The sequence below is a fragment of the Collimonas rhizosphaerae genome (genome assembly GCF_038896935.1).
GTDB lineage: Bacteria > Pseudomonadota > Gammaproteobacteria > Burkholderiales > Burkholderiaceae_D > Collimonas > Collimonas rhizosphaerae.
On the sequence record NZ_JBANDC010000018.1, the window covers coordinates 55,545 to 111,046 of the forward strand.

At 62.7% G+C, this 55,502-nt stretch carries 61 protein-coding genes (2 of these 61 cut by a window edge); 40 read left to right on the forward strand and 21 right to left on the reverse strand.

The window, feature by feature from the left end; translation table 11 throughout:
• Positions 1-107 carry the 5' portion of a LysR family transcriptional regulator gene (locus tag V8G57_RS21060; RefSeq protein WP_342831052.1) on the reverse strand. 769 nt of this gene lie to the left of the window's left edge, so 107 of the gene's 876 nt are visible here — the first part of the coding sequence; it begins with the start codon at positions 105-107; its stop codon lies off the left edge, out of view.
• Positions 108-207: 100 nt separating this feature from the next.
• Here V8G57_RS21060 and V8G57_RS21065 point away from each other — a divergent pair, with 100 nt between their 5' ends.
• Positions 208-1,140 (forward strand): NADP-dependent oxidoreductase, encoded by a 933-nt coding sequence (locus V8G57_RS21065; RefSeq protein WP_342831054.1) that lies wholly within the window; start codon positions 208-210, stop codon positions 1,138-1,140.
• Positions 1,141-1,177: 37 nt separating this feature from the next.
• Positions 1,178-2,047 (forward strand): SDR family oxidoreductase, encoded by an 870-nt coding sequence (locus tag V8G57_RS21070; RefSeq protein WP_342831055.1) that lies wholly within the window; start codon positions 1,178-1,180, stop codon positions 2,045-2,047.
• Between the two features lie 109 nt (positions 2,048-2,156).
• Here the strand turns inward: V8G57_RS21070 and V8G57_RS21075 are convergent, their stop codons facing one another.
• On the reverse strand, positions 2,157-2,657 hold the full coding sequence (locus tag V8G57_RS21075) for a VOC family protein (RefSeq protein ID WP_342831057.1): 501 nt from the start codon (positions 2,655-2,657) through the stop codon (positions 2,157-2,159).
• 415 nt (positions 2,658-3,072) lie between these two features.
• On the opposite strand from V8G57_RS21075, the gene V8G57_RS21080 reads away from it, so the two are divergent.
• Entirely contained in the window at positions 3,073-4,038 is a 966-nt protein-coding gene (locus V8G57_RS21080) for an IS110 family RNA-guided transposase (protein ID WP_342831058.1), read from the forward strand.
• A gap of 76 nt (positions 4,039-4,114) precedes the next feature.
• On the forward strand, positions 4,115-4,516 hold the full coding sequence (locus tag V8G57_RS21085) for a cupin domain-containing protein (protein ID WP_342831059.1): 402 nt from the start codon (positions 4,115-4,117) through the stop codon (positions 4,514-4,516).
• A gap of 57 nt (positions 4,517-4,573) precedes the next feature.
• Here the strand turns inward: V8G57_RS21085 and V8G57_RS21090 are convergent, their stop codons facing one another.
• Positions 4,574-6,934, reverse strand: a complete 2,361-nt coding sequence (locus V8G57_RS21090) for a DNA polymerase II (protein ID WP_342831060.1) — start codon at positions 6,932-6,934, stop codon at positions 4,574-4,576.
• Positions 6,935-7,229: 295 nt separating this feature from the next.
• Between V8G57_RS21090 and V8G57_RS21095 the strand changes: the two genes are divergently transcribed.
• Together V8G57_RS21095 and V8G57_RS21100 are read left to right on the forward strand one after the other, a co-directional pair.
• Positions 7,230-7,715: a MarR family winged helix-turn-helix transcriptional regulator gene (locus V8G57_RS21095; RefSeq protein ID WP_092399026.1), complete on the forward strand. Its 486-nt coding sequence runs from the start codon at positions 7,230-7,232 to the stop codon at positions 7,713-7,715.
• Between the two features lie 187 nt (positions 7,716-7,902).
• Positions 7,903-8,328: an organic hydroperoxide resistance protein gene (locus tag V8G57_RS21100; RefSeq protein ID WP_092398918.1), complete on the forward strand. Its 426-nt coding sequence runs from the start codon at positions 7,903-7,905 to the stop codon at positions 8,326-8,328.
• A gap of 52 nt (positions 8,329-8,380) precedes the next feature.
• Here V8G57_RS21100 and V8G57_RS21105 read toward each other — a convergent pair whose 3' ends face one another.
• Positions 8,381-10,339, reverse strand: coding sequence for a methyl-accepting chemotaxis protein (locus V8G57_RS21105; protein ID WP_342831061.1), 1,959 nt, complete (start codon positions 10,337-10,339; stop codon positions 8,381-8,383).
• A gap of 245 nt (positions 10,340-10,584) precedes the next feature.
• Between V8G57_RS21105 and V8G57_RS21110 the strand changes: the two genes are divergently transcribed.
• From V8G57_RS21110 to V8G57_RS21165, 12 genes are all read left to right on the forward strand, one after another.
• Positions 10,585-12,207, forward strand: coding sequence for a methyl-accepting chemotaxis protein (locus tag V8G57_RS21110; protein WP_342831062.1), 1,623 nt, complete (start codon positions 10,585-10,587; stop codon positions 12,205-12,207).
• Between the two features lie 147 nt (positions 12,208-12,354).
• Positions 12,355-13,224, forward strand: coding sequence for a CheR family methyltransferase (locus V8G57_RS21115; protein WP_092398912.1), 870 nt, complete (start codon positions 12,355-12,357; stop codon positions 13,222-13,224).
• Positions 13,221-13,877, forward strand: a complete 657-nt coding sequence (gene cheD / locus V8G57_RS21120; protein ID WP_092398910.1) for a chemoreceptor glutamine deamidase CheD — start codon at positions 13,221-13,223, stop codon at positions 13,875-13,877. Before V8G57_RS21115 ends, cheD begins: the two co-directional genes overlap by 4 nt.
• Positions 13,874-14,953: a protein-glutamate methylesterase/protein-glutamine glutaminase gene (locus V8G57_RS21125; RefSeq protein WP_092398908.1), complete on the forward strand. Its 1,080-nt coding sequence runs from the start codon at positions 13,874-13,876 to the stop codon at positions 14,951-14,953. The genes cheD and V8G57_RS21125 overlap by 4 nt, the downstream gene beginning before the upstream one ends.
• A 114-nt stretch (positions 14,954-15,067) precedes the next feature.
• On the forward strand, positions 15,068-15,466 hold the full coding sequence (gene cheY / locus V8G57_RS21130) for a chemotaxis response regulator CheY (RefSeq protein WP_092398906.1): 399 nt from the start codon (positions 15,068-15,070) through the stop codon (positions 15,464-15,466).
• Position 15,467: 1 nt separating this feature from the next.
• A complete protein-coding gene (cheZ, locus tag V8G57_RS21135; protein ID WP_092398904.1) occupies positions 15,468-16,109 on the forward strand; it encodes a protein phosphatase CheZ in 642 nt (213 codons plus the stop codon).
• 190 nt (positions 16,110-16,299) lie between these two features.
• The gene (gene flhB / locus V8G57_RS21140; RefSeq protein WP_342831065.1) at positions 16,300-17,442 is read left to right on the forward strand and encodes a flagellar biosynthesis protein FlhB; all 1,143 of its coding nucleotides are present in this window, start codon (positions 16,300-16,302) and stop codon (positions 17,440-17,442) included.
• Entirely contained in the window at positions 17,439-19,544 is a 2,106-nt protein-coding gene (flhA, locus tag V8G57_RS21145) for a flagellar biosynthesis protein FlhA (RefSeq protein ID WP_342831067.1), read from the forward strand. The genes flhB and flhA overlap by 4 nt, the downstream gene beginning before the upstream one ends.
• A 2-nt stretch (positions 19,545-19,546) precedes the next feature.
• Positions 19,547-21,964 (forward strand): flagellar biosynthesis GTPase FlhF, encoded by a 2,418-nt coding sequence (gene flhF / locus V8G57_RS21150; protein ID WP_342831109.1) that lies wholly within the window; start codon positions 19,547-19,549, stop codon positions 21,962-21,964.
• A gap of 10 nt (positions 21,965-21,974) precedes the next feature.
• Positions 21,975-22,778, forward strand: a complete 804-nt coding sequence (locus V8G57_RS21155; protein WP_342831068.1) for a hypothetical protein — start codon at positions 21,975-21,977, stop codon at positions 22,776-22,778.
• A 24-nt stretch (positions 22,779-22,802) separates the two neighbouring features.
• A complete protein-coding gene (locus V8G57_RS21160; RefSeq protein WP_092398896.1) occupies positions 22,803-23,546 on the forward strand; it encodes an RNA polymerase sigma factor FliA in 744 nt (247 codons plus the stop codon).
• A 1-nt stretch (position 23,547) separates the two neighbouring features.
• On the forward strand, positions 23,548-24,108 hold the full coding sequence (locus V8G57_RS21165) for a flagellar protein FlhE (protein ID WP_342831069.1): 561 nt from the start codon (positions 23,548-23,550) through the stop codon (positions 24,106-24,108).
• A gap of 24 nt (positions 24,109-24,132) precedes the next feature.
• Here V8G57_RS21165 and V8G57_RS21170 read toward each other — a convergent pair whose 3' ends face one another.
• The 3 genes from V8G57_RS21170 to flgA form a co-directional block, all read right to left on the reverse strand.
• Entirely contained in the window at positions 24,133-24,591 is a 459-nt protein-coding gene (locus V8G57_RS21170; protein ID WP_092398892.1) for a flagella synthesis protein FlgN, read from the reverse strand.
• Entirely contained in the window at positions 24,588-24,932 is a 345-nt protein-coding gene (gene flgM, locus V8G57_RS21175; RefSeq protein ID WP_254785117.1) for a flagellar biosynthesis anti-sigma factor FlgM, read from the reverse strand. Before flgM ends, V8G57_RS21170 begins: the two co-directional genes overlap by 4 nt.
• 97 nt (positions 24,933-25,029) lie before the next feature.
• Positions 25,030-25,764, reverse strand: coding sequence for a flagellar basal body P-ring formation chaperone FlgA (gene flgA / locus V8G57_RS21180; protein ID WP_342831070.1), 735 nt, complete (start codon positions 25,762-25,764; stop codon positions 25,030-25,032).
• Between flgA and V8G57_RS21185 the strand changes: the two genes are divergently transcribed.
• The 13 genes from V8G57_RS21185 to flgL all read left to right on the forward strand — a co-directional run bounded on the left by V8G57_RS21185 (position 25,759) and on the right by flgL (position 36,976).
• A complete protein-coding gene (locus V8G57_RS21185) occupies positions 25,759-25,992 on the forward strand; it encodes a hypothetical protein (protein ID WP_139220080.1) in 234 nt (77 codons plus the stop codon). The two genes, flgA and V8G57_RS21185, sit on opposite strands and share 6 nt — an antisense overlap.
• Positions 25,980-26,246, forward strand: a complete 267-nt coding sequence (locus V8G57_RS21190) for a helix-turn-helix domain-containing protein (RefSeq protein WP_061539106.1) — start codon at positions 25,980-25,982, stop codon at positions 26,244-26,246. The genes V8G57_RS21185 and V8G57_RS21190 overlap by 13 nt, the downstream gene beginning before the upstream one ends.
• Before the next feature lie 117 nt (positions 26,247-26,363).
• Complete coding sequence (gene flgB, locus V8G57_RS21195; RefSeq protein ID WP_342831072.1) at positions 26,364-26,771, forward strand: flagellar basal body rod protein FlgB; 408 nt, start codon at positions 26,364-26,366, stop codon at positions 26,769-26,771.
• A gap of 31 nt (positions 26,772-26,802) precedes the next feature.
• Positions 26,803-27,228, forward strand: coding sequence for a flagellar basal body rod protein FlgC (flgC, locus tag V8G57_RS21200; protein ID WP_342831074.1), 426 nt, complete (start codon positions 26,803-26,805; stop codon positions 27,226-27,228).
• 78 nt (positions 27,229-27,306) lie between these two features.
• Positions 27,307-27,966 carry a flagellar hook assembly protein FlgD gene (locus V8G57_RS21205; protein WP_342831075.1) on the forward strand — a complete coding sequence of 220 codons (660 nt, stop codon included), beginning with the start codon at positions 27,307-27,309 and terminating at the stop codon, positions 27,964-27,966.
• A 78-nt stretch (positions 27,967-28,044) separates the two neighbouring features.
• Entirely contained in the window at positions 28,045-29,247 is a 1,203-nt protein-coding gene (flgE, locus tag V8G57_RS21210; RefSeq protein ID WP_342831076.1) for a flagellar hook protein FlgE, read from the forward strand.
• Between the two features lie 52 nt (positions 29,248-29,299).
• The gene (locus V8G57_RS21215) at positions 29,300-30,046 is read left to right on the forward strand and encodes a flagellar basal body rod protein FlgF (RefSeq protein WP_342831077.1); all 747 of its coding nucleotides are present in this window, start codon (positions 29,300-29,302) and stop codon (positions 30,044-30,046) included.
• A gap of 34 nt (positions 30,047-30,080) precedes the next feature.
• Positions 30,081-30,863, forward strand: coding sequence for a flagellar basal-body rod protein FlgG (gene flgG / locus V8G57_RS21220; RefSeq protein ID WP_014004932.1), 783 nt, complete (start codon positions 30,081-30,083; stop codon positions 30,861-30,863).
• A gap of 11 nt (positions 30,864-30,874) precedes the next feature.
• Entirely contained in the window at positions 30,875-31,543 is a 669-nt protein-coding gene (locus V8G57_RS21225) for a flagellar basal body L-ring protein FlgH (RefSeq protein WP_342831079.1), read from the forward strand.
• 2 nt (positions 31,544-31,545) lie between these two features.
• Complete coding sequence (locus tag V8G57_RS21230) at positions 31,546-32,685, forward strand: flagellar basal body P-ring protein FlgI (protein WP_342831080.1); 1,140 nt, start codon at positions 31,546-31,548, stop codon at positions 32,683-32,685.
• A 7-nt stretch (positions 32,686-32,692) separates the two neighbouring features.
• Positions 32,693-33,634, forward strand: a complete 942-nt coding sequence (gene flgJ, locus V8G57_RS21235) for a flagellar assembly peptidoglycan hydrolase FlgJ (RefSeq protein WP_342831111.1) — start codon at positions 32,693-32,695, stop codon at positions 33,632-33,634.
• 111 nt (positions 33,635-33,745) lie between these two features.
• On the forward strand, positions 33,746-35,719 hold the full coding sequence (gene flgK, locus V8G57_RS21240) for a flagellar hook-associated protein FlgK (protein ID WP_342831081.1): 1,974 nt from the start codon (positions 33,746-33,748) through the stop codon (positions 35,717-35,719).
• A gap of 45 nt (positions 35,720-35,764) precedes the next feature.
• Positions 35,765-36,976 carry a flagellar hook-associated protein FlgL gene (gene flgL, locus V8G57_RS21245; protein WP_342831082.1) on the forward strand — a complete coding sequence of 404 codons (1,212 nt, stop codon included), beginning with the start codon at positions 35,765-35,767 and terminating at the stop codon, positions 36,974-36,976.
• A 31-nt stretch (positions 36,977-37,007) separates the two neighbouring features.
• Here the strand turns inward: flgL and V8G57_RS21250 are convergent, their stop codons facing one another.
• From V8G57_RS21250 to fliF, 14 genes are all read right to left on the reverse strand, one after another.
• Positions 37,008-37,517: a hypothetical protein gene (locus V8G57_RS21250; RefSeq protein WP_342831084.1), complete on the reverse strand. Its 510-nt coding sequence runs from the start codon at positions 37,515-37,517 to the stop codon at positions 37,008-37,010.
• A gap of 104 nt (positions 37,518-37,621) precedes the next feature.
• Positions 37,622-38,416 (reverse strand): flagellar biosynthetic protein FliR, encoded by a 795-nt coding sequence (gene fliR / locus V8G57_RS21255; RefSeq protein WP_092398870.1) that lies wholly within the window; start codon positions 38,414-38,416, stop codon positions 37,622-37,624.
• Entirely contained in the window at positions 38,416-38,685 is a 270-nt protein-coding gene (fliQ, locus tag V8G57_RS21260; RefSeq protein ID WP_041743011.1) for a flagellar biosynthesis protein FliQ, read from the reverse strand. Before fliQ ends, fliR begins: the two co-directional genes overlap by 1 nt.
• A 13-nt stretch (positions 38,686-38,698) precedes the next feature.
• Complete coding sequence (fliP, locus tag V8G57_RS21265; protein ID WP_342831086.1) at positions 38,699-39,460, reverse strand: flagellar type III secretion system pore protein FliP; 762 nt, start codon at positions 39,458-39,460, stop codon at positions 38,699-38,701.
• A gap of 70 nt (positions 39,461-39,530) precedes the next feature.
• Positions 39,531-40,001 carry a flagellar biosynthetic protein FliO gene (gene fliO, locus V8G57_RS21270; protein WP_342831087.1) on the reverse strand — a complete coding sequence of 157 codons (471 nt, stop codon included), beginning with the start codon at positions 39,999-40,001 and terminating at the stop codon, positions 39,531-39,533.
• Positions 39,998-40,417: a flagellar motor switch protein FliN gene (gene fliN, locus V8G57_RS21275; RefSeq protein ID WP_092398864.1), complete on the reverse strand. Its 420-nt coding sequence runs from the start codon at positions 40,415-40,417 to the stop codon at positions 39,998-40,000. The genes fliO and fliN overlap by 4 nt, the downstream gene beginning before the upstream one ends.
• The gene (fliM, locus tag V8G57_RS21280; RefSeq protein ID WP_092398862.1) at positions 40,410-41,411 is read right to left on the reverse strand and encodes a flagellar motor switch protein FliM; all 1,002 of its coding nucleotides are present in this window, start codon (positions 41,409-41,411) and stop codon (positions 40,410-40,412) included. Before fliM ends, fliN begins: the two co-directional genes overlap by 8 nt.
• A 15-nt stretch (positions 41,412-41,426) precedes the next feature.
• The gene (gene fliL / locus V8G57_RS21285) at positions 41,427-41,900 is read right to left on the reverse strand and encodes a flagellar basal body-associated protein FliL (protein ID WP_342831089.1); all 474 of its coding nucleotides are present in this window, start codon (positions 41,898-41,900) and stop codon (positions 41,427-41,429) included.
• A 127-nt stretch (positions 41,901-42,027) separates the two neighbouring features.
• Entirely contained in the window at positions 42,028-43,389 is a 1,362-nt protein-coding gene (locus V8G57_RS21290) for a flagellar hook-length control protein FliK (RefSeq protein ID WP_342831090.1), read from the reverse strand.
• A 17-nt stretch (positions 43,390-43,406) separates the two neighbouring features.
• The gene (gene fliJ, locus V8G57_RS21295) at positions 43,407-43,862 is read right to left on the reverse strand and encodes a flagellar export protein FliJ (RefSeq protein ID WP_342831092.1); all 456 of its coding nucleotides are present in this window, start codon (positions 43,860-43,862) and stop codon (positions 43,407-43,409) included.
• A 97-nt stretch (positions 43,863-43,959) separates the two neighbouring features.
• A complete protein-coding gene (gene fliI, locus V8G57_RS21300; protein WP_342831094.1) occupies positions 43,960-45,408 on the reverse strand; it encodes a flagellar protein export ATPase FliI in 1,449 nt (482 codons plus the stop codon).
• Positions 45,405-46,139, reverse strand: a complete 735-nt coding sequence (fliH, locus tag V8G57_RS21305; protein ID WP_092398852.1) for a flagellar assembly protein FliH — start codon at positions 46,137-46,139, stop codon at positions 45,405-45,407. The genes fliI and fliH overlap by 4 nt, the downstream gene beginning before the upstream one ends.
• Positions 46,132-47,130 (reverse strand): flagellar motor switch protein FliG, encoded by a 999-nt coding sequence (gene fliG / locus V8G57_RS21310; RefSeq protein ID WP_092398850.1) that lies wholly within the window; start codon positions 47,128-47,130, stop codon positions 46,132-46,134. The genes fliH and fliG overlap by 8 nt, the downstream gene beginning before the upstream one ends.
• Positions 47,123-48,847, reverse strand: a complete 1,725-nt coding sequence (gene fliF / locus V8G57_RS21315) for a flagellar basal-body MS-ring/collar protein FliF (RefSeq protein ID WP_342831095.1) — start codon at positions 48,845-48,847, stop codon at positions 47,123-47,125. Before fliF ends, fliG begins: the two co-directional genes overlap by 8 nt.
• A 340-nt stretch (positions 48,848-49,187) precedes the next feature.
• On the opposite strand from fliF, the gene fliE reads away from it, so the two are divergent.
• From fliE to V8G57_RS21360, 9 genes are all read left to right on the forward strand, one after another.
• Positions 49,188-49,508, forward strand: a complete 321-nt coding sequence (gene fliE / locus V8G57_RS21320) for a flagellar hook-basal body complex protein FliE (RefSeq protein ID WP_144742258.1) — start codon at positions 49,188-49,190, stop codon at positions 49,506-49,508.
• Between the two features lie 48 nt (positions 49,509-49,556).
• On the forward strand, positions 49,557-50,213 hold the full coding sequence (locus V8G57_RS21325; RefSeq protein WP_256381578.1) for a flagellar regulator YcgR PilZN domain-containing protein: 657 nt from the start codon (positions 49,557-49,559) through the stop codon (positions 50,211-50,213).
• A 159-nt stretch (positions 50,214-50,372) separates the two neighbouring features.
• Positions 50,373-51,461: a FliC/FljB family flagellin gene (locus tag V8G57_RS21330; RefSeq protein ID WP_092398842.1), complete on the forward strand. Its 1,089-nt coding sequence runs from the start codon at positions 50,373-50,375 to the stop codon at positions 51,459-51,461.
• A 168-nt stretch (positions 51,462-51,629) separates the two neighbouring features.
• Entirely contained in the window at positions 51,630-52,004 is a 375-nt protein-coding gene (locus V8G57_RS21335) for a flagellar protein FlaG (protein ID WP_342831096.1), read from the forward strand.
• Between the two features lie 54 nt (positions 52,005-52,058).
• The gene (gene fliD, locus V8G57_RS21340) at positions 52,059-53,519 is read left to right on the forward strand and encodes a flagellar filament capping protein FliD (RefSeq protein ID WP_342831097.1); all 1,461 of its coding nucleotides are present in this window, start codon (positions 52,059-52,061) and stop codon (positions 53,517-53,519) included.
• Positions 53,520-53,530: 11 nt separating this feature from the next.
• On the forward strand, positions 53,531-54,007 hold the full coding sequence (gene fliS / locus V8G57_RS21345) for a flagellar export chaperone FliS (RefSeq protein ID WP_092398836.1): 477 nt from the start codon (positions 53,531-53,533) through the stop codon (positions 54,005-54,007).
• Position 54,008: 1 nt separating this feature from the next.
• Positions 54,009-54,335 carry a flagellar protein FliT gene (locus V8G57_RS21350; RefSeq protein ID WP_175501049.1) on the forward strand — a complete coding sequence of 109 codons (327 nt, stop codon included), beginning with the start codon at positions 54,009-54,011 and terminating at the stop codon, positions 54,333-54,335.
• Positions 54,336-54,350: 15 nt separating this feature from the next.
• On the forward strand, positions 54,351-55,331 hold the full coding sequence (gene fliK / locus V8G57_RS21355) for a flagellar hook-length control protein FliK (protein WP_342831098.1): 981 nt from the start codon (positions 54,351-54,353) through the stop codon (positions 55,329-55,331).
• Positions 55,332-55,396: 65 nt separating this feature from the next.
• Positions 55,397-55,502, forward strand: the 5' portion of a protein-coding gene (locus tag V8G57_RS21360) for an EscU/YscU/HrcU family type III secretion system export apparatus switch protein (protein ID WP_342831112.1). It continues 203 nt past the right edge of the window; 106 of the gene's 309 nt are visible here — the first part of the coding sequence; the start codon lies at positions 55,397-55,399; its stop codon lies off the right edge, out of view.

The window sequence follows — 55,502 nt, forward strand, 5'->3', positions numbered from 1 at the left end:
ATCCGGCGCGACAAGGTCGCCTTTGAGCGCCCGCTCGCGCGGCTGGCGCGGCCGAATCCGCCGTGAGTCGCCACCAGTTGGAAATCTGCCAACGCGTTAATGTCCATATCGTCTCAATATCAATACAGTGTGTCTATATTTTATGGTCTTTGTTTTGAATATGAAACACATTATTGTTAGGCCCGTACCCAACCACAAGGAGTTGTCATGAAAAAGATTCGTGCTTTGCAGCTGATGCAGTATGGCGGTCCCGACGCCGCCAGGATTTCCCTCATCGAGGCGCCGGTCGCGGGCGCCGGCCAGGTCGTGGTGCGCGTGCACGCCGCCGGCGTCAACGGGCTGGACTGGAAGGTCCGCGAAGGCTACGTCAGGGACGCCTTCCCTCTGGCGTTGCCGACCGTGCTGGGCATCGAGCTGGCCGGCGTGGTCGAGCAAGTTGGCCCCGGCGTCACCCGCTTCACCAAGGGTGATCGCGTGATGGGGCCGCTCGGCGGGCTGGGCGCCTATGCCGAGCTGGCGGCTGTGGATGCAGCCAACCTCGCTCCCATGCCCGCGTCAATGAGCTTCACCGACGCCGCGGCACTGCCGGTAGCGGCCGTCTCCGCATGGCAAAGCCTGCACTTCGCCGGGCCCGTCCACGCCGGACAGCGCATCCTGATCCATGGCGCGGCCGGCGGGCTGGGCGGTTTCGCGGTGCAGTTCGCGCGCCGCGCCGGCGCCAAGGTGTTCACCACTGCGCTGACCCGCGATTTCGACTACGTGCTCGGCCTGGGCGCCGACCATGCCATCGACTACCAGACCGGCCAGTTCGAGGCGGTTGTCAGTAACATTGACCTGGTGCTCGACTACGTCGGCGCAGACACCCTCGCTCGCTCCTGGCAGGTGCTCTCTGCCAACGGCGCCATCGTCAGCACTGCCTCTCCGGCGATCCTGCAGAGCACTCCCGCCGGCAGCCGCGGCCTGTGGTTCATGAGCAAGCCCGACGCCGAGCGGCTACAGGAGATCGCCGTAGACGTCACGCACGGCCGCCTGCAATCTCGGGTCGACGCCGTCGTTCCCTTCGATGATCTGCCCGCCGCGATCGAACGCAACCGCACCCGACCGCAACTCGGCAAGACCGTCGTCGCCTTCTCCCTCTGACTCATCCATCCGCATCCATTCATAAAGGAAATACAACATGAGCATCCTGATTACCGGTGCCTCCGGCACCATCGGCTCCCTGATCCTGCAACGCCTGGCGTCGGCCAACGTCGAACTCAAGGCCTTGGTTCGCACGCCCGGCAAGGCCGTGCTACCCGACGGCGTGACCGAGGTCGTGGGCGACATGAGCAGCCCCAAATCCATGCGCGCGGCGCTGTCGTCGGTGCGCACCCTGTTCCTGCTCAACGCGGTGACGCCAGATGAAGTGACGCAAGCGCTGATGACGCTGAATCTGGCCAAGGAGGCGGGAATCGAACGCATCGTCTACCTCTCGGTAATCCACGCCGATCTCTACACAAATGTTCCGCACTTCACGGGCAAGCACACGGTTGAGCGGATGATCGAGAGCCTGGAGCTGCCGGCGACCATCCTGCGGCCAGCCTATTTCATGCAGAACGACGAGCGTATCAAGTCTGTGATCGAAGGCTATGGCATCTATCCGATGCCGATCGGCGAGGCCGGAGTGGAAATGATCGACGTGCGCGACATCGCTGACATCGCGGCGGCCGAGCTGTTGGCGCGCCATCACACGACGCATGCGCTGCCGCGCCGCACGCTCGAACTGGTGGGACCCGAGATCCTGACCGGGCCGGTTGCCGCCGGCGTGTGGGGCGAGGAGCTCCACCGCGAGATTCACTACGGTGGAGATGGACTTGACGGTTTCGAGCAGCAATTGGCGGCCTATGGCCCCGATTGGATGGCCTATGACATGCGCCTGATGATGGGACGCATCCAGACCATCGGCATGCATGCCGCACCAGGCGTAGTGGAGGTGCTGGAGAAGATGCTGGGACGTCCGCTGCGAAATTATCGTGATGCGGTCCGTGATCTGCTGAAGCAGGATTAAGCGCCAAAGCTGAGGGAGCTCATCTTGGTGGGCTCTCTTATGGAGATGAACCCAAATTCCCCCCTAAGCCTTCGGCTATGAACTGCAGCTTGAATTGGGAATAACCCTATTACTGGCCGTCTGGAGGTTGCCACAGTTCTACCTTATTGCCCTCAGGGTCCATGACCCAGCCAAACTTGCCGAACTCTGATTCCTCAGTTTTCTCCAAAACATCACATCCTTCAGCACGGAGTGTGATCATGAGCCCATGAAGATCGGGCACCCGGTAATTGACCATGAACGACGCGGTGCTTGGAGCGAAGTTCTTACCATCCCCGACGAACCAAGCGGTTTTCCCCGCAACTGGATGGCCTGAACTGTCCACCCAGCGAAATGCCGTGCCGCCCCATGCCTGAACGTCAATGCCAAGGTGCGTTTTGTACCAAGCCCGCAACATCGCAGGATCCTTTGCCTTAAGAAAGATACCGCCGATGCCTGTAACTCTGGTGATGGCTTTTTGTCCCATGTGGCTGTCCAAAGCGTTGCTTGAGTCAGGTGTAATGGTTTGGGCGCGAGCTAGTGTCGCCAAGATGGAAAACAAAATTGCACCCGCAAATCGTGTGTAAATCATGTGAACTCCCTTCATAACGCGGTAAGGCGTAGGGCGTAATAGCGAAGCGCATTACGCCGTATGTTTGGTCGACATCATGCAGTTTCTCTTACTGCTATTCGCCCCAATTCATCTGACATCGCTTGCCTTAGTGAGGCATCACATGCGGCGTAATGCGCTTCGCTATTACGCCCTTGTATTATGATTTTGGAGTTTAGATCTTTCAATTTGTAATTCGACCGCTCGAATTACGAAGACAGTTCTTGGTAGGCATATCAAGATCGAGCGATCTGGATGCCGTTTGCGCCCTTTGGTTTTAAGCCAGTGACGTAGATTTTTGCAGCAGTCGCTCACCCTCGTTTAAAAATCGCACAGTATCTTTGGCCCGGCCTGCCGGCAGCCCGTATTGACAAGGTAGATTATCAGAGGACGTTGTATGCACATTTTTATTTTGGGTATTGACGTAGCAAAAGCCAAGCTCGATTGTGCTTTGCGCTTACCAAATGGAAAAATCCGCAGCAAGAGCATAGAAAACAATCACCAAGGTTTTAAGGTATTGATGCAATGGCTGGCAAAGCACGAAGCAATCAATATTCACGTTTGCATGGAAGCCACTGGTGTCTACTGGGAAGGGGTGGCAGAGTACCTGGCAGCACAAAGCATGATGGTCAGCGTTCTCAATCCCAGTCAAATCAAGGCATTTGGCGTCTCTCGCATGGTGCGCACTAAAACCGACAAGGTGGACGCCCAGCTGATTGCAGAGTTCTGTTTCGAACGCAAGCCCGAGCCTTGGCAAGCACCATCCCCTGCGGAGCAAGCTTTGCGGGCTATGGTATTGCGTTTAGAAGCGCTTCAAAACATGCGTACGCAGGAGATTAATCGCCTGGAAGTCGCCCGCGAGGCCGTCATAGCAGGCATTGAAAGCCACATCGCTTGGCTGGATCAAGAAATCAAAGCTTTGGGCAAATTGATTCGAGATCACATTGATAACGATCCTGATTTACACAGCAAGCGAGACTTACTCGACAGCGTTCCTGGGTTGGGAGAGCGTAGCATTGCCGTGCTCTTGTCTTTTTATGCCAATACCGACCGCTTCGGCAATGCCAGAAAAGCGGTGGCGTTTGCTGGGTTAGATCCTCGTCACCACGAATCTGCTAGCAGCGTGAAGGCAAAGCCACGCATGTCCAAGGTGGGGCATACATTTCTGCGCAAGGCGCTCTATATGCCTGCTATGGTCACTCTCTACAGAACCGCCTGGGGGAAAACATTCCGCGCACGCCTTGCAGCATCAGGAAAACCACCTATGTTGATTATCGGCGCCATGATGCGCAAACTCATTCATGTCGCCTTCGGAGTGCTCAAATCACAAAAATCTTTCGATTCTTCCTTGCATATCACTTGACGCGAATAACAGTATCTACAACGTGCGCCTTGCCGCGCTATAAATATTGATTCAGGGAATAGTTCGGAGAACCATAGTGACAGCATATCTTTCTATTTCTATCCTTCTGGCGGGCATCCTGTCGGTGCATCCTGCCATGGCCGCCGGCATGGCGCCGGCAGCAAAGGAAACACAAGTCTTGCAAAGAATCCGCGTGCAGGGAACCGATCGCGAAATGGGCATCGGGATTGCCGAGTTTCCTCCGAACGCTGAAAAACCCCGCCACAAGGCGATCGGGCCTGAGGTCGTGTATGTGCTTGAAGGGGAAATAACAGTTCTGGTAGATGGCGCGCCTGCAAAAGTTGTCCATGCGGGCGAGAGTTACCAGCTTGCCGCAAAAGATGTTCATGTAACTAAAGCAGGGCCGGCAGGAGCAAAAACCATTGCGTCGTGGGTGACCGTGCCAGGCAGGCAATTTAACGTATTTGTGCCGAAATGATCAGGCGGCCGTGGCCGCTGGTAGCCGATTGCAGGCGCTCGCAGGCAACTCGCAGCTTTAAAACAATTCCTTCTGCCTCCCCACCAGCGCCGCAAAATTATCGTCCAGAAACGGCAATATCGCATCCGCCAGCGGCTGCAGCTGCCGGCTCAGGTAGTGGTCGTAGTCAATCGCCGAGCGCTGCGTTTCCAGCGGCTCGGGGCCGGCCGTGGTCATGACGTAGCTGATCCAGCCGCCGTTCTGGTACTGCAGCGGCCGGCCTTGCTCGCGGTTGAATTCATCGGCGACGCGCGCGGCGCGTACATGCGGCGGCACGTTGCGCTGGTACGCATCGAGAGGCCGCCTCAGGCGCTTGCGGTAGACCAGCAACTCATCGAATTCGCCGTTAAGCGTGCGGCTGACATAGTCGCGCACATAGGACTGGTAGGGTTCGCGCTTGAATATGTGCTGGTAAAGCTGCTGCTGGAATTGCTTGGCCAGCGGCGTCCAGTCGGAGCGTACCGACTCCAGTCCCTTGTACACCATCTCTTCCGTGCCGTCTGCGTTCACGATCAATCCGGCGTAGCGCTTCTTGCTGCCCAGTTCGGCGCCGCGGATGGTCGGCATCAGGAAGCGATGGTAATGGGTGTCGAACTCCAGTTCCAGCGCGCATTCGATATCCAGCGTTTGCCGCAGGTGCCGCCGCCACCATGCGTTGACGTCCTGCGCCAGTGCATTGCCGATCCGAGCCGCTTGTTCCTCCGTATGCGGCTGCTTGAGCCAGACAAACGTGGAGTCGGTGTCGCCGTAGATGACCTGGTAGCCTTTGGCCTCGATCAGTTCGCGTGTCTTGTGCATGATTTCATGGCCGCGCATGGTGATCGACGACGCCAGGCGCGGATCGAAGAAGCGGCAGCCGGTCGATCCCAGCACGCCGTAGAAGGCGTTCATGATGATCTTCAAGGCTTGCGACAGCGGCTGGTTGTGCTGGCGTTTTGCCGTTTCGCGCCCTTGCCAGATCTGGCTGACGATGGCCGGCAAGCTGTGTTTGGTGCGGGAGAAGCGAGCGCCGCGGAAGCCTGGCACGGAATCGCTGTCGGCGGGATGCTGCATGCCTTCGACCAGTCCGACCGGGTCGATCAGGAAGGTGCGGATGATCGAGGGGTAAAGGCTCTTGTAGTCCAGGACCACGACCGAATCGTACAGGCCGGATTGCGAATCCATCACGAAGCCGCCGGGACTGGGTTCGCCCGAGACATCGCCGAGGTTCGGCGCGACGTAGCCCTGGCGGTGCATATGGGGCAGGTACAGGTGGCCGAAGGCCGCTACCGATCCGCCGCTGCGGTCTGCCGGCAAGCCGGTGACGGCGGCGCGCTCCAGCAGGAAAGTCAGCAGCTCGGTCTTGGCGAAGATGCGCGTCACCAGCTCGCAGTCTTTCAGGTTGTAGGTCGCCAGCGCCGGCTTGTCCTCGGCGAAGCGGCGGTCGATTTCCGCCATGCGCTGGTAGGGATTGGTGATCGATTTGCCTTCGCCCAGCAGGGTTTGGGCGACATGCTCCAGGCTGAAGGAGGGAAAATTCCAGGTCGCCGATTTCAGCGCTTCGATACCGTCGATGATCAGGCGGCCTGCGGCGGACGCGAAATGATGGTTCGGCTTGAAGCCGTGTTCGCGCCACTCCATCTGGCTGCCGCCGCGGCCGATGCGCAGCGGCACGCTGTATTCCTGGGCATGCTTGTGCAGGACGCGCAAATCGAACTGCACCAGGTTCCAGCCGATGATGGCGTCGGGATCGTGCCGCTCCAGCCACTGGTTCAGCTTCTCCAGGAGGAGCGGGCGACTGGCGCAATACTCCAGGTCGAAGTCGATCTCGCTAGCGTCTCCGTTGGGCGACCCCAGCATGTACACCTGGCGCTGGCCGCAGCCTTCGAGAGCGATCGAATATAAATCGCCATGCGCCGTTGTTTCGATATCGAGCGATACCAGCTTCAGCTGCGGCCGATACCCGGCTGCCGGTTTCATGGTGCTGTCGAGCATGGGGCCGCTGCCGTTCGGCTCGCCGGCGAACCAGACCGGGGCCGTGATGAAGCGCTCCATCAGATAACGTTCGGGCGGGCGGATATCGGCTTCGTAGACGTCGACGCCATGCTCCTTCAGCAGCTTGTCCAGCTTGATCAGCTGGCGGTGCTGCTGGACATACAGGCCCAGCACCGGGCGCGAGTGGAAATCTTTCAAGAGCAGCGGGCGCAGCTCGAACCGGCGTTCGTTGCGCAATACGCTTTCAGCCTGTTGCTGCTGCGCGGCCGGGATGAACGCCACCGACTGCTGGGGAGACAGGCGGACATGCTGCGGGCCGCTGTCGGTCGCCAGCCAGAACTCGACTTCTGTGCCATCGGGAGTGTCGCGCCAGTGCCTGGTCAGGATGAAACCTTGTTGTGCCACGCTACTGCCTTATATAGAACTGCTCTCATTTGCGCATCGACGCGATGCTGGGGACCAGGTCTTGCAATGATACATTTCATGAATGCACTTTGCTGCCGACGCCAGCCCGGAAGAATGCAATTATTCCGAAACTCTGGCCGTTGCCGCGTTGTCGGAGCAGGAGGGCTTGCAAGGCAAAGCGATAGCCGGAAAATCGCCAGGGATTGGCGCCATAGTTATTCGCAATCCGGGCGATAGTTTTAAATTCAATTTAGATTGCTTGCAATTTAATTTTAAGCGATATATTATTCAAGCCATGGACACCAGCAAACAAACGACTGCAAACCTTGCCCCGGAATCATTCGGGCCGGACAGCCTGCTGCTGGACAATCAGCTATGCTTTGCGCTGTATTCCGCATCGCTGACCATGACCAAGATATACAAGCCGCTGCTGCAGAAAATGGGCCTGACCTATCCGCAATACCTGGTGCTGCTGACCTTGTGGGAGCGCGACGAGCTGACTGTGTCGGCCTTGGGCGAGCGCCTGTTCCTGGATTCCGGCACCCTGACACCTTTGCTCAAGCGCCTGGAAAGCAGCGGTTTTTTGCGCCGCCAGCGCTCGTCTCACGATGAACGCCAGGTGATCGTCAGCCTGACCGCGGCGGGCAAGAACCTGCGCCAGCAGGCGTTGGCGATACCGCCGCAGGTGAGCTGCAGCGCAGAATGTTCGCTGGACGAGCTGCAAGCGCTGACCCAGGAGTTGCGGCGCTTGCGTGCTGCGATGGCCGGCAATATCGCTTAAGAAGGATAGGGAGTGCGCTTTTGCATGGAATATAAGTTGTGAGCAATATGATTGTGTAATTAAGAATTTCCTTATACCTCGTTTCATTCTTGCGTCATCTTATTGTTGTACCTTTGATCCGGATCGTCAGTACGGCCGACTGCACTGATCCAAAGGATTTTCCAACCGGCCAATAAAGGAAACCATCATGTCAGTCGAAAAAGTTCTGTACCGCGCTCAAGCCACCGCAACCGGAGGCCGTGACGGCCGCGCTGTGTCATCCGATAACGTGCTGGACGTCAAGTTGACCACGCCGAAAGAATTGGGCGGCGCCGGCGGTGTCGGCACCAATCCTGAACAATTGTTTGCAGCCGGTTATTCCGCCTGCTTCATCGGCGCCATGAAATTCGTCGCCTCGCAAGAAAAAATCTCCTTGCCTGCAGACGTGTCGATCACCGGCCTGGTAGGCATCGGCCAGATCCCAGGCGGCTTCGGCATCGAAGTCGAACTGCGCATTTCCCTGCCAGGCATGGACGCCGGCGCTGCGGAAGACCTGGTCAACAAGGCGCACAAAGTCTGCCCTTATTCCAATGCAACCCGCGGCAACATCGACGTTACCCTGACTTTGGTGTAATCAACCGGGCGGACCGCATCCGCCCAGCCTGGCTTGCCAGGCTTTTTTTTCGTCAGCCAAGCTTGAAAACGGCAGCGGTCTGCGCCAGCTGCGCTGCCTGGTCCTGCAGGCTTTGGGCGGCTGCCGCGGCCTGTTCGACCAGCGCGGCGTTCTGCTGGGTGATGTCGTCTATGTGGCCCATGGCGCGGTTGATCTCTTCGATGCCGCTGCTTTGCTCCCCGGTTGCCGCCGTAATCTCATGCATGATGTCCGCCACCCGCTTGACCGCGGCGACGATGCCCTGCATGGTCTGGCCGGCCGCATCCACCAGCTTGCCGCCGGCATCTACCTGTTCCACCGAGTCGCTGATCAAGCCTTTGATTTCCTTGGCGGCGGCAGCCGAACGCTGCGCCAGGCTGCGCACTTCCGCCGCCACCACCGCAAAGCCGCGTCCCTGTTCGCCGGCCCGCGCAGCTTCCACCGCGGCGTTCAGCGCCAGGATGTTGGTCTGGAAAGCGATGCCGTCGATCACGCCGATGATGTCGTGGATCTTGCGCGAGCTGTCCTTGATCGCATTCATCGTATCCACCACCTGGCCGACCGCCTGGCCGCCGGCGACCGCCTGTCCTGATGCGCCGATCACCAGTTGGTTGGCATGCTGGGCGCTGTCGGCGTTTTGTTTTACTGCCGCCGTCAGCTGTTCCAGCGAACTGCTGGTCTGTTCCAGCGAGGCCGCTTGCGATTCGGTGCGCGCCGACAGGTTGGCGTTGCCCTCCGCGATTTCCTGCGAGGCGCGCGCCATCTCGCCGGTGCCTTGCCGCACATTGCCGATGACTCCGGCCAGTCCCTGGCTGATGCCATTGATGGCGCGTTCCAGCTGGCCGATTTCGTCGCCCCGGTCGCTTTCCAGGGTAGCGCTCAGGTCGCCCGCCGCCAGCTGCTGCGCCGCCTGCTTGACTCTTTCCAGCGGCTGGCTGATGGTGTTGCGGATCAGCCAATACAGCGCCGCCACCATGACCAGCACCGCCGCCAGGCCGAACAGGGCGTTGCGGTTGCGCAGCGTGGTGATTTCCTGCGTCAGCTCGGCGGCGTCCTCGTTGCCGACAATCTGCCAGTTCCAGTTCTTGTACAGCGCGAAGGCGGCGATTTTTTCCGGTCCCTTGGCAGCGCCTTCCTGCAAGGCATAACGCATGCTGCCTTCCTTGTGCTCCAGGATTTCCTTGATGAAGTCGCGGCCGTCGGCGTCCTTGAGGGCCAGCACATTCTTGCCTTCGTCGGCCGGCGCCACCAGCAGCTTGCCCAGGTCCTTGCCCTGGGCCGCATTGAGCACATAGAAATAACCGGACTCGCCCAGCTTGACCGAGCGGATGCGAGTCTTCAGCGTCTCGATGTCGCTGCTGATGTCGACCCCGACAAACAGCGCGCCGACGATGGCGCCGGCCTCGTCCTTGACCGGGTTATAGGCGGTCATGTATTCCTTGCCGAACAGGGTGGCGCGGCCGACATACGGCAAGCCGCCCTGCAGGCGCGCATAGCCGGGATGGCCGTGGTCAAGCACGGTGCCTATCGCGCGCTCGCCGTTTTCTTTCTTGAGCGAGGTCGAGATGCGGATGAAGTCCTCGCCGTTCTTGATGAAGATCGTCGCGACTGCCCGGCTGGCCGAAGTGAAGCGGTCGGCGATGGAAAAATTCATGTTGATCACGTCATTGCCGTTTTTCAGCAGCGGCGTCGGCTTGCCGGCGACATCGACGGTCTTGCTGCCGTCGATAGAAAATTTTCCCGGGAAATAGCTGGCCAGCAGCAGCGCGAAACGGTCGGCTTCGCTTTTATGGCTGGCGTCGAATGTATCGAGCATCTGGATCATGGTGCCGGTCCTGCCGGAAATGTCGCGTACTCCGCGCTGCTCCAGCAATTGCGAAGTGGCGCTGGCGCTGGCCCAGCCGTAGACCAGGAAGATCAGGGCGGCCAGCAAAAAGGTAAACAAGCTGAGCTTGATGCCTACGTTGAGGCTGTTGAAGAATTTATTGTTCATTGACTATCCTTTTCTTGTTGGATGGGCCGGGCTGGCGAGTGGCGTCCTGCCGAATTCCTGGCAATCAAAGTCAATAACGACAACTTTCGCGAAAGTTGAAGGGCGCGCAAGCGCGGCCGGCTGCCTGGGGCCTCAAGAAACGATGCGGCTTGCCGTTAACAGGATCAGGAAAGCGGCTAGCCGGCATCCGCCATTCCTGAGTTAAAGGCTCGTTTGCAACTGAAACCCCATTCGAAAAGAAGATCATGACCTGGTTCTATAACTTGAAAATCGCAACCAAACTGCTGCTGTCGTTTGCGTTGATATTGATGCTGACACTGGTGCTGGGCGTGGCCTCGATCACGCAACTGGGGCAGGTCAACGCCACCACCAACGAAATCAACACCAACTGGCTGCCGAGCGTGCGGCTGCTGCTGACCATGAAGAGCAACCTGGCGCTGCTGCGCAATGTCGAAATGCAGCACGTCATGTCGAATGACGCGGCGGACATGGACAAGAGCGCCCAGTTCATCAGCGAGATCCGGGGCGGCCTGCAAAAGAGCATGAGCGAATATGCGCCCTTGGTGTCGGAACAGGAACGCGCTGTATACGACCAGCTCAAGGATAAAATCCCGCAGTACCTGGAGATGGACAAGAAAATCGTCGACATCTCGCGCGCCTTCAGGAAAGACGATGCGGCAAAGGAAATACGCGGCGATTCCCTGGCAGCCATCGTCGAGCTGGACAAGCAGGTTGAACACCTGGTGAAAATCAATAGCGACGGCAGCGCCGCCTCGGCGAAAGAGGGCGAAGCCATCTACAACAAGGCCCGGGTCTGGATGATAGGGCTGATGATCGCGATGCTGCTGCTGGGTTTCGCCCTGGCACTGTGGATTGCACGGGTAGTGGCCCAGCCCCTGGGGTTTGCGGTAGACGTGGCGCGCCGTGTTGCCGGCGGCGATTTGACGGCGGACATAGAAGTCAGGTCCAGGGACGAAACCGGGCAACTGATGCAAGCGCTGAAAGACATGAACCAGAGCCTGCAGAAAATTGTCGGCGAGGTGCGCAGCGGCACCGATACCATCGCTACCGCCTCCAGCCAGATTGCGGCCGGCAACCAGAACCTGTCGCAGCGTACGGAAGAGCAAGCCAGCTCGCTGGAAGAAACCGCGGCGTCGATGGAACAGCTGACCTCGACCGTCAAGCAGAATGCCGATAACGCCAGCCAGGCCAACCAGCTGGCGGTGTCCGCCTCGGAAGTGGCGCTGCATGGCGGCACGGTGGTGACCCAGGTGGTGAGTACCATGGGCGCGATCAATACCTCGTCGAAAAAGATTGTCGACATCATCGGCGTGATCGACGGCATCGCGTTCCAGACCAACATCCTGGCGCTGAACGCCGCGGTGGAAGCGGCCCGGGCCGGCGAACAGGGGCGCGGTTTTGCGGTAGTGGCGGCGGAAGTGCGCAGCCTGGCGCAGCGTTCGGCTGCCGCGGCCAAGGAAATCAAGGGACTGATCGACGACTCGGTTGAAAAAGTCGGGCTCGGCTCGCGGCTGGTCGACCAGGCCGGCACCACCATGGAAGAAATCGTGGCCAGCGTGCGCCGTGTGACCGACATCATGGGCGAAATCACTGCCGCCAGCCAGGAGCAGACCGCCGGCATCGAGCAGATCAACCAGGCCATCAGCCAGATGGACCAGGTGACTCAGCAGAACGCTGCTTTGGTGGAAGAAGCAGCGGCGGCGGCGGCCAGCCTGCAGGACCAGGCCGGCGTGCTGGCGGATGTGGTCGGCGCTTTCAAGCTGGAGCGCGCGCATGGCGCGGCGCAGGCAAACCGGATGATCGATATCACCCCGCATGCGCAGATGCTGCGCGGCGCCGCTGCCTAGCTTAGCGCGGCGCGGCGCCGCCATGCTCGGAGCAAGCGGCGTTTTAGGCTCTTGTTCGCGGCATCGGCGTGCGGCCGCCGTGTTTATATTGCAATACGGGCAGTTGCCGCAGCAGGCGGCGCTGCCAACCATGTTAAGGCGCACCGAATGACTATCAAACCGAGCACCAGGGCGGCGACGGCTTCAGCTCGGGATTTTTTGCTGACCGACGGCGATTTTTCCAGGGTCCGCGCGCTGATCCACCAGCGCGCCGGCATCGCGCTGGGCGAACAAAAGCGCGAGATGGTCTACAGCCGCCTGTCGCGCCGCCTGCGCGAACTCGGCATGAACGACTTTACTTCGTACCTGGCCTTGCTGGAAGGCGAAAAGGACAGCGCCGAGTGGCAAGCCTTCACCAATGCCTTGACCACCAACCTGACGGCGTTTTTCCGCGAGGCGCATCATTTTCCGCTGCTGGCGGAGCACGCAAAAAAATGCGCGGCGCCGGTGACTGTCTGGTGTTCGGCCGCGTCCACCGGCGAAGAGCCGTATTCGATCGCGATGACCCTGATCGAAGCGCTGGGCAGCCGCGCCGCCACGGCCAGCGTCATCGCTACCGACATCGACACCCAGGTGCTGGAAAAGGCCGCGGCCGGCGTCTACACCATGGAGCAGGTCAGCAAGCTGCCGCTGGAACGCCTCAAGCGCTTCTTCCTGAAGGGCAGCGGCGCCCGTGCCGGGCAGGTGCGGATACGGCCGGAAGTGGCGGCCATGGTCAAGTTCGGCCAGCTCAACCTGCTGGATACGCAATGGGGCTTGAAAGAACCGTTCGACGTCATCTTTTGCCGCAACGTGATGATCTATTTCGACAAGCCGACACAGAACAGGATCCTGCAGCGTTTCGCGCCCTTGATGAAACCGCAAGGCTTGCTGTTTGCCGGGCATTCGGAGAATTTTTCCTACGCCAGCCAGCCGTTCCGGCTGCGCGGCCAGACCGTCTATGAACTCGATTCCCGGCAAGCCAAGGGCGGCGCATGATTTCAGCGGCGGAAGAGTCGGTGGCGACCCATCATTATTTTGACCGCGAGTTCGACAGCGCGGCGGTCAAGCTGCTGCCCAACGAATACTACGTCACGCCCGACGACATGGTGCTCAGCACCGTGCTCGGTTCTTGCGTGGCGGCCTGCGTGCGCGACAGCACGGCAGGAGTCGGCGGCATGAATCACTTCATGCTGCCCGATGACGGCAACTCCGGCAACAGCGCGTCTGCCTCCATGCGCTACGGCGCTTACGCCATGGAGATGCTGCTCAACGAACTGCTCAAGGCGGGCGCGCGCCGCGAACGGCTGGAGGCCAAGGTGTTTGGCGGCGGCGCGGTGCTGGCGAACATGACGATGCTCAACATCGGCGACCGCAATGCCGATTTTGTATTGCGTTACCTGCAGATGGAACAGGTACGGGTGGCGGCGCAAGACTTGCGCGGCAACCTGCCGCGCCGGATCAGCTATTTCCCGAGGAGCGGCAAGGTCATGGTGCGCAGGCTGCACCGCATCAACGAAGCCGAACAGGTCCAGCGCGACGAACAGAAACTGGTGCAGACACTGGCGCAGCAGCCGGTGCGCAGCAAGGTGGAATTATTCAATACGGCAGTCGGCAAGAAAGCCGTAAAACAAGGTGGAGGCAGCGCGTGAGCGATAAAAAAATCAAAGTATTGTGTGTGGACGATTCGGCGCTGATACGCAGCTTGATGACCGAAATCATCAATAGCCAGCCGGACATGACCGTGGTGGCGACGGCGCCCGATCCGCTGGTGGCGCGCGACCTGATCAAGCAGCTCAATCCCGACGTATTGACGCTGGATGTCGAAATGCCGCGCATGGATGGACTGGATTTCCTGGAAAAGCTGATGCGCCTGCGGCCGATGCCGGTGCTGATGGTGTCTTCGCTGACGGAGCGCGGTTCCGAAATCACGCTGCGCGCGCTGGAGCTGGGGGCGGTCGATTTTGTCACCAAGCCGCGCCTCGGCATACGCGAAGGCTTGCTGGAATATACCGACCTGATCGCCGACAAGATCCGCGCCGCCGCCCGCGCCCGCCTGCAATCGGCGCGCCGGCCCGCGGCCGATGCGGCGGCAGCGGGACAGGCGCCGCTGCTGCGCAGTCCTTTGCTGAGTACTGAAAAACTGATCATCATCGGTGCTTCCACCGGCGGCACCGAAGCGATTCGGGAAGTATTGCAGCCGCTGCCGCCGGATTGCCCGGGCATCATGATCGCGCAACACATGCCGCCCGGCTTTACCCGGTCGTTCGCGCAGCGCCTGGACGGCTTGTGCCGCATCACCGTCAAGGAAGCGGAGCACGGCGAGCGGGTATTGCCGGGCCATGCTTATATCGCGCCCGGCGGCTTCCATCTGTCGCTGGCGCGCAGCGGCGCCAACTATGTCGCCCACCTGGACCAGGAAGATCCGGTCAACCGCCATCGGCCTTCGATCGACGTGCTGTTCGATTCGGTCGCCCAGCATGCCGGCAAGAACGCCATCGGCGTGATCCTGACCGGCATGGGACGGGACGGCGCGGCCGGTTTGCTGCGCTTGCGCCAGGCTGGCGCTTACACCCTGGCGCAAGACGAAGCCAGCTGCGTGGTGTTCGGCATGCCGCGCGAAGCGATCGCCATGGGGGCGGCCAACGAGGTAGCCGGCATAGCGGAAATGAGCGCACGCCTGATGGCGCGCCTGATGTCGTACGGCGAACGCTCGAACCGGGTGTAAAAAACGGTGTGAACAATATCCGCCCTGTGTTTTTTTACATTTGTGACGTTATACAGGCATGGCGTCAGGAATGCGGGCATGCGTGCCAGGTCCTATTTTTAGTGTGGAGTAATCATGGTTGATAAAAGTATCAAAATTCTGGTGGTGGACGATTTTCCTACCATGCGGCGGATTGTAAGGAACCTGTTGAAAGAACTCGATTTCGTCAATGTCGACGAAGCCGAGGACGGTGCGGCAGGACTGGCCAAGCTCAAGGACGGCAATTTCGGGTTTGTCGTGTCCGACTGGAACATGCCGAACATGGATGGCTTGACCATGCTGCAATCGATACGCGCCGATCCGGCCCTGTCCAGGCTGCCGGTGCTGATGGTGACGGCCGAAGCCAAGAAGGAAAACATCATCGCCGCCGCCCAGGCCGGCGCCAACGGCTATGTGGTCAAGCCTTTTACCGCGGCCACGCTGGAGGAAAAGATCACCAAGATATTCGAGAAAATTGCGAAAGAGAGTGCTTGATATGAGCCTGCACGCCTTACAGATGCCGGCCGCCGGCGACTCCGCCGAGCAGCTGGTCAACCGCATCGGCCACCTGACGCGCCTGCTGCGCGAAAGCATGCGCGAACTCGGCCTGGACCAGGAAATCGCCAAGGCGGCGCAGGCGATCCCGGATGCCCGCGATCGCCTGAACTACGTGGCGGCGATGACAGAGCGCGCCGCCGAACGGGCCTTGAACGCGATCGACGTCGCCCAGCCGATCCAGGAAAAACTCAGCAAGCAAGCCAAGACGCTCAGCCAGCGCTGGGATGAATGGTTTGTCAGCCCGGTCGAGCTGGACGATGCCCGGGTGCTGGTGCTGGATACCCGCAATTACCTGAAAGACGTGCCGCAGCAGGCTTCGGCCATCAATGCGCAGCTGATGGAAATCATGATGGCGCAGGACTTCCAGGACCTGACCGGCCAGGTCATCAAGAAAATGATGGAAGTCGTGCAGGAAATGGAAAAACAGCTGCTGCAGGTGCTGATCGACAACACGCCGCTGGAAAAACGCAGCGAAGGCAACGGCCTGTTGAACGGTCCGCAAATGAACGCGGATGAAAATCCCGATGCGGTATCCGACCAGGAGCAGGTCGACGACCTGCTGTCGAGCCTGGGCTTCTGACCCGGACCATGGCGAATCCGCATCACGCCTGAAACAAAAGCGGCCAGGGCGGCGGTGAACACGCCCCGGCCGCAGCGATTGCCTGAGCAGCACCGCTATCCCCGCCTTGTTTGCCCGATTGCATCTGCGCCCTTGCATCAATAATCGATATTGATAGGGCGCTGTTCGTCCCTTCTGGTTCGGAGCATGCATGGCGGAAGAAAGCGATCTCGAAAAGACGGAACCCGGTTCTCCCCGGCGCCTGGAAAAGGCGCGCGAAGAAGGCCAGGTTGCCCGTTCGCGCGAGCTGAGCACGTTTGTCATGCTGAGCACCGGCATAGGCGGCTTGTGGCTGACGGCCGTGCCGATGGCGGAGCATATCGGCCATGCCTTGCGGCAGGGCATGCAATTCAAGCGCGCCGCCGGCTTCGATACCTCCTATATGCTGACCCAGGCCGCTGCTGCCGGGCAGGAAGCGCTGCAGGCTTTGCTGCCGTTGCTGGCCATGCTGGCGCTGGCGGCCCTGGCGGCGCCGCTGATGCTGGGCGGCTGGCTGTTTGCGCCGGATGCGCTGGCGCCCAAATTCTCCAAGCTCAATCCAGTGGCCGGTATTGCTCGCATCTTTTCCAGCCAGTCGCTGGCGGAACTGATCAAGGCATGCACCAAATCGGTACTGGTGGGCGGCATCGCCTACTGGGTCATGTCGCGCAACCTGGATACGCTGCTGGGCTTGCTGAGCGAACCGGTGCACGGCGCATTGGCGCATACGGTAAGGCTGGTGGCCAATTGCTGCGGCCTGATCATTGCTTCGCTGCTGCTGGTGGCAGCCATTGATGTGCCATACCAGTTGTGGAGTTATTACCGCAAGCTGCGCATGACGCGCGAAGAGCTGAAGCAGGAGCACAAGGAAAGCGAAGGCGATCCGCACGTCAAAGGGCAGATCCGGCGCCAGCAGCAACAGATGGCGCGGCGGCGCATGATGGCCGAGGTGGCGACCGCCGACGTGGTGGTCACCAACCCGACCCACTTTGCGGTCGCGCTCAAATACAGCGACAAGGAAATGCGCGCGCCCCGGGTGGTTGCCAAGGGCACCGACCTGGTAGCGCTGCGCATCCGCGCCATCGGCGCCGAACACAAGATTCCCATGCTGGAAGCACCGCCCCTGACCCGGGCGCTGTATCGCCATACCAACCTGGGCGAAGAAATCCCGGCTGCGCTGTACACCGCGGTGGCTGAAGTGCTGGCCTGGGTTTACCAGCTGCAGCGCTGGCGCAGCGAGGGCGGCATCGCGCCACGCACACCGGCTGACCTGCCGGTTCCCGATTCACTCGACACTTTAGGAAGCCCGGCATGAAGCCAGCAGGCCCAGCTTTTTCATTCAGTTCCTTGCCCCGCCTAGGGGCCGCCATATTGGCTGGCAACAGCGTCAAGGGCATGGCCGGCCCGGTGCTGATCGTCATGATCCTGGGCATGATGATCCTGCCCTTGCCGCCGTTCCTGCTCGACCTGCTGTTCACCTTCAATATCGCGCTGTCGGTGATGGTGCTGCTGGTCAGCATGTACACCATGAAGGCGCTGGATTTCGCCGCCTTTCCGGCGGTGTTGCTGTTTTCGACCTTGCTGCGCCTGTCGCTCAATGTCGCTTCCACCCGCGTGGTGCTGCTGGAAGGCCATACCGGGCCGGACGCCGCGGGCAAGGTGATCGAAGCCTTCGGCCATTTCCTGGTGGGCGGCAATTTCGCCGTCGGCATCGTGGTGTTCGTGATCCTGGTGGTGATCAACTTCATGGTCATCACCAAGGGCGCGGGGCGGATTGCTGAAGTCGGCGCGCGCTTCACGCTGGATGCGATGCCAGGCAAGCAGATGGCGATCGACGCCGACCTCAACGCCGGCCTGATCGGCGAGGACGTAGCGCGCAAGCGCCGCGCCGAGGTCGCGCAGGAAGCGGATTTCTACGGCTCCATGGACGGCGCCAGCAAGTTCGTGCGCGGCGATGCGGTGGCCGGCTTGCTGATCATGGTGATCAATGTGGTCGGCGGCCTGATCGTCGGCGTCGCCCAGCATGGCCTGGATATTTCGGTGGCGGCCAAGAACTACACCTTGCTGACCATCGGCGACGGCCTGGTAGCGCAGATTCCGGCGCTGGTGATTTCTACCGCTGCCGGCGTCATCGTCTCGCGCGTGACGACCGATGAAGATGTCGGCCAGCAGCTGATGGGGCAGCTGTTCTCCAATCCGCAGGTGCTGTTCCTGACCGCCGGCATCATCGGCCTGATGGGGCTGGTGCCGGGCATGCCGCATGTGGCGTTCCTGATCATTGCCGGCGGCCTGGTGTATCTCGGCCGGCGCCTGCTGCAGAAAAACGCGGCGGCGGAATATGCGGCCAAGGCGCCGCCGCCGTCCGCGGCAGCTGCCGAGCCGGCGGACGCCAGCTGGGACGACGTGGCGCTGGTCGATCCGCTCGGACTGGAAGTCGGCTACCGCCTGATTTCCCTGGTCGACCGCAGCCAGAACGGCGAACTGCTGGGCCGCATCAAGAGCATCCGCAAGAAGTTCGCGCAGGACATCGGCTTCCTGGTGCCGGTAGTGCACATCCGCGACAACCTGGAACTCAAGCCGAATTCCTATGTGATCACGCTCAAAGGCGTCGAGATCGCCAATGGCGAAGCCTGGCCTGGCCAATGGATGGCGATCAATCCGGGGCAGGTCAGCGCCACCTTGCCCGGCGTGCAGACGGCCGATCCGGCGTTCGGCCTGCCGGCGGTCTGGATCGAAAGCCACATGCGGGAACAGGCGCAGATCTACGGTTACACCGTGGTCGACGCCAGCACCGTGATCGCTACTCACCTGAACCACCTGATCCATGCCCATTCGGCGGAACTGCTGGGACGGCAGGAAGTGCAGCAGCTGCTGGACCGGGTCGCCAAGGACGCGCCGAAACTGATCGAAGACCTGGTGCCCAAGCTGCTGTCGCTGACGACGCTGCAGAAAATATTGCAAAACCTGCTGGACGAAAGCGTATCGATACGCGACATGCGCACCATCCTCGACGTCCTGCTGGAGCACGGAGGCACGGTCAGCGACGCCACCGAACTGACATCGCTGGTGCGGCTGGCGCTGGGCCGGGCGATCACCCAGCAGCTGTTCCCCGGCAACGGCGAACTGCAGGTGATCGGCCTCGACGGCTCGCTCGACCGCGTCCTGCTGCAGGCGTTGAGCAACGGCAGCGGACTGGAACCGGGGCTGGCCGACAGCCTGCTGGCGCAGACCCAGGCCGCGATCGCGCGCCAGGAACAGTTCGGCCTGTCGCCGGTGCTGGTGGTGCAGCATCCGCTGCGGGTCTTGCTGGCGCGCTTCCTGCGCCGCAGCCTGCCGCAGCTCAAGGTGCTGTCGCACGCTGAAATTCCTGATACCCGCACCATCAAAGTAACCGCCACTATCGGAGGCAAGGCTTGAACATGCACACTGACAGCGTCACCATCGTCGCCCCGTCCAGCCGCGAAGCGCTGCGCCTGGTGCGCGAACAGCTGGGGCCGGACGCCATCATCGTTTCCAGCCGGGCGACCGCCGCCGGCGCCGAAATCGTCGCCATGCTGGAAACCGCGGGCGATGCGCGGCCGGCGCCGGCACCAACCCTGGCTCCTGTGGTTGCCGTACCGGCGACGGTGGCAGCACCAGTGGTCATACAGCCAGCCACAAGCGCCGCCGCGCCATCCGGCACGGACAGCAACGGTAGCGTTATCAGCGAAATCCATTCGATGCGCGGCATGATCGAAGAGCAGCTGGCCGGCCTGGTGTGGAACGACAAGCAGCGCCGCGACCCGGTGCGCGGCCATCTGCTGCGCACCTTGCTGGGCGCCGGCTTCAGCGCCAGCCTGGCGAAAGCGATGCTGGACCACCTGCCGACCGGCCAGAATTTTGCCTCCGGCATGGCATGGGTCAAGGCCGAGCTGGCGCGCAACCTGCCGTTGATGGAAAACGAAGATGCGCTGATGGATGGCGGCGGCGTCTATGCCTTGATGGGTCCGACCGGGGTCGGCAAGACCACCACCACCGCCAAGCTGGCGGCGCGCTGCGTGATGCGCTTCGGCGCCGACAAGCTGGCGCTGCTGACTACCGACAGCTACCGCATCGGCGCATTCGAGCAGTTGCGCATCTACGGCAAGATCCTGGGGGTATCGGTGCATGCGGTGAAAGACGCAGCCGACCTGCGGCTGGTGCTGGAGGATTTGCGCGACAAGCACATGGTCTTGATCGATACGGTCGGCAAGAGCCAGCGCGACCGCAGCGTCTCCGAGCAGGTCGCCATGCTGTGCGGCGCCGGCCGCCCGGTCAAGCGCTTGCTGCTGCTGAACGCCGCCAGCCACGGCGACACCCTGAATGAGGTGGTGCATGCCTACAAGGACAGCGCCGGCGGCAACCAGCTGGCGGGCTGCATCTTCACCAAGACCGACGAAGCCACCCATCCCGGCGCATTGCTGGACACCGTGATCCGCCACCGGCTGCCGGTGCACTACGTTTCTTGCGGCCAGAAAGTGCCGGAAAACCTGATGCTGGCCGAGCGTTCGCAACTGGTCGACAGCGTGTTCCAGAGCGCCAGCCGCAGCGCCTTGTTTGTCCCGGGCGAAGCTGACCTGGGTGAGCTGCCGGCGGCATTGAACAACGACGCCGAACTGGCGGCCGCATCTGCCGCTACCGAACGCTTGCGCGGCCAATGCCGGCAACTGATCCGGGTGCTGGCGCAGGACGCCGAAGAGCTGGCGGCCAACGCCGCTGCGCTGGCCGGCGGCGGGATCGGCTTCGAGACCAGCAGCCGGTTATGGCGCGACCTGGCGGACGACAGCATCGGCAGCCAGGCGGTGGTCCACAAGCTGCTGGCGCATGCGAAAACGGAAATCGGCGTTGCTTGCAACAGCCATGTGCTGGCAATCAGCGGCAAGACCGAGCTGGCCGCCAGCCGCAGCGGCGACGCCTATGCCTTGCAATCCAGCGTGCTGTTGTCGGATCGCGACGGCATGCCGCTGGCGGCGCCGCATCAATTGCTGTCCACCGCGTTTGCCGCCGCGGCAAACGGCGCTGTAGCCACGCCGGCGCTGCGCCAGCTGGCGTGGGTGCATGGCCAGGATTTCGGCAAGCCGGTGGTGCACCTGCTCGACAAAATGCCGGCGCCAGGCTTGATCGAATCCTGGCAGGCCGGCATGTCATGGCTGGCCCGTGCGCGCGGCACTACTTGCGTGCTGGATGGCGCAGGCAGGACATCGCTGGCGAAGCTGGCGGCGCGGCTGGTGTTCGATGCACCCCAGGCGATGCTCTACAAGGGCAAGCCGGCGCAACAGATGCTGGCGGAGACGACAGTCGCCTTGCCCGGCGACAAACGGCACGATGCGAGCACATTCAATTTGCGCTGCGTGGCCGTGCGCATCGTCGATCCGCACAGCGGAAAACTGCTGGCCGGCTGGTACCTGCTGGCCAATCTTGCGCCGTCGGCGACGGCGTCGCAGCTTGCCGCGTGGGCCTGCTGGAAACAAGCCGCCGATCCTTACTACAAGCTGCTCAAGAAAGCGGTCCAGCAGCTCGATGCCTGCACCGAGCCGGGCGACAGCCAGATGCAAAAACGCCTGCTGGTCGCTGCACAAGTCAGCACCACCGTCTGGCGCCTGGCGCACAACCGCGACAGCTGGGCCGGCGCCGCTCGCACGCTGCTGGCGCAGCTGGCCGGCCATCGGATCCGTGCCGGCGCGGCCAGCGCCACTTCCGCGGCAGCGCTGTTTGAAGGCTTCGGCAAGCTGATCGCCCTGCTGGATGCGCTGGCGCTGGATGCCGATAGCGTTCCCGGCCTGGCGCCGGCACCGGGCACTGCGGCGCTGCCCGGATGAAAGGACGTCTGTGAGCAAAGTAGTCAGCGATCAGGCCGATGGTTTGCGCAACCTGATGGCGCAGCATTCGGGCACGCAGGCGGCGCGCGTCATCGCGCTGGTCGGCAGCAGTCCAAGGATAGGCGTCACCAGCGTCGCCTTGAACCTGGCCGCGGCCCTGGTGCAGCAAGGAAAAGAAGTGCTGCTGCTGGACGAGCAGAGCGGCGCGCGGTCGGCAACGGCGATGTGGGCCGGCGCCACGGCGCGCAGCTGGTCCGATGTTGCCGGCGGCCTGCCGCTGTCAACCGCGGCGTCGCGCCTGGCGTGCGGCGCGCTGCTGCTGGCGGTGCGCCCGGGCGATGCCCCTGCCGTGGCTGAGGTGCGCAATCTGTTCCAGGGGCAGGTGATCCTGGTCGACGCCGGCCTGGACCGCGACGGCGCCTTGTCGCCGCTGGCGGCGCAGGCCGACGATGTGGTGGTGGTGCTGCGGCCGCAGGCGGCTTCCATCACGGCTGCCTACGCCTGCATCAAGCAGCTGCATTACGCGCATGCCCTGCAGCGCCTGCGGATCATGCTCAACCTGGCGGCCGGCATGCCGGAGGCGCAGCGCGTGCTGGGCAACCTGGCCGGCGCCGGCAGCCGTTACCTGGGGCTGGCGCTGGAGCCTGCCGGCTGCGTCGCGGAAGACCCGCAGCTGGTGCGCGCGCTGGGGCTCAAGTTGAGCGTGGTGGAGGCATTCCAGACCAGTGCCGCGGCAATCGATTTCCGCCGCATCGCTGGCCAGCTGCTGCAATGGCCGCGCCCTGTTGTTAACCGAAATCTGGACACTGTGTGAGTAAAGCAGGAAGAGGAATCCATCATGTATACGGCTCAGGGAAAAATCGATAAATCCGACACGCTGGCGCAATACGCGCCGCTGGTGCGGCGCCTGGCTTTGCAGCTGATCGCGAAATTGCCGGCCAGCGTGGAGCTGGACGACATGATCCAGGCCGGCATGCTGGGCTTGCTGGACGCCGCCAACCGCTACCAGGATGACCAGGGCGCGCAGTTCGAAACCTACGCCAGCCAGCGTATCCGCGGCGCGATGCTGGACGAGCTGCGCGCCAACGACTGGCTGTCGCGCGGCTTGCGGCAGTCGTCGCGCAAGGTCGACGCTGCGGTGCAGGCGCTGGAGCAGAAGCTGGCGCGTCCGCCCAGCGAGCGTGAAATCGCGGTGTCGATGCAGCTGTCGCTGGAAGACTACCAGCATCTGCTGCAGGAAATCCACGGTTCGCAGCTGGTGTACTACGAAGACTGCGAAGGCGGCAGCAATGAAAATTCGTTTCTCGACCGCCAGCACGACAGCAGCGATCGCAGCGGCGTCGCCGATCCGTTGCAGCGTCTGCTGGACAGCGGCATGCGCCATATGCTGGTGGAGGCGATCGCCCTGATGCCGGAACGCGAACGGCTGCTGCTCAGCCTGTATTACGAGCAGGAAATGAACCTGCGTGAAATCGGCGCCATCCTGGAAGTCAGCCAGTCGCGCGTCTGCCAGCTGCATAGCCAGGCCATCAGCCGCCTGCGGGTGCGCTTGAATGAAACCAGCCGGAGCGAGGTAGCGTGAGATGAGCGACCTGGCCGGCTTCGGGTCCGGGCTGAGGCGGCTGTTGTTTTGCGGCGCGGCCGGCTGGCTGGCGCCTGCGGCTGTTTTTGCCGGAGAACCGCCGGTGGCTGCAATCAGTCTGAGTACCTATATGGGACGCGCTGAGAATCCGCCGGCCGGGCCCGGCGCTGTCCGGCTTGACAGCGGCGCTGCCGCGGGCGGACAGGGCAGGGTGGCGGGTTCCTGGAGCGCTTCGGTTTCCACGCCCGCGCTGTTCTACCGTGGGGTGGCTTATCAGTCGGTTCAGGTAGCTCCGGTCGGCAGCGGCGTCTCTTCAGGCTCCAGGACCCGCCGGGTCGGCTGGCGCTACAGTTTCCTGACGGCGCCGCCGGCCGGCATCCATGCCTATCTGTGCAACTACGCCAGGTGCGCCGCTCTCAGCGGCGCCAGCGGCAGCACCGCCGCCTTTGACGGCGACAACGGCTGGTCGAATTTCGTGTTTGCTTTTGTGATCGGCGGGCGCGGAGCCCTGGCCCCGGCATTGCAGGGGGCGGCCAGCCAGGTGATGGTCAGCTACGAGTAAATCGGGCTATGGGGTAGGTGGCGTTCAGCTCGACGCCAGGCTATGGCCGTTGCCGAGCCCGACCTGGTGCTTGCCGTCGGCGCCATACAGCGACTGGCCGTGGGCGCGCAGGAAATTGATCGAGCGCCGTACAAAATCCAGGTGGGTGTGGATCATGATGCCGTTGCGATGGTTGTAGTCGCGGGCCTGGGCTGCAAGCGCCAGCAGTTCTTGCCAGGCTTGCTGCAGGTTGCCGCCGCCGGCCGCCGCCGCGGCGTCGCCGCCGGTTCGTCCCGCGTCGAAACCGGCTGCCCGTTGCCGCTGTTCCCGTTCCTGCTCAAGCGCAGTGATGCGTTCCGCCAGCTGGGCCTTGCGTTCGGTGATCAGCGGCAGCACATCGAAACGGCTCTTGATCAGCGCCTCCGCTTCCTGGTCCAGCAGGTCGAGAAAGGCGTCCATGACGGCGCGCTCCTGCTGCAGGTGCTTGAAGAGCGCGCTGCTCATGACGGCTTCTTGCCCAGCAGGTCGCGTACCGTATCGAGCAAGCCGTCGGCGATTTTTTCGGGATTGATCTGATAGCGGCCTTCGCTGATGGCTTGGCGTATCTCGGCGACCCGGGCGGCGTCGAAATCGCCGGCGCCGGGTTGCAGCAACTGGGTTTGCAGCTGGCGCACTTGCGCCGACAGTGAATTGAGGGCGGCTGGCATAGGCGGGCTGGCGCTGTTGGCGGTGCCGGCGGCAGCGGCGTCGGCGGATGCGGCGCGCGCCGCGTTATCCTTGCTGGACGCCGCGTTGGCTGGGCTTGACACGCTATTGAGCGGCTTTGTAGGTTGATCGATTTTCAAGATGTTTCCTCTAAGGGATCTGTTCGTTATAACGGCAGCTTGCGCGGAATGTTTAGGGTTCCGGCTAAAAATGCCTGGATTGCTGTAAAAACAAGCGTCAATTCGGCAATTCTACCGAGCCATCGGCACGGGCGATGCCGCTCAGCATCTGCCCTGCCTGCGTCTTCACCTGTATCGCCACGCCGGCGGCGGCATTGGTCATCGCCCGTCCTTCGGTGCTGACGACGAAACCCGAGCCTTGCGACTGGACTTTCACGCTTTGCCCCTGTTGTATCACAGTGGCGCCGCGCAGCAGTTCCAGCCGCAGCGGCGCGCCCAGGGCAATCCGGTTCGAGGCTACCATGCCGGCGGCTTGCTGCGGATTGGTGAGCACGCCGCGCGGCAGGGCGCTGAGGTCGCCCTGGCGCAGCTGGATATCGGCGGGGCCGACGGTGTCGCCGGCGTTGATGGGACGGCTGGCTACATAGTAGTTCGCCACTACCGCCACATAGGCGGGCACATAGCGCGTCCACGCCGGCGTGGTGGAACCGTCGCCGTTGCAGCGCAGGCCGACCGAGACCCGTCCCCAGACCCGGGCGCCGGCGGGCAGGAACGCTTCCAGCGCATCGCAGGCGGGCAGGGCGCCTGACATCGGCGTCTCGACGCGGATGCTGACCTTGCCAGGCAAGCCGCCGGCCTGGGCCAGCAGGAACTGCTCGATCACCGGCCTGGCGCTGCCGCTCAGTTCCGCTGTCCTGGCGGATGCGGCCCGGCTGCCGACGCCTGGTCCTGCCGCCGCAAGGATCAGGCAGGTAATCGCAAGCCGGCGGCGCCGGGAGAATGGTGCATGCATATCGAATCTTCCCTCAATCGGAATTCATGGCGACGGAATGTCCGCCATCAGATTCTAGACAACCGCGCGTCGTCGCCAAGCGCCGAACTGGGCGCGGTTTGGCGTGCTGTTTGGGGTATTGGATTGCGATGCCCTGCCTATAATGGTTTGCGGAAACCTGTCGCGCCGGTTCAAAAAATTCTGCCGGAAGGCGATCTGAAAATCAAGGACATGCAATGGCGAACGTGAGCGAATTCGATGAAGAAGTCCCGGCCACCTTGGCGGATTTCCTGCGGCAGATGCGCTTGAAGCAAACCGGCGAGAACGGCAAGAGGCTGTCGCTGACAGCGATGCATCGGCGCTGCGGCTTGTCGGTGCCGGTGCTGAGCAAGCTCGAAACCGGCAGGGTCACCGATCCCAGCGGATCGACCATCAAGCGCGTGCTGGACGGTTACCGGCTGAGTTTCGAGGATGTCGCAAAATATTTTCCCGGTCCCAAATGAGACCGGCATGGCGTATCTTGAATTGAGGCCGAATCAGCCGCCTGTTCCGCTGATTGCCGCCGGCGGCCGCTACCTATAATCGCTTTCATCAAAAGGTCTGTTGAGGGTAGGTACAAGATGGTAGATAAACTGGATGCAGCACTGCGCTTTCAGCAGGAAGCATTGAACTTGAGGGCGCGCCGGCAAGAGGTGCTGTCGTCGAATATCGCACACGCCGATACGCCCAATTACAAGGCGCGCGATTTCGATTTCAGCAGCAGCCTGACGCAAGCGATGGCGCAAGGCCGGCAGGCGCAGCCGGTGTCGATGGCGATCACTTCCGCGCGCCACATCCAGGGCGAGGCCATGGCCGCCGGCGAACCGGATTTGCTGTACCGGGTGCCGACCCAGTCCAGCATCGACGGCAATACCGTGGAGATGGATGTCGAGCGCGTCAATTTCACCGACAACGCGGTCCACTATGAATCCGGCCTGACCGTCATCGGCGCCCAGATCAAGTCGCTGCTGTCGGCGGTGCAGCAATGAATTTCCAGTTTTAGCCAGCAAGGATCAAGCCATGCCGTCCAATGTATCCATGAATATTTTCGACGTTGCCGGTTCCGCCATGAGCGCGCAATCGCAACGCATGAACGTCACCGCCAGCAACCTGGCCAATGCCGACAGCGTCTCCGGGCCCGATGGCCAGCCCTATCGCGCCAAGCAGGTGGTGTTCGCGGTGGCGACAGGAGACCAGCAGGATCCGGCCAGCGCCGTCGGCGGCGTGCAGGTGGCGGGCGTGGTGGAAGACCAGTCGCCGCTGCGCATGGTGTACGACCCCAAGCATCCGCTGGCCAACGCCAGCGGCTACGTCACCATGCCGAACGTCAATGTGGTGGAAGAAATGGTCAACATGATTTCCGCTTCGCGCTCTTACCAGGCCAATGTCGAGGTGCTCAATACCGCCAAGAACATGATGCTGAAGACGCTGACCATCGGCCAGTAGCAAAGCACCGATAGCAGTTCCGATTTGAACGATTAATCCGCGGCCGCCTCGGCGGCGCCGCTTCAGGAGAAAACCATCATGGCAGTATCGGGAGTTTCAACCGACAACAGTGCAGCAGGAGCGCTGGCAGGAGCCGTGTCCAGCAGTTCCGACCAGGAACAGCGCTTCCTTAAATTGCTGGTCACCCAGCTGAATAACCAGGACCCGCTGAATCCGCTGAACAATGCGGAGCTGACTTCGCAGCTGGCGCAGATGAGCACCGTCAGCGGCATCGAAAACCTGAACAGCACGCTCAATTCGCTGGTGGCGCAAACCGGCTCCAGCCAGACCTTGCAGGCCGCCTCGCTGATCGGCCATACGGTGCTGACGCCGGGCAGCAGCGTGACGCTCAAGGATAGCGCCGCTACTTCCTTCGGGCTGGACATGCAAGGCGCGGCCGATACGGTCAAGGTCACGATCACCGACGCCGCCGGCAATACGGTGCGCACGATCGATGTCGGCGCGCTGCCGCAAGGCACCAAGACCTTGTCGTGGGACGGCAAGAACGACACCGGTACCGCGATGGGCGACGGCGCCTACAAAATCAGCGTGGCTGCTGCCGTCGGCGGCAGCGCGGTCGCGGCGAACACGCTGACGTACTCGCAGGTTGCCAGCGTGGCGCAGACGGCCAGCGGCGTGACGTTGAACCTGGGTGCGGCCGGCACGGCGGCATTGAGCGACGTTAAGCAGTTTCTATAAATCCGGCTTTTTTCATTATTTTTCCGCAACCCGGAAGCTGAAAAAAATGCTGCAAATTGATTTCAAAAGGAGTGGACCATGGGGTTTCAACAAGGCGTAAGCGGATTGAATGCAAGTTCCAGCAATCTCGATGTGATCGGCAATAATGTCGCCAACTCGGGCACCGTGGGCTTCAAGGCTGGCAGTGTCCTGTTTGCCGATGTATATGCGGGTTCGCGGGTCGGCCTCGGCACCCAGGTAGCCGGCGTTTCGCAAAATTTCACCCAGGGCGCGGTGCAGACCAGCACCCGTGCGCTGGACGTGGCGATCACCAACGGCGACGGTTTTTTCCGCCTGGCCAGCCCATCCGGCGAAGTGTCCTATTCGCGCAACGGCCAGTTCACTATCGACAAGGATAACTACATCGTCAATTCCGGCGGCCTGCGCGTGACCGGCTACCAGGTCGGCGCCAATGGCAGCATCGCCGGCGGCACACCGGCAGCCTTGCAGTTGCCGGCTGCCGCGATGACGCCGAACGCCACCACCAAGATCAATGCGCAATACAACATCGATTCGCGCAGCACGGTGCCCATCACAGCGCCGTTCAATGCGACCGATTCCACCAGTTTCAATTACCAGAACGCGGTGACCGGCTACGATTCGCTGGGCAATCCGCATGAAATCACGAATTTCTTCGTGAAGACCGCGGCGAACGCCTGGGATGTCTACCAGACCGTCGACGGCGGCGCCAGCAGCAATATCGGCTCGCTGACCTTTGATACGGCCGGCAAGATGCTGACGCCTGCCGCCGGCACCCTGGCTCCTGCCGCAGTACCGCTGGCAAACGGCGCGGCGCCGATGAACTTCACGATCAACCTGACCGGCACCACGCAGTTCGGCAACGACAACGCGGTCGCCAAGCAGACCCAGGATGGTTATACCTCCGGCAGCCTGACTGCGTTCGCCATCAATCCGGACGGCACCGTAACCGGCAAGTACTCGAACGAACAGACCAAGACCCTGGGCCAGATCGTCCTCACTTCCTTTGCCAATCCGGACGGCCTGCAATCCAAGGGCGGCAATGTCTGGGCTGAAACCGCGGCGTCAGGCCAGCCGCTGGTCGGGACGGCGGGCGCCGGCACCAAGGTTGGCTCCTTGACTTCGGGCGCGCTGGAATCGTCCAACGTCGACCTCACCGCCGAACTGGTCAACATGATCATTGCGCAGCGTACCTACCAGGCCAACGCGCAAACCGTAAAGACCCAGGACCAGGTCATGCAGACCCTGGTGAGCATGCGCTGATGATGGATTTTTTCGTCATTAGCGCGGCGGCGGGAACCGGCCGGGAGAACCCATGGACCGCATGATCTACATCGCCATGAGCGGCGCCAAGCAGGCCATGGAGCAGCAAGCTTCGGTAGCCAGCAACATGGCCAACGTATCGACGCCCGGTTTCCGCGCGCAGCTGAACAATTTCCGCGCCGTGCCGGTAGTCGGCGAGGAAGCGGCGACCCGCGCTTTCGTGGTGACTTCGACGCCCGGCGCCGACATGAGCACCGGGCCGTTGACCGAAACCGGGCGGCCGATGGATGTGGCGGTGCGCGGCGACGGCTGGCTGACGGTGCAGACCGCGGACGGCGGCGAAGCGTATACGCGGGTCGGCAACCTGCAGGTGGGCGCCGACGGCCAGCTGATGACGATGGACAAGCTGCCGGTGATCGGCGACGCCGGACCGATGGCGGTGCCGCCCGGCGCCGCTGTGATGATATCGACCGACGGCCTGGTCAGCGCCATCGGCGCCGGCGATCCGGCTACCAACGTGGCCCAGGTCGGCCGTTTGAAACTGGTCAATCCGGCTGCCAGCGATTTGCTGCGCGGCGACGACGGCTTGTTCCGCATGCGCGCCGGGGCTGCCGCGCCGGACGCCGATCCGGCGGTGACGCTGCAGACCGGCGTGGTGGAAGGCAGCAACGTCAACCCGGTGTCGGCGATGGTGGAAATGATCGCCAATGCGCGCAGTTTTGAAATGCAGATGAAGGCGGTCAAGAGCGCCGATGAAAACGACCAGCGCGCCAACCAGCTGCTGAGCATGAGCAGCTAAAGCAGCTAATCCATTTTTCGACAGGAATTTCACCATGATACGTTCCCTTTCCATCGCCAAGAGCGGCCTCGACGCGCAACAGCAGCAGCTCGACGTGATATCGAACAACCTGGCCAACGTCGGCACCACCGGCTTCAAGCGCAGCCGCGCAGTGTTCGAAGACCTGATGTACCAGAACCTGCGCCAGGTAGGCGGCCAGACTTCGGACCAGACCAACCTGCCGTCCGGCCTGCAGATCGGCACCGGCGTGCGGCTGGTGGCGACCGAGCGGATCCATACCCAGGGCAACCCGACCAAGACCGACAATACCAAGGACGTGGCGATTACCGGCGACGGTTTCTTCCAGGTGCAAATGCCGGACGGCACCACCGCCTATACGCGCGACGGTTCGTTCCAGTCCGACTCCACCGGCCAGCTGGTCACCGCCAGCGGCTACCCGGTGCAGCCGGCCATCACCATCCCGCAAAACGCCACCAGCATGACCATCGCCAAGGACGGCACGGTATCGGTGACCCAGGCCGGCAGCACCGCCAGCGTGCAGGTCGGCCAGATCCAGCTGGCGACGTTCCTGAATTCGACCGGTTTGCAAAGCAATGGCGAAAACCTGTACACCGAAACCAATGCTTCCGGCACCGCCAACCAGACCACGCCGGGCCAGAACGGCGCCGGCACGCTGAGCCAGGGTTATGTCGAATCGTCGAACGTGAATGTGGTGGAAGAACTGGTGAACATGATCCAGACCCAGCGTTCTTACGAAATCAACAGCAAGGCGGTCACGACCTCTGACCAGATGTTGCAGCGCCTTACGCAGTTGTGATGGCGGCGCCGATGAAATATTGCACCAGGTGCCTGCTGCTGGCGGCGCTGCTGCTGGGCGGCTGCGCGCAATTGCCGCGCGAGCCGCTGGTGCAGCAGCCGATGACCGCGCGTGCGGAAGTGCGGCCGGCGGCGCCGGTAAACGGCGCCATCTACCAGTCCGGCTTCAGCAGCCAGGCCCTGTTCGAGGACCGGCGGCCGCGCAATGTCGGCGACATCCTGACCATCATCGTCAGCGAAAACGTTAACGCCAGCAAGAATTCGGCGGCCAACGCCAGCCGCAACGGCAGCACCAGCAGCGCGCTGGCGGCGATACCGAAGATTTTCGGCGGCCTGTTCGGCAACCTGGACGCCGACGCCAAGGCCAGCAACGCATTGACCGCCAAGGGCGGCGCCAATGCGGCCAATACCTTTAACGGCGTGATCACGGTGACGGTGACCGAGGTGCTGGGCAACGGCAACCTGATGGTCAGCGGCGAGAAGCAGATGATGATCAACCAGGGCACCGAATTCATCCGTTTCTCCGGCGTGGTCAATCCGCGCACGGTGAGCGGCAACAACAGCGTGGCCTCGACCCAGGTCGCCGACGCCAGGATCGAATACAGCGCCAAGGGTTATATCGACGAAGCGCAGACCATGGGCTGGCTGCAGCGTTTCTTCCTCAACGTCTTACCGTTCTGACCATGCGATCATCATTCCAGTTTTTTTTGCGGCGCGCGCGGCGCAGCCGCGGCGCCGTCTTCCTGTCGCTTTGCCTCGCCTGCGCCGTGTCGCCGGTGCAGGCGGAGCGTCTCAAGGAACTGGCCAGCATCCAGGGCGTGCGCGACAATCCGCTGATCGGCTACGGCCTGATGGTCGGCCTCGACGGCAGCGGCGACCAGACCATGCAGACGCCGTTCACCACCCAGACCCTCAACAACATGCTGTCGCAACTGGGCATCTCGATGGCGCCCGGCACCAACATGCAGCTCAAGAACGTGGCGGCGGTGATGGTGACCGCTACCTTGCCGTCGTTTGCCCGTCCGGGCCAGAACATCGACGTCACCGTATCGTCGATGGGCAACGCCAAGAGCCTGCGCGGCGGCACCCTGCTGATGACGCCGCTCAAGGGCGCCGACGGCATGGTGTATGCGATCGCGCAGGGCAACATGGTGGTCGGCGGCGCCGGCGCCTCGGCCAACGGCAGCAAGGTGCAGATCAACCAGCTCAGTTCCGGCCGGATTCCTGCCGGCGCCATTGTCGAGCGCGCGGTCAGTTCGCCGCTGGGCGACGCGAATAGCTTGACCCTGGAACTGAATGTATCCGATTTCGGCACGGCGCAGAAAGCCGTCGAGGCCATCAACCGCAGTTTTGGCGCAGGCACTGCCAGCGCGCTCGATGCGCGCGTGATCCAGGTCGCCGCGCCGGCCCAGGCGGAAGCGCGGGTCAGTTTCCTGGCGCGTTTGGAAAATCTCGACATCACGCCGGCGCAAGCGGTAGCGCGGGTAGTGATCAACGCCCGCACCGGCTCGGTGGTGATGAACCAGACCGTGCGCGTGCTGGACTGCGCGGTAGCCCATGGCAATTTGTCGGTAGTGATCAACACCCAGCCGGTGATCAGCCAGCCTGGACCGTTCTCGGGCGGCAGCACGGTGGTGACGCAGACTTCGCAAATCCAGCTGAACCAGGCAGGCGGCGCCTTGCAGGTAGTCAAGAACGGCGCTTCGCTGGCCGATGTGGTGAAGGGCTTGAATACGCTGGGCGCCAATCCGCAGGACATGGTTTCCATCTTGCAGGCGATGAAAGCCGCCGGCGCCTTGCGCGCCGAACTTGAAATCATCTGAGGCCGACATGAGCGTCTCCGGTCCCATCAACAGCAGTCGCAGCGGCGACCTTGACCAGCGTTTTGCGCTGGATGTGCAAGGCGTGGACGCTTTGCGCCGCACTACCAGGAATTCGCCGCAAGACGGCTTGAAACAGGTGTCGCGCCAGTTCGAAGCGATGTTCATGCAGATGGTGTTGAAGAGCATGCGCGAGGCGACGCCGTCGGACGGCATGTTCGATAGCCAGCAGGAAAAAATGTACACCTCGATGCTGGACCAGCAGCTGGCGCAAAACCTGTCCGGCCGCGGCCTTGGCCTGGCCGAGGCGATGCAGGCCCAGCTTAGCCGCGCCGTCGACCAGTCGCCGCAGCAGCCTGCGGCACTGGGCAAGATGCCGGCCGCTGATCCGCTTCCCGGCCAGCCGGCAGCCGCGGTGCCGGCAAATCCCGGCGTTGTGCAGAACCTGTCCCTGTACGACGCCGCTGCCGGTTCCGGGCGCGGCGCCGGCGGCAATCCGCAGGCATATGTCGACCAGTTCCTGTCGCGCATGAGCGCGCCGGCGCAAGCTGCCAGTCGCAGCAGCGGCGTGCCGTCGCAGCTGATCCTGGCGCAGGCCGCGCTGGAATCGGGCTGGGGCAAACGCGAAATCAAGGGAGAAGACGGCAGCAGCAGCCACAACCTGTTCGGCATCAAGGCCGGCAAGGGCTGGAAAGGCGCGGTGGTGCAAGCCGTCACCACCGAATACGTGGACGGCCAGCCGCAGCAGACCAAAGCCTCGTTCCGCGCTTATGCATCGTATGAGGAAGCGTTTTCCGACTATGCGCGTTTCCTGGCCGGCAATCCGCGCTATGCGCAGGTGCTGGCCACGCGCGATCCGGCCGAGGCTGCGCACGGCTTGCAGCGCGCCGGTTACGCCACCGATCCCCAATACGGCGAGAAGCTGGTGCGCATCCTCAAGCAGATCCTCTGATTTTTTTGCACGGAACCGGGCATTTCCCTCAAATTTCCCGGGCTGCTGCCGTTATACCTCAAGTGAGCCTGGCAGCGACGCCGGGCAGTTGCTTTCTAAAAGGAAGATTGTATGGCGAACAGCTTGTTTTTCACCGGGCTCAGCGGGCTCAACGCGGCGCAAGCGGCATTGGTGACCACCGGCCACAACACGGCCAACGTGAACACGCCGGGTTATAGCCGGCAGATGGCGCAGGTGGTGTCCGCCGGCGGCACATACACTCCCAGCGTCGGTTTCTTCGGCAACGGCGCGCAGGTGGTCGACGTCACCCGCAGCTACGACCAGTTCCTGAGTTCGCAGCTGAACCAGGCGCAGTCGACCAACCAGGCGCTGGCGGCTTACTCGACCCAGATCAACCAGATCAACAACCTGCTGGCCAACCAGACCACCGGCCTGGCGCCGATGCTGCAGACCATGTTCAAGGGCGTGCAGGCAGTCGCCAATACGCCTGCCGATTCCGCCGCGCGCCAGCAGCTGATCAGTTCCGGCCAGGCCCTGGCCAACCAGTTCCGCACCATGAGCCAGGTGCTGACCGGCCTGAACGGCAACGTCAACGACCAGATTTCCGGTTCGATCGACCAGATCAATACCTACGCCACCCAGATCGCCAGCATCAACAAGCAGATCGCCTTGCTCAGCAACGCTGCCGGCGGCCAGGCCCCGAACGACCTGCTGGACCAGCGCGACAGCCTGGTGAACAGCCTGGGCCAGCTGGTGGCGACCAAGGTGGTGGTGCAGGACGGCGGCCAGTACAACGTATTCATCGGCACCGGCCAGACCCTGGTGCTGGGCGACAAGGCATCGACCCTGAAGGCCGTCACCTCGGCGGCCGATCCCAGCCGCACCTCGGTGGCCCTGGTGAACGCTGCCGGCGTCGCGGTTGAAATGCAGGACAGCGTGATCAGCGGCGGTTCGCTCGGCGGCCTGATGCAGTTCCGCAACCAGACCCTGGGCGAGGCCCAGAATGCACTGGGGCGGATGGCGATCGGCCTGGCCGATACGTTCAACGCGCAGCACAAGCTGGGCATTGACCTGAACGGCGCCGCCGGCCAGGATTTCTTTTCGCAAGCCAGTCCGGCGGCGACCGCCAATTCCCGCAACACCGGCAACCTGCTGGTCACGCCGTCGTTCAGCGACACCAGCCAGCTGACCACCAGCGATTACCGGGTCGATTTTGTCAACGTCGCCGGCACGCCGCAATATTCGGTGACCCGCTTGTCCGATAACAAGGTGCTCGGCAGCTATCCCAGCTTGCCGGTGACTTTCGACGGTGTATCGTTGCAGGCGACCAGCGGCACGCCGCAAATCGGCGATTCCTTCCTGGTCCAGCCGACCCGCACCGGCGCGCGCGACCTGACGGTGACGGTGACCGATCCGGCCAAGATAGCGGCGGCTTCGCCTATCGTCACCGGCAAGACGGCCACCAACCAGGGCAGCGCCGGCATCAGCGCCGGCAAGGTCGACGCCTCGTACCTGCCGACACCGCTGGCCAGCCCGCTGACGCTTAAATACGACAGCACCACCACGCCTGCCAGCTTGTCCGGCTTTCCGGCCGCCGCCGCGGTGACCGTCACCAACCCGGACGGCACGGTGGTCAACTATGCAGCCGGCGCTGCCGTCACGTATACCGACGGCGCGTCCTACAGCTTCAACGGCATCAGCGCCACCATCAGCGGCAAGCCGGTGAACGGCGATACGTTCACCATCGGACCGAATACCGGCGGCGTTTCGGACGGCAGCAACGCCTTGCTGCTGGGCGCCTTGCAAAACAAGAAAACCCTGGCCGGCGGCACCGCCAGCTATACCGATGCGTATGGCCAGCTGGTCAGCAGCATCGGCAACAAGGCCAACCAGATCACCATCGCCAATACCGCGCAAACCAGCCTGGCGGCGCAGATCAAGGCGGCGCAGCAGTCGGTGTCCGGCGTCAACCAGGATGAAGAAACCGCCAATCTGCTGATGTACCAGCAGATGTACCAGGCCAATGCCAAGGTGATCCAGACGGCGTCGACCATGTTCGACGCAATCCTGGGGATTGTTGCTTAACCGGCCGCCGGACTCGCCAGCAAGACGATAAACAAGGAAAACAAGATGCGTATCAGTACCCAGTCGTTTTATGACCAGAGCCTGTCCGCGATGGGCTCCCAGCAAACCAGCCTGTTGCGGGTGCAACAGCAGATAGGCGCCATGTCAAAAATACTCACGCCGTCCGACGATCCGCTGGGCGCGACCCGGGCGCTGAGCGCATCGCAGTCGATTTCCCTCAACGATCAATATTCCACCAGCCGCGCCCAGGCGTCGCGCACGCTGGGCCTGGAAGACAATGCGCTGCAAAACGTCACCACGCTGCTGCAAAATATCAAAGGGCTGGTGGTGCAGGCCGGCAACGGCACCATGACCGACGCCGACCGCGCATCGGTCGCCACTACCTTGCAAAGCAATTACGACCAGCTGCTGGGCCTGGCCAATACCGACGACGGCAACGGCCAGTTCCTGTTCGCCGGCTTCAAGAGCGGCAGCGCGCCGTTCGTGCAGCAGGCCGGCGGCGGCGTGCAATATGTCGGCGACCAGGGCCAGCAGCTGCTGCAGGTCGACATCTCGCGGCAGATGGCGGGCACCGACGACGGCCGCAGCATTTTCCAGACCGCGCAGACCAGCTCCGGCTACGTCACGACTTCTGCCGCCGCCAACAGCGGCGACGGTGTATATGGCGCTACCTCTGTGATCGACGCCACCAATCCCGATTTCGGCAAGAATTTTTCGATCAGCTTTACTTCAGCCACGACGTTTACCGTGACCAATTCGGATACGCCGCCGGTGGTGACGGCAGGCACTTATACCTCCGGCACGCCGATCCAGTTCGGCGGCTTGCAAATCGTGCTGACCGGCGCCCCTGCCAGCGGCGACAGCTTCAATGTCAACACCGCAAAGAATGCCAATCCGGACATGTTCGGCGCGCTCAGCGACCTGATCGGCGCCCTCAAGACGCCGATCGACAACGGCACCCCGGCCGCCAAGGCGCAGTTGCAGAATTCCTTGAGCACGGCAAACGTCAAGCTGTCCAACTCGCTCGACAATGTGCTGACGGTGCGCTCGTCGGTGGGCTCGCGCATGCAGGAACTGGATACCCTCAACACCAATGGCGACGCCCGCAACCTGTCGGACAAGAGCTATCTGTCGGATATCCAGGACCTGGACTACAGCAGCGCGATTACCGAGCTGTACCAGCGGCAGATGGCGTTGCAGGCGACGCAGCAGACTTTTGTGCAGATCCGCAAGATTTCGCTGCTGAATTACCTGTAAGCTTATTACCCGCAGGCGTTCCAGGGCGGGATCAGAAAACCTTGATTTTCAGCTGGAACGACAGGGCGCCATACAACCTGTCTTTGTAGCTCGGGATAACCGCCAGGTTCAAGCCGACGTTCTTGTATTCGACGCTGGCGACCGGGATGGCGGCCAGGAACCAGTCGCCGCGCCGCATCTTCGGATAGCCGTTGAATCCCCCGGCGACCAGGCCCAGGCGCACCGGCCCGATATATACGGGCTGGTAATACACGCCGACATAATTCGAGTACTCGCGGTCGCTGTTGTAGAACCTGCCGGCAGTGGCCGACGCCACGGTCGAAAACCGGTATTCGGCGCCGAACCCCAGGTTGTTGCCGTTCAGTCCTTTATCGCGATTGAAATGATAGGAATAGAAGCCGGCATTGAGCCATGTTTCACTGAGCGGCTTGTTGTCCAGCAAACCAAACAGGTCGCCTTGTCCTGCATGGACGCTGGCCGGGGTCAAAACCGAACAGGCTGCAAGAATGAGTGTTGCTCGCCATCGGGTCAGCTTAAGCATCGGTATCCTGTCAGTGAAGATGCAACGTAGGTCGGCGCGGGTCAAATCCCGGGCTATTTTGGCATAACCGTCCCGTCTTTGACGGACAGCCGGCCCAACTTGTCTCATGGCCGCAACGCTTGCGCCAGGTGCAGCATGTTTGCCAGGCCAAGCGCAAATTCCTGTTCCAGGAATGGCGCCAGGTGCGGCATCAGCTGCTGCAGCATCAGGATCCCGCCCAGCAGCGTCAACGGAAAGCCGACGGCGAAGATGCTCAGCTGCGGCGACGCCCGGTTGAGGATGCCCATCGCCAGGTTCAGGGTCAGCAGGGCGGCGACCAGCGGCAGCGCCAGCATCAGGCCGGCGGAAAAGACGTTGGCGCCGGCCAGCGCCAGGAAATGCCAGCCTTCCGCCGCCAGCGGCGCATCTGAAATCGGCAGGACGTGGAAACTCTCGACCAGGGTGCTGATCACCATCAGGTGGCCGTCGACCGCCAGGAAGATCAGCATCGCCAGCATGTTGAGCAGGCTGGCCAGCACCATGGTGTTGCCGCCGCTGTTGGGATCGAAAAAAGAGGCGAAGGACAAGCCCATCTGCAGGCCGGCGTAGTCGCCGGCCGCTTGCACCGCGGCGAACACCAGCCGGATGGAAAATCCCATGGCCGAACCGATCAGCACCTGTTGGACCAGGATCCAGACGCCGCCGGCCGAGACCAGCGGCACGGCCGGCATGGCGCCCAGGGTAGGGGCGATGGCGATCGCCAGCAGCGCGGCAAGGCCGACCTTGACCTGGCGCGCCACTTTTTTCTCACCGAAAATGGGGCTGGCGCTGATCAGCGCCAGCATCCTGACGAATGGCCATACGAACGCCACGATCCAGGCGCTCAGCTGCGCGGACGTGACCGACAGCACCGGCGACATCAGCCAACCAGCTGCGGAATGCTGGAAAACAGCTGGCGCATGTAGTCCAGGATGGAATTGAGCATCCACGGCCCGGCGATGACCATGGTGGCGCATACCGCGAGCAGCTTGGGAATGAACGACAGGGTCATTTCATTGATCTGGGTGGCGGCCTGGAACAGGCTGATGATCAAGCCGCTGACCAGGGCCACCAGCAGCAGCGGTGCGCCTAGCAGGAGCGTCATTTTCATGGCCTGGTAGCCGAGCGCCATTACCGATTCGGGAGTCATTTTTTGCGCAACCTCAAGTATAGAAACTTTGGGCCAGGGCGCCGACCAGCAGCTGCCAGCCGTCGACCAGCACGAACAGCATCAGCTTGAACGGCAGCGAGATGGTGGCGGGCGGCACCATCATCATCCCCATCGACATCAGGACGCTGGCCACCACCAGGTCGACGATCAGGAATGGGATAAAGATGGTGAAGCCGATCTGGAACGCGGTTTTCAATTCGCTGATGACAAACGCCGGCACCAGTATCCTGAGCGGCACTTCTTCCGGCCCTTGCATCTGCGGCGTCTGCGCCAGCTTGGCGAACAGGGCCAGGTCGCCTTCGCGGGTCTGCTTCAGCATGAACTGCTTGAACGGCTGGATGCCGCGCTCAAGCGCCTGTTCGGCGCTGATCTTGTTGTCGGAAAAGGGTTTGTAGGCATCGCTGTAGGCTTTGTCGAATACCGGCGACATCACGAAAAAAGTCAGGAACAGCGCCAGTCCGACCAGGATCTGGTTGGGCGGCGAACTCTGGGCGCCGATGGCGGTGCGCAGCAGGCCCAGCACGATGATGATGCGGGTGAAGCTGGTCATCGCCAGCAGCAGCGCCGGCAGGAAGGACAGCGAAGTCAGCAGCAGCATGGTCTGGACGCTGAGCGACCAGGTCTGGCTGCCGCCGGGGCCGGTGGTGCTGGTGATGCCGGGCAGCGCCTGGGCGGCGGCGATGGCAGGCAGCGCGGTCAGCAATAGCGCTGTCAGCAGCTTGCGGTGTTGCGCGAGGAAGGAAAGGGGACGCATTCTGCCGATCGGTTCTTGAGGAGTCAATGAGGGGTAAATGGCTTGGGCCGAGTGCAATATTGCGATGGACCTATTTGCGGCCTAGCGACTCTCGCAGCTTTTGCGCAAAGGCGTTGGCAGCGTTGCCGGCAGCGATGGCGCTTTGCCTGATCGGCAGCTTGGGATCTTCCGGCAGTTCCTGCGCCGGCATGCTGTGCAACGACTGGATCTGTCCGGGAGTCACTCCCAGCGTCAGCCAGGTGCCGCCGATTTCGACCACCACCACCCGTTCGCGCTGGCCGATGGCGGTGCTGGCGATGACTTTAACCAGGCGGCCGCTATTGTGCTTTTGCAGCCCCATCCGGCGCGCCGCCCAGGCGCAAAAGAAAATCAGCGCAAGCACCACGGCCAGGCCGGAAGCCGCCTGCAACAGGCCGCTCGCGCCCCATGACGGCGTCGCCGGTATTGCTGTGGCGGCGGGCGCGGCGATCATGGCCGAGGCGGGCAAGGCCAGGCATGCCGACAGCAGCAGCGCGCGCCGCGCCAAGGGCAGCAATTTCATCGGTTCAGCTTGTGTATGCGTTCCGACGGCGTGATGATGTCGGTCAGGCGGATGCCGAACTTGTCATTGACGACCACCACCTCGCCTTGGGCGATCAGGTAGCCGTTGATCAGCACATCCATCGGCTCGCCGGCCAGGCCGTCCAGTTCGACCACCGAACCCTGCGCCAGCTGCAGCAGGTTCTTGATGGTGATCCTGGTGCGCCCCAGTTCCGCGGTCATCTGCACCGGGATATCCAGGATCATGTCGATATCGGTCTTGGCGACCTCGGCGGCGTCGCCGCTGAGAGGCTGGAACACCTTGGCGGCAGGCGCCGGTTCCGGCGCAGGCTGCGATGCCGCGGTCTGGGCCGCGAGCGCGCTGGCCCAGTCGTCGGCGGCTTCGGCGTTTGGATCCGGCTTGTTTTCGTCACTCATTATCATTCCCTTTTAAATCACCATCGCGGTGATTGATCATTTTTTCAACTCGCAGCGCGTAGCGGCCGTTGGAAGTGCCGTAACCGCATTCCATCACCGGCACGCCGTCCACCTTGGCAACGATGGTTTCGGGCATTTCTATCGGCAGGACATCGCCGACCTTCAGTTTCAGCAGCTGGCCGATGGTCGACGGGATATGCATGAAATCCACTTTCAGCTGGACGTCGGCGCTTTGCACCTGCTGCGACAGCTGCTTGACCCAGCGCTTGTCGACTTCGACTTCATCCTGCACCGGATTGGACAGCAGGTCGCGTATCGGTTCTATCATCGAATACGGGATGCAGATATGCAGGGCGCCGCCGATAGGGCCGAACTCGATGTGGAAAGTGGTGTTCACCACAACCTCATTCGGCGTCGCGATATTGGCGAACTTGGTATGCATTTCCGCCCGCACGTACTCGAATTCGAGCGGATAGATCGGATTCCAGGCGCTGCCGTAGCTATCCAGCGCCAGGTTCAGCAGGCGGGTGATGATGCGCTGTTCGGTCTGGGTGAAATCGCGGCCCTCGACCCGCATATGGAAACGGCCGTCGCCGCCGAACAGGTTGTCCACCACCAGGAACACCAGGTTCGGATCGAACACGAACAGCGCCGTGCCGCGCAAGGGCTTCATGTGCAGCAGGTTGATATTGGCCGGCACCGGCAGGTGGCGGATGAATTCGCTGTACTTCTGGACATGGACCGCGCCTACCGAAATGTCGGCGCTGCGGCGCATGAAATTGAACAGGGAGCTGCGCAACTGGCGCGCGAAGCGCTCGTTGATGATTTCCAGCGTATGCATGCGGCCGCGCACGATACGTTCCTGGGTGCCGAGGTTGTAGGCTTGCACGCCTTCCGGATTCGGCGCCGGCGCCGCGGCGGCATCGGTCTCGCCGGTGACGCCTTGCAGCAGTGCATCTACTTCGTCCTGAGACAGTAGCTGTTCATAAGCCATAGCTGGGTCTCGGTTTTACTGCACCACGAAGGCGGTGAACAGCACATTGACGATGTGCTGCGGCGGCTGGCTGCTGGCCAGGGGTTTGTTCAATGCCTTGAGGATTTCGGCGGCGAGCTTGTTCTTGTCGTCGGCGGTGATCAGGGAATTCGGATCGCGGTTCGACAGCAGGCTGAGGACCCGGCTGCGCGTTTCCGGCAGGTATTCGGCAATCTGCGCCTGGGATTTGGCGTCCGCCACTTTCAGGGTCAGGCCGATATGCAGGAAACGGTCGCGGTCGTCCGCTTGCAGGTTGACGGTAAATGGATCGAGCGCGACAAAGATCGGCGTTTCCGGGACCGGCGCGGCGACGCTTTTGCTGCCGGCCTGCATGCTGGTGAAGTAATAAGCAGCGCCCGCCGCGGCCAGGGCTGCGGTGAGCACGATCAATATCAGTCCAAGCTTGCTTTTTTTGGGTGTTGCCACTGCTTCGTTGGTGATGGTTGCCATGGTTTTTCCTGCATCAGATTCCAGCGTCCATTCTTTGCCAAAAAGGCTTCGAACCATCTGCTGATATAAAGGGAGAAAGCGCTTCAGATCCTGCGTTTGTCGCGCCGGGAAAGTCTGTTTTTTTCTGTCAAGCAAAAATATCTACCTTGCCGTTGCCGTTCCTGCCGGCGGCGGCAGTGCTGCGTTCAACTTTGGCGGCCAGTTCACCCGCCGCTACGCCAGCCTGGAACGGGCTGCCCGATCCGCGCTGGCTGCCTTGGTGCTGGGCAAACGTTCCTTGCTGCTGTTGCTGCGGCTGCTGGGCGTCGGAACTGACCGAGGTGTTGCCCAGGCTGATGCCGCTTTCCGCCAGGCTGCTGCGCAACTGGGGCAAGGCCGCTTCCAGCGCCGTGCGCACCGACTGGTGGGCAGAGACAAATGTCGCCTGGGCCTGGTTGTCATTGATGGTCAAGGTGACTTTCAGAGGACCCAGGTCGGGTGGGTTGAGATGCAGTTCGGCGCTCTGGTTGCGGGTGTTGCCCATCCAGACGACTTGCTTGCCAAGCGCTGCGCCCCAGCCGTCGCTGCCGACCGCCGGCGACAGCGCCAGCTTGACGGCAGGCGGCGCTGCGGTGTCGGCTGCAGTTACCGCAGACGGGGTATGCGCTAGCGCCGGATTTGCCTGCGCCGTGACGGCGAGCCCGGGTTGGCCGCCGCTGCCGGCGGCGGCTTTGGCCGTGGCGATCTCGCTGGCGTTTGTATTGGCGTTGGCCTGCGCCGGTCCTGAGGCGATCTTGGCTGCGTCCAGGCTATCCTTCCGCTCTGCTTTTTCCAGCTTGCCGTGCTGGTCCGTATGAGCGTCGTCTTGCGTTGCCTGCTGTCCGGCGGCATCGGCTGCACCGGCCTGGCTGGCCAACGGCTGCGGATTATGCGCCAATGGCGTGTATTCGCCGCTGGTGGTTTCCTTGCGCGCCGAGGCGCTTGGCCTGGTTGGCGCGGCCTCAACCGGGCCGGCTGGCGTTGCCAGCTGTGCCACAGCGGGCGGAGCCGCTGCCGTCGGAATAGCGTTCTTGCCGGGATTTTCTGCGACTGCGGCAGCGACGACTGCGGATGTGGCTGGTTTGCCGCCGGCAGCGGCTATCGCCGCGTTGAGCTGCTCCTCTGCCGCTGACTTTGGCTGGCTGCCGCTGCCGGATTCGGGACGGGCCTCGATCGCTTTCGCCCCGGCCGGCGGCAACGCCAGGAACGCCAAGGCCGGTACGGCGCCTGGATCTTGTTCCTTGTCTGTGCCGGCCTGGCGCCGGGGCGCTGTGCGCTCGGCTGGCTTGGCGCCGGCGCTGGCCTTGTCGGCGATCTTTTCAGCGGGTTGGCCGGCGCTGGCCAGGGAACGATCCAGGACCTTGCCAAAATGATCGGCGCCATTCTGCTGCGGATTGGCATTGCCGGCGGCGCTGCCGTTTGGCGGCACGGCCTGCAGGGCTGCTGTGCTGGATGAAACAGGTAAAGACATGGCGGTTCCTTGATTGGTTATTCTGCGGCGGCGCGCATGCGCAGCTGGAACTGGCGGGCAGCATGTTCGTCGTTGCCGCGCTGTTCGCGTTTGTTGAGCAGTTGCACCTGCTGTTGCCTGGCGCGTTCAGCCAAGGTGTCGAAGGAACTCAGGCGGCGCTTGTTTTGCTGCCAGTCGCTGCGTCCGCGCGCCAGCCGCGAATCGGCCTGGCCGGCGACTGCGCGCTGCTGCTCGATGGCGCCGTCCAGCGTGCCGATGAAATGCTGGAAATTGCGCCAGCGGGAAGACGACACGCCGTCCTGCATCTGGCTCTGCAGCTGGTCGCAGTATTCCTGCCGGTAGCGGATCAGCATCTCCAGCTTTTCCGCGGCGCCGACCTGGGCGCGCTGCAATTGTCCCAGGCGGCGGCTGGCTTCGTCGGTCTTGTTCTGGGCCAGTTCAATCAACATGGCGAGCGGCAATGTGTTTGACATGATGTCCTCTCAGGGTTTGCGGCTTATCTATGTCGCCTTATCTTTGTGTTAACGGCGGCATTCAGGAAATCTATAGAGCCGGAACCGGCGGTCTTGCTTAATTGGCCTGGAACAATTGCTCCAGCTGCGTCACTGCCTCCCTATAACCGGCGCGTTCCGCCATTCCCTGCTGCAGGAAAGCTTCGATTTCAGGGTACAGCGCAATCGCCTTGTCCAGCTGCAAGTCATGCCCCGCGGCATAGGCGCCGACGCTGATCAGGTCGCGGTTGCGCTGGTAGCGCGACAGCATCTGCTTGAAGCGCCGCACCGCATCGAACTGGGCCGGCTCGATCAGCGAAGTCATGGCGCGGCTGATCGACGCTTCGATGTCGATCGCCGGGTAATGACCGGATTCGGCCAGGCTGCGCGACAGCACCACGTGGCCGTCGAGGATCGCGCGCGCGGCGTCGGCAATCGGGTCTTGCTGGTCGTCGCCCTCGGTCAGCACGGTATAGAAAGCGGTAATCGCGCCGCCCTTGCCGCTGGCGTCGCGGGCGCCGTTGCCGGCGCGTTCCACCAGCGCCGGCAGCTTGGCGAACACGGATGGCGGATAACCTTTGGTGGCGGGCGGTTCGCCCACCGCCAGCGCAATTTCACGCTGCGCCATGGCGTAACGCGTGAGCGAATCCATGATCAGCAAGACATCCTTGCCCTGGTCGCGGAAATATTCGGCCAGCGAAGTGGCGTAGGCCGCGCCCTGGAGGCGCAGCAGCGGCGAGGTATCGGCCGGGGCGGCGACCACGATCGCGCGCGCCAGGCCTTCCTCGCCCAGGGTGTTTTCGATGAAATCCTTGACCTCGCGGCCGCGTTCGCCGATCAGGCCGACGATGATCACTTCTGCGCTGGTATAGCGCGCCATCATGCCGAGCAGCACGCTTTTGCCGACGCCGGAACCGGCGAACAGGCCCATGCGCTGGCCGCGGCCCACCGTGAGCAGGGCGTTGATGGCGCGCACGCCGACGTCCAGCACGCTATCGATAGGCGCGCGCGCCAGCGGATTGATGGGCGCCGCCGAGAGCGGCACTTCGCGGCTGAAATCGAGGGGGCCGAGGCCGTCCAGCGGCCGGCCGGCGGCGTCCACCACCCGACCCAGCATGCCCGCTCCGGCCGGCAGGCGCTTGCTGCCGGGTTCGGCTGGCGGATTGCCGTTGTTATTCGCAACTGCAACGGCTTCCAGCGGATAGACCCGCGCCCCCGGCAGCAATCCTGCGACTTCGGTTTGCGGCATCAGGAACAGGCGGTCGCCGGCGAAGCCGACTACTTCGGCCTCGGTGGTGCGTTGCGCATAACCGGGCGGCAGTTCTATCAGGCAGTCGCTGCCTACCGGCAAGCGCAAGCCGACCGCTTCCAGCACCAGGCCCACGGCCCGGGTCAGGCGGCCGTAGGTGCGGATTGGGATGCTGCGGCCGACGCTGGTGCTGGCGTTGCCAAGCGTATTGCGCCAGGCTTGCAGGTGGCGGTTGTTTGCGGCCGGCTCGGCGCCGGCCTGGCTGCGGTTGTCGCTCATGGCATGGCCTGGCTGCGGCCAAGCGCCGCCGCGACGCGCTGCCAGCGGGTTTCCATGGTGGCGTCCAGTTCGCCGCTGCTGGCTTGCACCCGGCAGCCGCCGCGCGTGATGGCGGGGTCGCTGCGCAGCAGCCAGCCGGCGGCTTGCAGGTCTTCCGCCAGGTACTGCTGCACCAGCGCCATGTCGTCGGCATGCAGCAGCAGGCGCGGCGTGCCGCTCAGCGCCGGCTCGGTCTGCAGCAGTTCGCGCACCGCGGCCAGGATCAGCTGCGGTTCCACGGCCAGGGCCTGGCGCACCACCTGGCGCGCAATGTCTAGCGCCAGCGTCAGCAGGTCGTCGGCCAGTTCTTTTTCCGCCAGGCGCAGGGCGTCAGGCAAGGCCAGGCTTAGCGCGCGCAGGCTGCCGGCTTCGGTTTGCGCCATCTCCAGGCCGGCTTGATAACCTTCCTGCCAGCCTTCGGCATGGCCTTGGCGGAAGCCTTCGCCGGCGCCGTCTTCTTGCGCCTGCTGGCGCAGCCGCTGCAGTTCGGTTTCGTCGATCAGCAGCTTCGGTTCCAGCTCCGCCAGCGCCGGTCCGGCCGCAAGCGGCGCCGGCGCTTCTGCGTCGCCTGCCGTTTGCTGCGCATCTGCCTGCAGCACGTCCGCCATTTCCCAGCGCTGCCAGGCGCTCATCTGCGGTTTCAGCTTGCGCTGGGGCGACAACCGTTCGCGCGCTTGGATTGGATCAGACATAGGCGTCGTTGCCTTGGCCGCCGATCACGATTTCGCCGGAATCCGCCAGGCGCCTGACGATCTGCAGGATGTTTTTCTGCTCGCTCTCGACCTGCGAAACCCGCACCGGGCCGCGCACTTCCAGGTCTTCGCGCAGCATTTCGGCCGCACGCTGCGACATGTTGCGCAGGAATTTCTCGCGCAGTTCCGGCGCCGCGCCCTTGAGCGCGATGATGAGGGATTCCGATTCCACTTCCTTGAGCAGCAGCTGGATGCCGCGGTCTTCGATTTCCAGCAGGTTTTCGAACAGGAACATCTCGTCGATGATCCGTTGCGCCAGGTCGCCGTCGTGCTCGCGCACATGCTGGATCACGCTTTCTTCCTGGGTGCTGCTCATCAGGTTGAGGATTTCCGCTGCGGCCCTGACGCCGCCCAGGCGGCTGCGCTTGACGCCCTGGCCGGACAGCAGGCCGGACAGCACATCGGTCAGTTCGCTGAGCGCCGCCGGCTGCACGCCGCCGAAGGTGGCGACGCGCAGGATCACGTCGTGCCGCAGGCGTTCGGTAAACAGCTCCAGCACTTCGGACGCCTTGCTGCGGTCCAGGTGCACCAGCAGGGTGGCGATGATCTGCGGATGCTCGTCGCGGATCAGCTCGGCCACTTCGTTGGCTTCCAGCCAGTTCAGGGTGTCGATGCCGTTGGTGGAGTTGTTGCCGGACTCGAGGATGTCTTCGATCAGGCTGGCGGCGCGGTCGCTGCCCAGCGCCTTGTTGAGGACGGCTCGTATGTAGCCGCTGGAATCCAGGTTGAGCGCGGAGAACTGCTCCGTTTCAAGCCGGAACTCTTCCATGACTTCGGCAATCTGTTCGCGCGTCACCTGGCGCAGCTTGGACATCGCCATGCCCAGCTTCTGCACGTCCTGCGGGTTCAGGTGCTGGAACACGGCGGCAGCGCCGTCTTCGCCCAGCGACATCAGCAGGATGGCGCTCTTTCTGATTCCGTCGTCACTCATTGTTGCCCATCCAGTTCTTGATTACCATGGCGACCAGGCGCGGATCTTTCTCGGCCAGGCTCTGTGCGTGCTGCAGGTTGTCCTGATGGCGGTCGGCCTGGCGTTGCTTGGCCTCGTCGTTCAGCTTGACCTGCTCGGGAGTCGGCTCGGCGGCGGCTTTGGCGGTTGCGCCGGCGGCGGCAGCTGCGGCTTGCGGTCCTTGCAGGTGCTTGCGCAGCAGCGGCCGCACCAGGCCAAACCAGAGCCACAGGGCGGCGATGGCCAGCAGCAGGTACTTGCCGACGCTCTTGGCCAGTTCGATATTGTCGGCCTGGCGCCACACAGGCAATTCCGGCTCCGGCGCCTCGCCGGCAAACTGGCTGTTCACTACATTCAGCGAATCGCCGCGGTCGGCGCTATAGCCCATCGCTTGCTTGACCAGGTTTTTCACCTGTTCCATTTCGGCCGCCGGCAGCGCCTGCGCGGCTACCTTGCCCTGGGCATTGGCCGTACCGCGGTAGTTCACCACCACCGCGACCGACAAGCGCTTGACTGCGCCGGCGCTTTGCTGCACATGGCTGATCGAGCGGTCCACCTCATAGTTGGTGGTGACGTCGCGCCGTACGCTGCTGGAGCCGCCGCTGCGCGCCGTGTTGCTGGCGGTGTTGGCGCCGGCTCCTGCTCCTGCTCCAGCGGCGGGATTTGCCTGCGCGCCGGCTGCTCCTTGCTGGTTCGCCGGGGCAGTGCTGATCGGCGCGGTCGGATTGACCGGCGGCTGGTTCGACAAAGCGCCCGGCACGCCGCCCGGCGGGCTCGCGCCCTGCTGGTTGGCGTCGCTCGATTGCTGGCTGCGGATGGCGGCCTTGGCCGGATCCTGGTTAGGGCTGTATTTTTCGTCGGTATGTTCGACCGTCGAAAAATCGATGTCGGCCGCTACCTGGGCGCGCACATTGCTGGCGCCGACGATCGGCTGCAGGATGGCTTCGATGCGGCGGATATAGCTCTGCTCGATTTCCTGCGCGTATTTGAGCTGGCTCGCATCCAGGCCGCGGTTGCCGGCCGCCGGCGTCGACAGCAGGTTGCCGCTCTGGTCGACTATCGTCACATTCTTGGCGCTCAGTTCCGGCACGCTGCTCGACACCAGGTGGGCGATGGCGCTGACCTGGCCGTCATCGATAGAGCGTCCGCGATGCAAGGTGAGCACCACCGAGGCGCTCGGTTTCTGCTGGTCGCGCACAAACAGCGACGGCTTGGGCAAGGCCAGGTGGACCCTGGCCGCCTCTACCGCCGAAATCGATTCGATCGAACGCGCCAGCTCGCCTTCCAGGGCGCGCTGGTAATTGACCTGTTCGGCAAACTGGCTGACGCCGAATTTCTGGTTGTCCATCAGTTCAAAGCCGACCGAACCGCCCTTGGGCAAACCTTGCGACGCCAGCCGCAGGCGCGCTTCATGCACCTGGTCGGCGGCAACCAGCACCGCGCCGCCGCCGTCGGCGAACTTGTAGGGAATGTTCATCTGCTGCAGCGAGGCGATGATGGCGCCGCCGTCGCGGTCCGACAGGTTGCTGTAGAGGACGCGGTAGTCGGGCGCTCGGCTCCACAGCCAGAATGCTGCAATGGCGGCCAGGGCAAACGAGGCGCCGATGATCAGCGGCAGCTTTGGATTGGCGCGCAGCTGCTCCAGCAGCGGCGGCTTCCTGTCGCCGGCGAGGTTGGCGCCGCTTGCGGCAGCATTCATGCTGCCGCCCCGGATGACGACGGACTATGGCCGCGGTTGGTGTTCGCTATGCGCTTCTGTGTATCTGACACAAGCTTTCCTTTGAATGGGGTAACAGATGTCAACAAAGGTAAACCGGGCCAAGCCGGGGCAGCCTGTGTCGACGCTAATGATTGTCAACGGCTGGCCGTTATTTCGATCGCTCGAATAGCCGGGGTTTTCCCCATCATTTGACGCTATGTAAAAAAATCATTGCTGTTACGCTGGCTGGCAGCAGTGAAACGTTATCGCCCGGGCCGGGCAGCGCATGGGCCGGGTTCCAGGGCGATGGCGAGAATTCAAAACAGGAAAGAGGTGGAACATGGCGATTTCGGCAATCGAATCGGTATTACAGCAATTAACGGCGACAGCGCAAATCGCCGGCAGCGGCGCAGCAGCAGCCGGCAACGGCATTGCCGGCGGCGGTTTTGCCGACGAGATGAAAAAATCGCTGGAGCGCATCAGCAATAGCCAGCAGCATGCGGCCGGCCAGGCTGAAGCATTCGAGCTGGGCAAGCCAGGCGTGTCGCTGAACGACGTGATGATTGATTTGCAAAAGGCCAACGTCGGTTTCCAGATGGGGCTGCAAGTGCGTAACCGCGTGGTTGCCGCTTATCAGGAAATCATGAATATGCCAGCTTGAAGGTAAGTTTTGGAACATGCGTGTTTAGAGCAGGGCACTAGTTATCTGTTGCAGGATGCGGCCGATATCGAAAGTATCTTGCGCGAGCTGGAGCGTCAGAACAGTACCATGACCATGCGGCTGCTGGGCGGCGGCGAAAGCGTCGCCACGCGTCTGGTGGCGGTAGCGCTGGCGCACGACATTTTCATCCATGCAGGCGACGCCGACGGCAACGGCGCGCATTACCTGCCGGGCGACCTGCTGTGTTTTGACGGCGCGCTGGACGGCGCCGGGGTGCGTTTCGTGAGCAGCGTCGCGCGCAACAGCGTGAGCCCCTGGCCGACGGCGCTGGCGGCAGCGCTGCCGACCTGCATTGCGTATTTTCCGCACCAGAAATTCATCCGCATCGGCATGCAGCCGGTGGAAGCTTGCGTAGTACGCGCCAAACGGCGCGACGGCAATGATTTTGTGCTCGACGTCCACGACCTGAGCGCGCGCGGCATCGGCTTGCGTTCAGCCTATGTCGCGCTGCAGGCGCTGCCGGTGGGCACGGTGTTGCCGGCGGCGGTGCTGGATTTCCGTTCTTCGGGACGGCTGCTGGTGGATTTGCGGGTAGTGTTCAGCCGCAGCGTGCACGGGCCGGATGGCGTCATCAACCATTTCGGCTGCTATTACGTTGACCTCGACCAGGCCAGGCAGAGCCTGGGCGGGCTGCTAGGCGCCTAGGGCCTTTATTTTGCGGCAGGCCCTAAATGTTTTCCAGGCAAGTGCCGATAACCTGAATAACGGTGGCTTGCTTATCCCGGTTGTTGTCTGGCCGGGAGCGAGTCCAGCGTTACGGCGGCTTAGCCGGAACCCATAAACTTTAGCAACAGGAGTCATGCCATGTCTGTCATCAATACCAATATTCTTTCGCTGGTAGCTCAAAACAACCTCACCAAATCGGCATCTTCGCTGAGCTCGGCCATCCAGCGCCTGTCGTCCGGCATGCGCATCAACAGCGCCAAGGACGACGCTGCCGGCCAAGCCATTGCGAACCGCTTCACAGCCAACATCACCGGCCTGACACAAGCATCGCGCAACGCCAACGACGGCATCTCGCTGGCGCAAACCACTGAAGGCGCGCTGACTGAAGTCAACAACAACCTGCAGCGTATCCGTGAACTGTCGGTGCAAGCCGCCAGCGGCACGAACTCTTCCAGCGACCTGCAATCGATCCAGGATGAAGTCACCCAGCGCCTGAAAGAAATCGACCGCATCTCTTCGCAAACCGACTTCAACGGCGTCAAGGTCCTCGCAGCCAACCAGACCCTGAACATCCAGGTCGGCGCCAACGATGGCCAGACCATCGGCATCGATTTGCAAAAGATCGATTCGACAGCGCTGAAGCTGAATACGCTGAACCTGGCTGGTCCTTCCGGCGCGACAGCTGCCCTGACGCCTACCGGCAAAGACAACACCGGCGCTTCGGTTGCCGTCGTCGCCGGCGGCTTCACTGCCGTCAACCGCGATGCTGCTGCCGCCTTCACCGCGACAGTCGCTGACCTGGTGACAGATGCACGTGGCAATACTTACGTCAAGAACGGCGCCAACTTCTACGCCGCTACCGTGACTGTTGCTGATGCGACTCAAGGCGCAACCGCAGCGACACCGACAGCCACCGTGACTTACGACTCGTCGAAATCGCTGACAGCCGCCAGCGGCAGCCCGCTGACAGCAATGGACAGCGCCTTGTCGCAAGTTGACAGCCTGCGCAGCTCGCTGGGCGCCGTGCAAAACCGTTTTGCCTCGACTATCGCTAACCTGGGCACGACAGTCACCAACCTGTCTTCCTCGCGTTCCGGCATCCAGGATGCAGACTATGCGACTGAAGTGTCGAACATGACACGTTCGCAGATCCTGCAACAGGCAGGCACTTCGGTGCTGGCGAAAGCGAACCAGTCGACACAAAGCGTTTTGACATTGCTGCAATAAGCCATGAGCCGGTTCCGCAGACGCCTGCTTGAGGCGTCTGCGGGATTTGCCGATCCGGGGGCGGCGGCTGTTGCGGCCGCCCACGGTTCCATGATGTTTTGTCCAGTCGGGTTTGGAGCGCCAGACCCGAGCGGACAGGGTACAGCCGAAAGAAGACGTGAGGACGTGATGCCGAATGCGATCAATATGGATGCTGCAAGCAGGACCGCGCCAGCCGAGGGCACGCCCGCCGTTGCGAATGACAGGGTTGCCAAGGATGCCGGCGCGCTTGCGCAGAAGCCGCAGGAAAGCGGCGACGGCAAGTTTGCCGGCGTGCCCGAGCGCTCGCAGATCCAGAGCAAGATCGACGACATCAATCGCCAGCTGCAGCTGAGGGCGGTGAGCGTGCAGTTCCAGATCGATCCCGGCTACAAGGACGTGATCCTGAAAGTGGTAGACCAGCAGGACGGCAAGGTGGTCTTGCAGATCCCCAGCGAAGAAGTAGTGCGGATCGCCAAGGTCATGGACCAGATGAAGGGTGTATTGCTGGAAAAGACCGCATAGCAGCTGCAGGCAGTCCGGCCGACCGAAAACGATATTCAATGCAAAGGAATTGACATGACTTTAGTGACCAACCTGGGAGCCGCATCCGGACTGCCGCTGGCAACTCTGCTGAGCAGCATTACGGTCTCCGAAAACATGCCGCTCACCGCCATGAGCAACCAGCAAAGCGCGTACAACGCCAAGCTGTCGGCATACGGCGTCATACAGAACGCCTTGAGCACATTGCAGGCGGCCGCAGCGCAGCTGGGAAATCCCACGCTGTTCCAGAACGTGACGGCGACCTCGAGCGCTACCTCGGTGCTGAGCGCAACCGCGACTGCCACCGCCGGCGCAGGAAATTACGCAATCAACGTCAGCCAGCTGGCGCAGGCGCAGTCGCTGGCAACCGGCGGCGTCGCCAGCACTACCGCGGCCATCGGCAGCGGCACGGTCACCCTGCAGTTCGGCAGCATCTCGGGCGGCACGCTGGATCCGGCGTCCGGCAAATACAGCGGCGCCACGTTTACCGCGGACAGCACGCGCGCCGCGGCGTCGATCACTATCGATTCCAGCAACAACACGCTGGCTGGCATCCGCGACGCGATCAATAAAAACAAGGCCCTTGGCGTCACGGCCACCATCGTCAACGACGGCAGCGACACGCCGAACCGCCTGGTCCTGACATCCACCCAGACCGGCGCGGCGTCTACCATGAAGATCAGCGTGAGCGGCGACGCGGCGCTGTCGAACCTGCTGTCCAACGATCCTGCCGGCACGCAGAACCTGCAGCAGACCGTGGAAGGCAAGAATGCGCAGCTGACGGTCAACGGCATCGCCATCACCAGCGCCAGCAACACCGTCAAGGAAGCGGTGCAGGGCGTGACCATGACGCTGACCGGCACCGGCCCCAGCACATTGTCGTTGCAGAGCAATACGGCCGCCGTGCAAGCCGCGATTTCGAATTTTGTCACAACCTATAACAGCCTGCAGACCCTCACCAAGCAATACACCGCATTCGACACGACGGCGCAGACGCAGGCGCCGCTGACCGGCGATGCGACCTTGCGCAATATCCAGACCCGTATCCGCGACACCATGAACACGCCGCAACCCGCGAGCGGCAGCGGCGCACCCTTGACCATGCTGGCCCAAATCGGCGTGACGTTCCAGGCCGACGGCACCATGGCGATCGATTCGACCAAGCTGACCAGCGCGCTCAGCACCAACCTGAGCGGCGTGCAAAACCTGTTCTCCAGCACCTCCGGCACCACCGGCTTCGGTTCAACCATGTCGACCTTGCTGACCGGTTTCACGGCCAGCAACGGGCCGCTGAAATCAGCCACCGACGGCTTGAACAGTTCCTTGAAAACGCTGGCGACGCAGATGACCAGCACCCAGTCGCTGATCAGCACGACGATTGCGCGCTATACCAAGCAATTTACCGATCTTGATACGCTGATCGCCGGCATGAACCAGACCAGCAGCTACCTGACCCAGCAATTTGCCGCCATCAACGGCACGACTACTTCCAAATAAGGCGAGGTTTCATGTATACATCTTCAGCCGCCGCGCCGACACTTAATTCCGGCGCGCGCGCCTATGCCCGGGTCGGCATCGAGAGCGCGGTCATGAGCGCTTCACCGCAGCAGCTGCTGAGCATGCTGTTCGACGGCGCCAAAGCTGCCATCAGCATGGCGCGCCACCATATGGCGAACGGCGATGTGGTCGCCAAAGGCAACGCCATTTCAAAGGCGGTCAGCATCATCGACAGCGGCCTCAAGGCCAGCCTGGACGCCGAGGCCGGCGGCAGCGCCGGCGCCGAACTTGCGGCAAACCTGTCGGCCCTCTACGACTACATCAACCAGCGCCTGCTGTACGCCAACCTGCGCAACGATCCTGCCTTGCTGGAGGAGGCTGACCGGCTGCTGGAAAACATCGCTTCGGCCTGGCGCGAAATCAGCGGCGGGCAGATGCATGCGGCGTCTCCCGGTCCGGTTGCCGGCGACCGCTCCGCAAGGGGATGAGATGACGCCTCAACACGAAGTGATGGAGTGCTACGAAAAGATCGCGCCGCTGACCGGCCGCATGCTGGAGCTGGCGCGCGCCGGCGACTGGGATGGCCTGGTGCAGCTGGGGCAGCAGTTCCGCTCTTATGTCGAACGCTTGAAAGGCATCGAGCTGGCCGAACCCCTGGAGCCGCTGCAGCTGGCGCGCAAGCAAAGCCTGCTGAGCCGGATCCTGGCTGCCGACGCCGAAATCCGCGATATCGTGACGCCTGAGCTGGCGCAGCTGAGCAGCATGCTGGGCAACATGCATCGGCAGCAGCATCTCAACCATGCATACGGCCAGTAAGCCTGGCCGAGCATCATGAGCGGCGGCACGCCCCTGGTCGACAAGCTGCTGGCGCCGGCGGCGCTGCAGCGTTCGGACCTTGTGCCGTTGAAAGGCCAGCTGGCCATCTATGCGCCGGACGTGATCACCGACATCGAGGCGATTGCCAACGATACCCGGCTGCCGTCGCGTGCGGCGATCGACCGCCAGCTGGGGATCGATCCGGCCCAGCCGGCGCAGGCGGGCAACCTGCGGCCGGCGCCAGGCGTTGCCGACGGCGCCAGCCTGAGTGCGGCAGCGCGCGTCATCAGCGAGCTGCTGGGCGCGGCGCCGGCCAAGGGACAGGCGGTAAGCGGCAGCGCAGCCCTATGGCCGGACGCCGCCGCGGCGCCGCAACCGCAGCACCTGGCGGCGACCCTGGCGCGCAGCGTTGCCGACAGCGGCCTGTTTTACGAATCCCACCTGTTACAGTTTTTCACCGGCGAACGCTCGCTGGCCCAGTTGCAGCAAGAGCCGCAGTCCGGGCTGGCCCTGTCGTTGGCGACGACCGATGCAGAAGCTGCCCCGGCGCATGTTCCCGCCGCGAGCCATGCCGCCGCCAGCATCGCTACTGAAGCGATGCCGCTGGTGCGCCAGCAGCTCGAGCTGCTGGCGCTGTCGCAATTCCGCTGGAGCGGAGAAGCCTGGCCGGATGCCGGCATGGAATGGGAAATTACAGAGCAGGGGCGGCGCCAGCCCGACGACGACACGCCGCGCAGCTGGAGCACCTGCCTGAGCATGACCTTGCCCCGGCTTGGCCGCATCGAGTTGCGCCTGAGCCTGGCGCACCACAGCTGGCGCGCCGAGCTGGGCGCGGCCGAGGCGGCCACGATCACATCCATGCAGGGCGGCTGCCCTCGATTGCTGCAGCGGTTTTCGACCGCCGGCTTGCATCTGGGCGGCTTGCAAGTGGTGCAATTGCCACAAGCGGCGCCAGATGATGAATTGGATACAAAAAATGACAACAAAGATAAATAATTATATTAGAGTAATGTTTTTTATCGGCAGCACACGTCCGGCTGGCATGGAATCGGCAGATGGCAATGGCCGAGGGGCGGGCAACAGTGGAAACTGAGGGCTCATTTCGGAAAAGCGTGGTAGCGTTATCACCTGCGCGCCACGACCAGGCGCCGCTGGTGGTGGCGAAAG

Coding starts and splice junctions, on each gene's coding strand:
- fliJ (WP_342831092.1), bottom strand. CDS start 43,862: ATGTCAAACACATTGCCGCTCGCCATGTTGATTGAACTGGCCCAGAAC.
- fliR (WP_092398870.1), bottom strand. CDS start 38,416: ATGTCGCCGGTGCTGTCGGTCACGTCCGCGCAGCTGAGCGCCTGGATC.
- V8G57_RS21110 (WP_342831062.1), top strand. CDS start 10,585: ATGACCTGGTTCTATAACTTGAAAATCGCAACCAAACTGCTGCTGTCG.
- V8G57_RS21170 (WP_092398892.1), bottom strand. CDS start 24,591: ATGAGCAGCGCGCTCTTCAAGCACCTGCAGCAGGAGCGCGCCGTCATG.
- fliG (WP_092398850.1), bottom strand. CDS start 47,130: ATGAGTGACGACGGAATCAGAAAGAGCGCCATCCTGCTGATGTCGCTG.
- cheZ (WP_092398904.1), top strand. CDS start 15,468: ATGAGCCTGCACGCCTTACAGATGCCGGCCGCCGGCGACTCCGCCGAG.
- V8G57_RS21105 (WP_342831061.1), bottom strand. CDS start 10,339: ATGAACAATAAATTCTTCAACAGCCTCAACGTAGGCATCAAGCTCAGC.
- fliM (WP_092398862.1), bottom strand. CDS start 41,411: ATGGCTTATGAACAGCTACTGTCTCAGGACGAAGTAGATGCACTGCTG.
- flhB (WP_342831065.1), top strand. CDS start 16,300: ATGGCGGAAGAAAGCGATCTCGAAAAGACGGAACCCGGTTCTCCCCGG.
- fliL (WP_342831089.1), bottom strand. CDS start 41,900: ATGGCAACCATCACCAACGAAGCAGTGGCAACACCCAAAAAAAGCAAG.
- V8G57_RS21230 (WP_342831080.1), top strand. CDS start 31,546: ATGCGATCATCATTCCAGTTTTTTTTGCGGCGCGCGCGGCGCAGCCGC.
- V8G57_RS21250 (WP_342831084.1), bottom strand. CDS start 37,517: ATGCTTAAGCTGACCCGATGGCGAGCAACACTCATTCTTGCAGCCTGT.
- flhF (WP_342831109.1), top strand. CDS start 19,547: ATGCACACTGACAGCGTCACCATCGTCGCCCCGTCCAGCCGCGAAGCG.
- V8G57_RS21205 (WP_342831075.1), top strand. CDS start 27,307: ATGGCAGTATCGGGAGTTTCAACCGACAACAGTGCAGCAGGAGCGCTG.
- V8G57_RS21225 (WP_342831079.1), top strand. CDS start 30,875: ATGAAATATTGCACCAGGTGCCTGCTGCTGGCGGCGCTGCTGCTGGGC.
- V8G57_RS21075 (WP_342831057.1), bottom strand. CDS start 2,657: ATGATTTACACACGATTTGCGGGTGCAATTTTGTTTTCCATCTTGGCG.
- fliN (WP_092398864.1), bottom strand. CDS start 40,417: ATGAGTGACGAAAACAAGCCGGATCCAAACGCCGAAGCCGCCGACGAC.
- fliP (WP_342831086.1), bottom strand. CDS start 39,460: ATGCGTCCCCTTTCCTTCCTCGCGCAACACCGCAAGCTGCTGACAGCG.
- fliK (WP_342831098.1), top strand. CDS start 54,351: ATGAGCGGCGGCACGCCCCTGGTCGACAAGCTGCTGGCGCCGGCGGCG.
- flhA (WP_342831067.1), top strand. CDS start 17,439: ATGAAGCCAGCAGGCCCAGCTTTTTCATTCAGTTCCTTGCCCCGCCTA.
- flgJ (WP_342831111.1), top strand. CDS start 32,693: ATGAGCGTCTCCGGTCCCATCAACAGCAGTCGCAGCGGCGACCTTGAC.
- V8G57_RS21290 (WP_342831090.1), bottom strand. CDS start 43,389: ATGTCTTTACCTGTTTCATCCAGCACAGCAGCCCTGCAGGCCGTGCCG.
- cheD (WP_092398910.1), top strand. CDS start 13,221: ATGATTTCAGCGGCGGAAGAGTCGGTGGCGACCCATCATTATTTTGAC.
- fliI (WP_342831094.1), bottom strand. CDS start 45,408: ATGAGCGACAACCGCAGCCAGGCCGGCGCCGAGCCGGCCGCAAACAAC.
- V8G57_RS21070 (WP_342831055.1), top strand. CDS start 1,178: ATGAGCATCCTGATTACCGGTGCCTCCGGCACCATCGGCTCCCTGATC.
- V8G57_RS21330 (WP_092398842.1), top strand. CDS start 50,373: ATGTCTGTCATCAATACCAATATTCTTTCGCTGGTAGCTCAAAACAAC.
- flgB (WP_342831072.1), top strand. CDS start 26,364: ATGGTAGATAAACTGGATGCAGCACTGCGCTTTCAGCAGGAAGCATTG.
- fliQ (WP_041743011.1), bottom strand. CDS start 38,685: ATGACTCCCGAATCGGTAATGGCGCTCGGCTACCAGGCCATGAAAATG.
- flgL (WP_342831082.1), top strand. CDS start 35,765: ATGCGTATCAGTACCCAGTCGTTTTATGACCAGAGCCTGTCCGCGATG.
- flgC (WP_342831074.1), top strand. CDS start 26,803: ATGCCGTCCAATGTATCCATGAATATTTTCGACGTTGCCGGTTCCGCC.
- fliH (WP_092398852.1), bottom strand. CDS start 46,139: ATGTCTGATCCAATCCAAGCGCGCGAACGGTTGTCGCCCCAGCGCAAG.
- flgE (WP_342831076.1), top strand. CDS start 28,045: ATGGGGTTTCAACAAGGCGTAAGCGGATTGAATGCAAGTTCCAGCAAT.
- V8G57_RS21160 (WP_092398896.1), top strand. CDS start 22,803: ATGTATACGGCTCAGGGAAAAATCGATAAATCCGACACGCTGGCGCAA.
- fliD (WP_342831097.1), top strand. CDS start 52,059: ATGACTTTAGTGACCAACCTGGGAGCCGCATCCGGACTGCCGCTGGCA.
- flgG (WP_014004932.1), top strand. CDS start 30,081: ATGATACGTTCCCTTTCCATCGCCAAGAGCGGCCTCGACGCGCAACAG.
- fliE (WP_144742258.1), top strand. CDS start 49,188: ATGGCGATTTCGGCAATCGAATCGGTATTACAGCAATTAACGGCGACA.
- V8G57_RS21165 (WP_342831069.1), top strand. CDS start 23,548: ATGAGCGACCTGGCCGGCTTCGGGTCCGGGCTGAGGCGGCTGTTGTTT.
- V8G57_RS21115 (WP_092398912.1), top strand. CDS start 12,355: ATGACTATCAAACCGAGCACCAGGGCGGCGACGGCTTCAGCTCGGGAT.
- V8G57_RS21095 (WP_092399026.1), top strand. CDS start 7,230: ATGGACACCAGCAAACAAACGACTGCAAACCTTGCCCCGGAATCATTC.
- flgA (WP_342831070.1), bottom strand. CDS start 25,764: ATGCATGCACCATTCTCCCGGCGCCGCCGGCTTGCGATTACCTGCCTG.
- V8G57_RS21350 (WP_175501049.1), top strand. CDS start 54,009: ATGACGCCTCAACACGAAGTGATGGAGTGCTACGAAAAGATCGCGCCG.
- fliS (WP_092398836.1), top strand. CDS start 53,531: ATGTATACATCTTCAGCCGCCGCGCCGACACTTAATTCCGGCGCGCGC.
- flgK (WP_342831081.1), top strand. CDS start 33,746: ATGGCGAACAGCTTGTTTTTCACCGGGCTCAGCGGGCTCAACGCGGCG.
- V8G57_RS21065 (WP_342831054.1), top strand. CDS start 208: ATGAAAAAGATTCGTGCTTTGCAGCTGATGCAGTATGGCGGTCCCGAC.
- fliF (WP_342831095.1), bottom strand. CDS start 48,847: ATGAATGCTGCCGCAAGCGGCGCCAACCTCGCCGGCGACAGGAAGCCG.
- V8G57_RS21100 (WP_092398918.1), top strand. CDS start 7,903: ATGTCAGTCGAAAAAGTTCTGTACCGCGCTCAAGCCACCGCAACCGGA.
- fliO (WP_342831087.1), bottom strand. CDS start 40,001: ATGAAATTGCTGCCCTTGGCGCGGCGCGCGCTGCTGCTGTCGGCATGC.
- V8G57_RS21215 (WP_342831077.1), top strand. CDS start 29,300: ATGGACCGCATGATCTACATCGCCATGAGCGGCGCCAAGCAGGCCATG.
- V8G57_RS21185 (WP_139220080.1), top strand. CDS start 25,759: ATGCATATCGAATCTTCCCTCAATCGGAATTCATGGCGACGGAATGTC.
- cheY (WP_092398906.1), top strand. CDS start 15,068: ATGGTTGATAAAAGTATCAAAATTCTGGTGGTGGACGATTTTCCTACC.
- V8G57_RS21080 (WP_342831058.1), top strand. CDS start 3,073: ATGCACATTTTTATTTTGGGTATTGACGTAGCAAAAGCCAAGCTCGAT.
- V8G57_RS21335 (WP_342831096.1), top strand. CDS start 51,630: ATGCCGAATGCGATCAATATGGATGCTGCAAGCAGGACCGCGCCAGCC.
- V8G57_RS21190 (WP_061539106.1), top strand. CDS start 25,980: ATGGCGAACGTGAGCGAATTCGATGAAGAAGTCCCGGCCACCTTGGCG.